We start from the raw sequence: 57,671 nt of genomic DNA on the forward strand, positions 1-57,671 counted from the left end.
GACGACCTACCCCGAGCGCCTGCAGGCCGCAGGCATCAGCTGGCAGGTCTACCAGAACATGGCCGACAACTTCACCGACAACTCGCTGGCCGGCTTCCGCAACTTCCGCAACGGCTGGTACAACCGCCCAGGCCACTCCGTGGCGCTGAAGGAGCGCGGCATCTCGACGCGTGACCTCGACAAGCTGCGCGAGGACGTGCTGGCCGACAAGCTGCCGCAGGTGTCGTGGATCGTGGCCACCGCCGAAGGCTCGGAGCACCCCGGCCCGTCGAGCCCGGCGCAGGGCGCCGACTACACGGCCAAGGTGCTGGAAGCGCTGACGGCCAACCCCGACGTGTGGAGCAAGACCGTCCTCTTCATCAACTTCGACGAGAACGACGGCTTCTTCGACCACATGCCGCCGCCGGCCGCCCCGGCCTACGACGTGTGGAACGCCGACCCGGCGCAGGCCGTGCTGGCCGGGGCCTCCACCGTCTCGACGCTGGGCGAGTACCACGAGAGCCAGGCCGGCGCGAACCCGACCGCGCAGTACCTGCACCGCCCGTACGGCATGGGCCCGCGCGTGCCGATGTATGTGGTGTCGCCGTGGAGCAAGGGCGGCTGGGTCAACTCGCAGGTGTTCGACCACACCTCGCCGCTGCGCTTCATCGAGGCCCGCTTCGGCATCGTCGAAACCAACATCACGCCGTGGCGCCGTGCCGTGGCCGGTGACCTCACGTCGGCGTTCAACTTCAAGAATCCGAACGACACGGCCTTCTTCGCGCAGCTGCCCACCACACTGGCACTGGCCAACAAGGCCCGTGCGCTCACCGGGCAGACCACGCCGCCCACGCCCAGCACGCTGGCGCTGCCTTCGCAGGCCGTGGGCGCGCGGCCGTCGCGCGCGCTGCCCTACGAGCTGCATGCCACCAGCCGCGTGGTCGTCAACACGCAGAGCCTGGGGGCGTCGAAGGTGGAAGTGACCTTCGCCAACACCGGTGCGCAGGCCGCGGTGTTCCACGTCTACAACCGCAAGCGCCTGTCTGCACTGCCCCGCCGCTACACGGTGGAACCGGGCAAGCAGCTCACCGGGCAGTGGGCCCCGGAAGCCAGTGGCGCCTACGACCTCTGGGTCCTGGGCCCGAACGGCTTCCACCGCCATTTCGCCGGCAACGCCAAGCGTGCCGCCGCGGCCGCGCAGCCCAACGCAGACGTGCAGGTGGCCTACGACAAGCTGACCGGCGATCTCGTCGTGAAGCTGGTCAACACCGGCAGCGGCCCGTGCACGTTCACGCTCGCCGCCAACGCCTACTTCGACGTCACGCCCGCGACCTACAAGGTGGTGGCGCGCAGCGAGCAGGCGGTGCGCTGTCCGTTGGGCGCAAGCAGCCGCTGGTACGACTTCAGCGTGCGCGTCACCGGGCAGGCCGACTATTTGCGGCGCTTCGCCGGCCGGATGGAGAACGGCGAGGACGGCATCAGCGATCCGGCGATGGGCGGCACCGCCATCGCCAACCAGCTGGTGATCGGCTGATCGGCCCCCGGGCAGGCCGGCAGGCCTGCCCGGTTAGATCAAAAAAATGGCTCCAGAAAGTTTCATTTCTGCCGTTGACGCCACCCAGGATCAAATGACCGATCCCGAGGAGCATCCGTGCATGACGGCCTTCTGGAGACCACGCCCACGCCCCACGCCCTGGAGATCCTCGGCGCCGACGGCCCGCTGCGGCTGCCGGTGGTGGCGGTGTCCGGCGAGGACGTGCTGGCCGGAGACTACCGCTACGACATCCGCTGCGAACCGGGCCCCGCGCCGTGGACGGCATCGGCGATGCTGCACTGCCGGGCCCGCCTGGGCCTGGGCACGGGCCAGGCGGCCGCGCAGGGGCGCTGGATCTGGGGCGTCGTCACCGCGGCGACGCTGCAGCTCACCGGCGGCGTGCCGCGCTGGCGGCTCGTGCTGGAGCCCCGGCTGGCCCTGCTGGCGGGCGTGCAACTGCAGGAGGTCTTCCTCGGCCAGACCAGCGTCGAGACGGTGCAGCAGGTGCTCGCGGCGCACGGCCTGGGCGCCGCGTGGCAGCGCTGGGACCTGGCTGAGCACTACCCGCCCTTCGCCCAGCGCACCTGCTTCGGGCAGCCTGCCCTCGGCTTCGTCCACTGGCTGCTCGAGTACGAAGGCATCGCCTGGCGCTACGAGCACGGCGAGTCCGGCGAGACCCTGGTGTGCTTCGACCACCCCGGCGGGGCCCGGCGCGGCGCACACGTGGCCGCGGTGCGCCGCGCGGCGGCTGCCGGCCTGGTGGCGGCCGGCGAGCCTGAAACCCTCACCCACGCCGCGCTGCACAGCCGTGCGGCGGCCACGCACGTCCACCTGAGCGACTACGACCCCGCGCAGGCTGATCTCGATCTGCACGTGGACGCCGGCGCAGCCGAAGGCGGCTGGCTGCACCTGCACGGCGAGCACTACCGCCAGCCGGCCGACGGCGAGCGCCTGGCTCGCGTGCGGCTGCAGGCGCTGCAGTGCCGCGCCGAAGTCCTGCGCGCCACCGGGCCCTGGCTGGGCCTGATGGCGGGCGATGTGTTCACGCTGCGCGACCCCGACCCCGCGCTGGGCCGCGGCTGGCTCGTGACCCGCCTCGTGTGCCGCAGCGACCGCCGCGGCCGGCTGGAGGTTGCCTTCGAGGCCAGCGACGCGCAGGCGGCCTGGCGCCCGGCACGCCGCACCCCGCGCCCGGCGATGCACGGGGTGCTGCCGGCGCTGGTCCAGCCGGCGGGCGCGTCCGGCGAGCCGCGTGCCGCGCCGATCGACGAGCACGGCCACTACCGCGTGCGCTACCCGTGGCAGCCGCCCGGCCCGGGCTCGCGGGACCTGCGCATGGCGCAGGCCTACGCCGGCCCGCGCTACGGCGTGCATGCGCCGCTGAAAGCCGAGACCGAGGTGTGGCTCGCCCACGCCCACGGCGACCCCGACCGACCGATCATCCTGGGTGCCGCGCACTGCGGCGGCCAGCCGGACGTGGTGACCGCTCGCCATGCCAGCCGGTCGAGGCTGCGCACGTTCGGCGGCAACGAGCTGCGCCTGGAGGACCTGCAGGGCCGGCGCCATGTGCACCTTGCCAGCCCCCACGCCACCAGCCAGCTCGGCCTGGGCCACCACGTCGACGCGGCCGACGCCGAGCGCGGCCACGGCGCCGAACTGCGCACCGACGGCCACGGCGTGCTGCGCACCGGCGCCACGCTGCTGATGACGACCGCCGAGGCCGGCCCCGTGGAGGCCGGCGGCGCCCCACCGGCCAGCCTGGCCAATGCCCGAGAGCGTGCGACGCTGGCCGAGCTGCTGCGCTTCCAGCGCAACCGGTCGACCGCGGCCGGGCAGGTGGGGGTCCTGCCCCACCAGGGCGTGGACGAGGCCCAGGCGCTGCAAGAGGCATTGCAGCGCGCTGCCGAGCAGCCCGGCACGCCGGGTGCCCCGCACCTGGTGCAGTGGGCCGAGGCCGGCCAGGTCAACACCGCCCCCACGGTGGTGCTGGCCGGCAGCCGGCACCTGTCGGCCTGGAGCCTGGGGCCGCAGGACTGGCTGGCCGGCGGCACGCTGGACTTGGCGGCCCAGGCGGCCACGCGGCTGCATGTCGAGCACGGCGGCCGCAGGAGCTTCGTGAGTCAGGGCGACCACGAAATCTTGGTGGGCAGCGGGCGGCTGCATGTGCTGGTCGAGGGCAACCTGACGCTGCAGGCCGGCGGCACGGCGCGCCTGAAGTCGGGCGGCGCGAGCGTCGCGCTGACGCGCGGCGGGCACGCCGGCCTGCGGGCAGAAGGCACCGCCACCTTCGCGGCCGGGTTGCACGTGGCGCGGGCGCCGGCGGTGTCGCTGGGCGGCGGCGGCAGCGCCCTGGGCGTGGAGGGCGTGCCGCTGGCGGCGCCCGCCTCACCGCTCGCCTGGATCGAGCTGCGCCACAGCTACCCGGACATGAAGCCGATGGTCGGCGCACCCTACAAGCTGTTCTTCGAGACCGGGGAGGTGCGCGAAGGCCACCTCGACGAACACGGTTTCGTCCGGCTCGAGGGCATTCCGGATGCGCCCGCCCGCATGGAGCTGGGCGAAGACGCGCGCGACGCCGCGCCGCGCCACGAGTTGCCCGCGAGCTGCGTTTTTGGCGCCTCCGTCACCGACCTGCCAAGCGCCCTGGCCGTGCGCGAGCAGTACCTGAACCAGGAAGCGGACGAGATCGAGGGCCTGACCGAGGAGCGCGACCATGGGCTGCTGCACCACTACGACGACGCCGACGGGGCGCGCTGATCCATGACGAGCAGACCCACCGACGTGGCCACCGCGGGCCGCACGGCGCTCAAGCAGGCCGACGACGACGTCGCTGGATGGCTGCACGGCATCGTCACCGGCGACGGCAGCGCCACCTCGCAGGTCATCGTCTCGGGCGTGCTGTCGGTCGTCCCGGGCGTCGGCCAGGCGATGGACGCGCGCGACCTGGTGCGGGGCGTGCTCACGCTGCATGCGCAGCCCGCCAGCGCTGACGCCTGGCTCGGCATGACGGTCACGCTCGTGGGCCTGGTGCCGGGCTTTGGTGATGCCTTCAAGACGGCCTTCAAGCTGCTCAGGGGCGGCCAGCCGCTGGGCCGGGTGCTCGACGGCGTGAGCCCGACCCTGCGGGGCAACGTCGAACGCTGGCTGCGCTCGGCTGACTGGGCGGCGCTGGCCACGCAGCTCACGCGGCTCTTCGACACCGTGGTGGGCCGGTTCATCACCGCCCTCGACGGCCGGATCACCCAGGCCGTGGCCGGGCGAGTCGCCGCGCAGCAGGTCGTCGCGTCGTTGGAGGCGCTGCGCGCCGACGCACCTGGCGCCATCGGCCGGGCCCTGGGCGAGTTGCAGGCGCTGCAGTCGCGGGCGCTGGCCGACGCCCTGCCACGGTCCACGCACGCCATCGCACCCCCCGGCCACCGGCCGTTGGCAGCGCCGCCGCAGCAGGCTGCCAGCCGCGCATTGGCATCCGACACGACCTCCGCGCAACGCCGGCACGGCGGCGATGCCGGTGCACGCCCCTTGCCGCCCAACCACACCCACCAGGCCGAACGCCGCGAGGACCGGCTGAAGCACTGGTACAGCGGCGTGCTGGCCGAGCAGCTCACGGACTACTACGTGTTCCAGCGGCTGAAGAACCTCAAGATCAACGAGCTCGGCCGCAAGCGCGAGGCCAACGATCCGCCCCGGGGCCAGGGCATCGACCACGTCTGGCGTCGCACCGGCAGCGGGCCGGGCACCCACCGCTACATCGTCGGCGAGACCAAAGGCCGGCTGGCCGGGCAGTTCGCCTTCCTGGCCGAGATGAACCTGGCGCGGATGCCCTACCCCGCACACCGCAGCCTGGGCGGCTCGCGCGTGGTCGACGACGACAACGCGCTGAGGGGCCGCCATGCGGACGGGCGCCTGATGCGCCATGCGGACGGGTCACCGACGCGGGGGCTCAACGAGACCCAGTCCAAGGGAACTCAGATGAGTCACAAGTGGATTGCGATCTCATTGGAGAGAGAAGAAATATCAAGTACAGCAGACAAATCTGCCCTGCAGAAGTTGATAGAACAAGCTGAGGACACCAACTTCCATTCCGCCGCCTGGGACCGCTGGATCTGCCTCGTGACCGCGAAGCAGATGTCGCAGCACGAACGTGGCAAAGGCCTCCGGCATCAGCTTCAGCCACCCATCGTCGTGATCCCTGATCACCTTCTCAAAAGGTAGCCATGACCCGCGACGAATTCTTTATGCATGCCCCTCGCGCCTTCAGCGAACAGGAGCTTTACGAACGGCGGCGCGAACCCCGTCTGAACTACAACGATCAGTACGGCTGGTATGCGTCCACGCGTGTCGAGAACCTGACCAAGTTCTATGACACCGTCGCCCACGGTCCGATGGCCGACCACTGGGCAGCATCCCATCGCCTTGCCAACGACTGCACCGCCTTGCTGAGGCTTCAGTACAGCGCCGGTGACTCCATCGACAGCCTGCGCGCCTTCTACCCTACCGCCATCTGGGCGTGGGAAGAACATGTGCGTCATCTGGACAACTGGTACCAAGGTGAAGATTTCGTCCGCAGCTTCAGCACGCGTTCTCCCGCCCTCTCCTTCACGGATGACGAGTACGGGCTCTTCGTCCTGCCCATGCTCTGCTTCGGCCTGCTGCTCGGCCACGCCGACTTGATGCCCCGCCTGTGCGCCTGCTGGGATTACATCAACGACGAGATCGACTGCTTCGACCAACTCGTCGAGGCCCTCGTGGCCCCCTTGGTGCCCGGACGCCATCGGCATGCCCGCACCTACACCCGCCACCTCCCCTACCGCAAGCTCGACAAGGTCTTCAGGGCCGCCCCCGACAAGCGCCCCGCCCTGATGGCCCGATACCTCGACGAGTGGTACCACGCCAGCCGACGCGAGCCCGGCCACGGCATGCACCACGACCTGATGTTCAAGGGCTACTGGAGCTTCGAAGCCGCCGCCGTCGCCTGGGCCTTCGACATCGACGACACCACCTTCCGCGACATGGACTTCTACCCCCGTGACCTTGCCGACTACGCTCGGTCCCGGTTTCCCCGCGCCGGCGTCACCACCGCCGGGCTCTTCGCAATGAGCGGCGAGCCCTGCCCCCGCAGCGGCCGGTGGAGCCCCCGCGCCGACGGGCCCCTCGCCGACGTGCACGTGGCGCAGGGCCGTCCGATGCCCATGGCCGAATGGCGCGATGCGAGCGGGCAGTTCCATCAGCACGCCGTGCGTTGGCAGTGGGTGGCGGCGTGATTCGTGCTCGCTGAAGACGGGCGCTGCACCGCGTGGGCCGCGGGCATCGCCCAGGCCGATGGTCAGACACCTGCCGCCTGCACCAGCAGCCAGCGCCTGAACGCCTGCATCGCCGCCGTCGTCTGCCGCGACTTCAGCCGCGTCAGCCAATAGCGGCCCGTCGACACCGACACCGCGAACGGTTGCACCAGCCGCTCGCCTCGCAACTCGTCGGCGAACATCGCAGGCGGCAGCAGCGCCACGCCGGCCCCCTGCACCGCCGCGGCGCACATCGTCAGCGACGAATCGAAGACGGGGCCCCGCAGCACCGGCGATGCCACGCCCGCGGCCGCGAACCAGCGGCTCCACTCGTCGGCGCGGTATGACCGCAGCAGCACCTGCCGGGCCAGGTCGGCCGGCGCCCGCAGCCGGCGCGCGAGCGCCGGCGTGCACACCGGCGACAGCGGTGCATCCAGCAGCGGATCGGCCTCGATACCGTGCCACGCGCCGTCGCCAAAACGGATGGCGAAGTCCAGGCCCTCGCCAGCGATGTCGACACGGTTGTTGTTCGTCATCAGCCGCAGGTCGACGAACGGGTGGTCGCGGCCGAAGGCCTCGATCCGCGGCAGCAGCCAGCCCACCGCGAAGGTGCCGACCGCGGCGACCGTCAGCACCTCGCGCAGCCGGCCGCCCTGGAACTGCTCGAGCACCGCGCCGATGCGCCCGAACGCATCCGACAGCAGCGGCAGCAGCGCATGCCCCTCGTCGGTCAGCGCCAGCCCGCGCGGCAAGCGGCGGAACAGCGGCACGCCCAGGCGCTCCTCCAGGTTCTTGACCTGGGCGCTCACCGCGGTCTGCGTCACGCTCAGCTCGATCGCGGCCCGTGTGAAGCTCAGGTGGCGCGCCGAGGCCTCGAAGGCGCGCAAGGCATTCAGGGGAAGGTGCATGCCCCGGATTTTCTAGGGTCTCGCCTTCGGATTCCTCGTTTGTGCGTCGATGGCCGCGCCGCTAACGTGCGCGGCTCCAAAGGAGAAGACGAATGGACAGACGCACGTTCAACAGCGGCCTGGGGCTGCTGCTCGCCACGGGCTGGCAGGCCGCGCAGGCCCAGAAAATCGAGGATGACGACCTGTGGCAGCAGATCGAGGCCGGCGCCGGCGGCCGGCTCGGCGTGGCCGTGCTCGACACCGCCACGGGCGCGGTGGCCGGCCACCGGCTCGATGAACGATTCCCGATGTGCAGCACCTTCAAGTGGCTGGCCGCCGCGCTGGTGCTGCAGCGGGTGGACGCCGGCCAGGAGCGGCTGGACCGGCGCATCCGCTTCGGCCGCGAGGTGCTGATCAGCCATTCCCCCGTCACCGAGCGCCACGCGGGCGGCGACGGCATGACGCTGGGTGCGTTGTGCGAGGCGACGATCACCACCAGCGACAACGCGGCGGCCAACCTGATCCTGGAGACCTTCGGCGGGCCCGCCGCGGTGACGCGCTACGCCCGTTCGCTCGGCGACACGGTGACGCGCCTGGACCGCACCGAGCCCTCGCTGAACGAGGCGCGACCCGGCGATCCACGCGACACCACCTCCCCCCGGGCAATGAGCGGATCGCTGCGCGCCGCGGTGCTCGGCGAGTCGCTGTCGGCCGCCGGGCGGGGCCAGCTGGCGCAGTGGCTGGAAGCGACGAGCACCAACGGCCAGCGGCTGCGTGCCGACCTCCCCGCAGGCTGGCGCATGGGCAGCAAGACCGGCACTGGCGCACGCGGCACGACCAACGACGTGGGCGTGTTCTGGCCGCCGGGCCGGCCGCCGGTCGTCGTGGCGGTGTATCTCACGGAGACGAGGGCCCCCGAGGCGCAGCGCAATGCGGCCGTGGCACGCGTGGCGCGGCGCATCACGCACGGCGCCTGACGGCGGCCGGGCCGCACGCCCTCAGCGGCGGGGCGCCGCGTCGCCGGCCCACAGCTCGGCCAGCTGCGGGAAGTTCCAGTTCGCGGCCGGCTCGCGCCCGGCGATGCGGTCGCGCACGCCGGGCATCGACAGGTCGATGCGCTGCACGCTGACCGGCAGGTTGGAGCGTGTCGAGAAGAACACCTTCACCACGGGTGAGACGAGCGCGCCGGGGCTCTGCTCCACCACGACGGCGAGCCGGCCCGACTCCAGCCGCACCAGCGAGCCGGTCGGGTAGATGCCCAGGCTCTTCACGAAGGCACCGAAGACCTGCTCGTCGAAGTGGCCCTGCCACGACATCATCCGGGCGATCGATTCGGCCGGGTCCCAGCCGGCCTTGTACGGACGGTTGGAGGTGATGGCGTCGTAGACGTCGCACACTGCACCCATGCGCGCGACGCGCGACAGCGCGTCGCCGCCCAGCCGGTGCGGGTAGCCGGTGCCGTCGACCCGCTCATGGTGGTGCAGGCAGACGTCGAGCACCGCCTCGCCGGCCGAGCCGCCCTGCAGCATGTCGTGGCCGCGCTCCGGGTGCGTGCGCACGATGCCGAACTCCTCGTCGGTGAGCTTGCCGGGCTTGTTGAGGATGTCGAGCGGGATCGCCGCCTTGCCCATGTCGTGCAGCAGGCCGGCCAGGCCGGCCTCGCGGCATTGGTCGGCATCGAGCCCGAGCTCGCGTCCCAGCGACACCATCAGCGCGCAGACCGCCACGGAGTGCATGTAGGTGTATTCGTCGCGGGTCTTCAGCCGCGCCAGGCTCACCAGCGCACCGGGGTTGCGGAACACCGAGGCGGAGATCTCCTCCACCATCGGCAGGCACTGCTCGGCGTCCAGCGCCCGGCCGAGCCGCGCCTCGGCGAACATCGACTTGACCGCCTGCGTCGAGCGCTTGCAGACCTGCGCCGCCCGGCGCAGTTCTTCATCGAAGGGGGCCGACACCTCCGGGACGGCCGGGCCGGCCTGCACCGAAGCCAGCGCCTCGGCCGCCGGGGCCGGCTCCGCGGCACGCTGCAGCCCCGGCCGCCCGTCGGCCTGCGCCACGTCGAGCCCACGGGCCGGATCGATCCAGCACTCGGCGATGCCGGACGCGCGGGCAGCCTGCAAGTCGGCAGGATCGTCCAGCAGGAAGCGCGACTTCCAGAACGGATGCCGTATCCAGGAGCTTTCGAAGGCGTGCAGGAACATGCCGAGCCGCAGATCGGCAACGGCGATCTTTTTCAACATCGGGGCGCACCCCCTTGGTGATCAGATCTATTGTTTTCGGCAGTTCAGGGCCCGCGCAATAGGGGCGCGCCAGGACGGCGGCGCGCCGCCGTCTACGGGGCGCTGCCGGGAATCGACGGCACGGGCAGCCCCACGTCCGCGCACTGCGCGCGGTGGCGCAGCGCATGGTCCATCAGCACCAGCGCCAGCATCGCCTCGGCGATGGGCGTCGCGCGGATGCCGACGCACGGGTCGTGGCGGCCGAAGGTCTCTACCGTGGTGGGTTGCACGCTGCGGTCGATCGACGCCTTGGGCGTGCGGATCGAACTGGTCGGCTTGATGGCGATGGCCACCCGCAGGTCCTGCCCGGTGGAGATGCCGCCCAGCACGCCGCCGGCATGGTTGCTGCGGAAGCCCTCGGGCGAGAGTTCGTCGCCGTGATGGCTGCCGCGCTGCGCGACGACGCCGAAGCCGTCGCCGATCTCCACGCCCTTCACGGCGTTGATGCCCATCATGGCGTAGGCGATGTCGGCGTCGAGCTTGTCGTAGAGCGGCTCGCCCAGCCCGACCGGCACGCCCTGCGCGATGACCTCGATGCGGGCGCCGCAGGAGTCGCCGGCCTTGCGCAGCGCATCCATGTAGTCCTCGAGCTGGCCGATCATGCCGGCGTTGGCGGCGAAGAACGGGTTGTTCGGGATGTGCTCCAGGCCCTCGAACGGGATGGGCAGCTCGCCGAGCTGGCTCATCCAGCCGACGAAGGTGGTGCCGTGCCGCTCGCGCAGCCACTTGCGCGCCACTGCGGCCGCGGCCACCGTGGGCGCGGTCAGCCGGGCCGACGAGCGCCCGCCGCCGCGCGGATCGCGGATGCCGTACTTGCGCCAGTAGGTGTAGTCGGCATGGCCCGGGCGGAAGGTGTCGAGGATGTTGCCGTAGTCCTTGCTGCGCTGGTCGGTGTTGCGGATCAGCAGCGCGATCGGCGTGCCGGTCGTCTTGCCCTCGTAGACGCCGGAGAGGATCTCCACCACGTCGGGCTCGTTGCGCTGCGTCACGTGGCGGCTGGTGCCGGGGCGGCGGCGGTCCAGCTCCGGCTGGATGTCCGCCTCGCTCAAGGCCAGGCCGGGCGGGCAGCCGTCGATGACGCAGCCGATGGCCGGGCCGTGGCTTTCGCCGAAGTTGGTGACGCGGAAGAGTTCGCCGAAGGTGGAGCCGGGCATGGTGGAACCTGGGCAGGAAGCGGAAGCAACAAGGGCCTGGCACCAGGACGGTGCCAGGCCCGCGATTGTGACAGCGGCCCCGTCAGAGCTTGGGGCGGGAGGCGGCTTCCTCGGCCTCCGCGTCCTGCTCGACCGGCCAGTCGCGGATGTAGGCCTTGAGCATGCGGTTCTCGAAATCCTGGCTGTCGACCACGGCCTTGGCGACGTCGTAGAACGAGATCACGCCCATCAGCGTGCGCTGGCTGACCACCGGCATGTAGCGTGCATGGCGCTGCAGCATCATCCGGCGCACCTCGTCGAGCTCGGTCTCGGGCGTGCAGGTGAGCGGGAAGTCGTCCATCACGGTACGCACGATCATCTCGCCCACGGTGCCGCCGTTGCGCACCACGGCCTGGATCACCTCGCGGAAGGTCAGCATGCCGACCAGCTCGCCGTGGCTCATCACGCACAGCGAGCCGATGTCGAGCTCCGCCATGGTGCGCAGCGCGGTGGACAGGGCCTCTTCGGGTGTGACGGTATAGAGCGTGTTCCCTTTGACACGCAGGATGTCGCTGACTTTCATGGGTCGCCTCCAGGCAGTTCTTCGCGGCAACATAGCACACAATCCCCAGGATAGAGAGGGCTGTTGCGACGAGACGAAGCCGCCCGCGCAGCCCCCGGAGGAGACAGCATGGCCGGCCCGTCCGACCCCGGTTTCGACACCCTCGCGCTGCATGCCGGCGCCGCGCCCGATCCCGCCACCGGCGCCAGGGCGCTGCCGATCCACCTGAGCACCTCGTTCGTGTTCGAGAGCAGCGAGCACGCGGCGTCCCTCTTCAACATGGAACGGCCGGGCCACGTCTACAGCCGCATCAGCAACCCGACGACGGCGGTGTTCGAGGAACGCCTCGCGGCGCTCGAGGGCGGCGCCGGCGCGATCGCCACCGCCAGCGGCCAGGCGGCCCTGCACCTGGCGATCGCCACGCTGGCCGGCGCGGGCTCGCACATCGTCGCCAGCAGCGCGCTGTACGGCGGCTCGCACAACCTGCTGCACTACACGCTGAAACGCTTCGGCATCGCCACCACCTTCGTCAGCCCGCGCGACGTGGATGCCTGGCGCGCCGCGATCCGTGCCGACACGCGGCTGCTCTTCGGCGAGACGCTGGGCAACCCCGGCCTCGACGTGCTCGACATCCCGGCGGTGGCCCAGGTCGCGCACGACGCCGGGCTGCCGCTGCTGGTCGACAGCACCTTCACCACGCCGTGGCTGATGCGGCCCTTCGAACACGGCGCCGACCTGGTCTACCACTCGGCCACCAAGTTCCTGAGCGGGCACGGCACCGTGGTGGGCGGCGTGCTGGTCGACAGCGGCGCGTTCGACTGGGACGCCTCGGGCCGCTTCCCGGAGTTGACGCAGCCGTACGAGGGCTTCCACGGCATGGTGTTCAGCGAGGAAAGCAGCGTGGGCGCCTTCCTGCTGCGCGCGCGGCGCGAGGGCCTGCGCGACTTCGGCGCCTGCATGAGCCCGCATACTGCCTGGCTGATCCTGCAGGGCATCGAGACGCTGCCGCTGCGCATGGCGCGCCATGTGTCGAACACGCGGCGCATCGTCGAGTTCCTCGCCGCGCACCCGCTGGTGGCGGGCGTCGCGTACCCCGAACTGCCCTCGCACCCCGACCACGCGCTCGCCCAGCGGCTGCTGCCCAAGGGCTGCGGCGCGGTGTTCAGCTTCGACCTGAAAGGCTCGCGCCGGCAGGGCCAGGCGTTCATCGAGGCGCTGAAGCTCTTCTCTCACCTGGCCAACGTGGGCGACTGCCGCTCGCTGGTGATCCACCCGGCATCGACCACGCATTTCCGCATGGACGATGCCGCGCTGGCGCAGGCCGGGATCGGGCCCGGCACGCTGCGGCTGTCGATCGGCCTGGAGGACCCCGACGACCTGGTCGAGGATCTGAAGCGGGCGTTGAAGGCGGCGGAGAAGGCGCGGTGAACCGGTTCGTCGACGGCCGGGCGGCCTATGCGTACACCGGCGGCCGGCCGTTCGACGCGGCGCTGCCCTGCGTCGTGTTCATCCACGGCGCGCTGCACGACCACAGCGTGTGGACGCTGGCCGCGCGCTGGTTCGCCCACCACGGCCACGGCGTGCTGGCGGTCGACCAGCCGGCGCATGGCCGCAGCGCCGGGCCGGCGCTGCCCAGCGTCGAGGCTTTGGCCGCCTGGGTGCTGGCCTGGCTGGATGCCGTGGGCGTGGCACGGGCGGCGCTGGTCGGCCACAGCATCGGCTCGCTGGTCGCGCTCGAGGCGGCCGCCCGGGCGCCAGCGCGCATCGACCGGCTGGTGATGGTGGGCACGGCCGTGCCGATGAAGGTCTCGGACGCCTTGCTGAGCACCGCACTCGAAGCGCCGCTGGTGGCCATCGACCGGGTCAATGCGTTCTCGCACGGCACGCTGGCCGCCGAGCCGTCTTATCCGGGCCCCGGCAGCTGGCTGCACGGCGGCAACCGCGCGCTGATGCGCCGGGTGCTGGCGCGCGGCGAAGGCCAGGCACCTGGCAACCTGTTCCACCACGACTTCTCGCTCTGCGACGCCTATGCCAACGGGCTGCAGGCCGCGCAAGCCGTGCGCTGCCCGGCCACGCTGGTGCTGGGCGAGCACGACCAGATGACCCCGCCCCCGGCCGCGCGCGAGCTGGCGCAGGCGCTGCGGGCCGATACCGTGCTGCTGCCCACGGGCCACGCGCTGATGCAGGAGGCACCCGATGCGCTGCTGGCGGCGCTGCGGCGGGGGTTGGGCGTGCCGGCAGGCGCTGCCTAGCCGGGGCGGCCCGGCCTCACAGCACGTCGCCGAGCCGCAAGGCCCCGAGGCTCGACCGCTCCCTGAATACCTGCGTCCCCGCGTCCGGCACCAGCAGCAGCTCGTCGACCAACGCCTGCAGCGGCACATGCGCCGGATCGGCCAGCAGCACGTGGCGCTGCCCGCCCGCCTCTTCCAGGCGGCCCACCCAGTCGATGTCGATCAGCGCATCGACGACGGTCTCGACCAGCAGCGGATCGGTGCGCAGCTGCTCGGCCAGCTGGCGGATCGTGAGGCCGTGGCGATCGCCCTGGTGCGCCTCCAGCAGCAGCCGCAGCACCCCCAGCGCGAGCGTGAAGCGGTGGCCCGGCACCGCGCGGCGCCGCACGATGCGCATCGACAGGCTGGGTGCATAGGCCGCGATCACCGCGCCGAGCAGCACGATCACCCAGCCGATGTACATCCACAGCAGCAGGATGGGCAGCGTGGCGAAGGCGCCATACACGGTCGAATAGGTCGGCACCAGCGCGACGTACCAGGCCAGCAGCTTCTTCGCCACCTCGAAGCCCACCGCGCAGAACACGCCGCCGGCCAGCGCATGCCGCCAGCGCACGTCGGTGTTCGGCACGTAATGGAAGAGCCCCGCCACCACCGCCGCCTGCAGCGCGAACTCCAGCAGGTTCAGCAGCAGGTTGACCGCGTCGGGCATGGTGCCGACCAGCCCCTTCGAGGCCGAGATCGCATAAGAAGTCATCGACAGGCTCACGCCCAGCACCAGCGGCCCGAGCGTGATGGCCGCCCAGTACACCAGCACGCGCTGCGCGATCGGCCGCGGCCGGCGCACGCGCCAGATGGTGTTGAGCGTGCGGTCGATGGTGAGCATCAGCGCCAGCGCGGTGAGCAGCAGCACCACCAGGCCCACGCTGCCGAGCTTGGTCGCCTGGCGGGCGAACTGCGTGACCGCGGTCAGCACCGGCTTGGCGATGTTGTCGGGCACCAGGGTCTGCAGGAAGTACCTCTCCAGCGACACGCGGAACGAGGAGAACATCGGGAACGCCGAGAACACCGCGAGCATCACGGTCACCAGCGGCACCAGCGCGATCAGCGTGGTGAAGGTGAGGCTGCTGGCGGTGAGGCCCAGGCGGTCCTCGCGGAAGCGGTCGCGCAGGGTGCGCACGGTATCGAGCCAGGGCCAGGTGCGCAGCGTGTCGGCAGCGCGCAGGGCCCGGTCGCGCCAGGAGCGGCGCACGAGGGTCACGGAGGGCATGGGCCTATCATGCCAGCCCATGCCAGAAGCCCCCGTCCTGCCCGATCGCGTCACCCGCTGCACCCGCGCCATCGCCGTGGCCAGCCTGCTGGGGCTGATCGTGCTCGGCCTGGCCTGGGAGCTGTGGCTCGCGCCCACCGGCCAGCGCACCTGGGCGCTGAAGGTGCTGCCGCTGGCGGTGCCGCTGGCGGGCTTCCTGAAGTACCGCATGCGCACCTACCGCTGGGTCAGCCTGCTGGTGTGGCTGTACTTCACCGAGGGCGTCGTGCGCGCCACGTCGGAGCGCGGCCTGAGCGCCGGGCTCGCGGCCCTGCAGGTGCTGCTGTGCGTGGTGCTCTTCGCGGCCTGCGCGTGGCATGTGCGCTGGCGGCTGCGCCGCGGGCGCGAGCTGGGCGCCGCGGCGTAGGCCTCATGAGCGCGCCGGGCCGCTCCCAAGCGCTCATCCCGGAGCATGCAGTGCGCAGGGTAGTCCAGTGAGCGGGCTCGTCGAGGCGCTGCGCCGGGCCATCGGCGACGCCCAGGTGCTGACGGGCCCGGACGCGGCCCCCTACGAGCAGGAGCAGCGCCGCCGCTGGCCCGGCCAGGCGCTCGCGGTGGCCAGGCCGGGCAGCACGGCCGAGGTGGCCGCGGTGCTGCGCCTGGCCGCGGCACACGGCGCCAGCGTGGTGCCGCAGGGGGGCAACACCGGGCTCGTCGGCGGCGGCGTGCCGGACGCCACCGGCCGCCAGCTGGTGCTGAGCCTCACGCGGATGAACCGGGTGCGCGGCATCGACGCCGCGAACCTGACGATGACGGCCGAGGCCGGCTGCGTGCTCCAGGCACTGCAGGCGGCCGCGCGCGCGCAGGGGCTGCTGTTCCCGCTCAGCCTGGCTGCCGAAGGCAGCTGCACGATCGGCGGCAACCTCGCCACCAACGCCGGCGGTACCCAGGTGCTGCGCTACGGCAATACGCGCGAACTGTGCCTGGGGCTGGAGGTGGTCACCGCACAGGGTGAGGTGTGGAGCGGCCTTTCCGGCCTGCGCAAGGACAACACCGGCTACGACCTGCGCGACCTCTTCATCGGCAGCGAAGGCACGCTGGGCGTGATCACCGCGGCCACGCTGAAGCTGTACCCGCAACCCGTGGCCACGCTGACCGCGCTCGCGGCCTGCCCGTCGCTGGAAGCCTGCGTCGCGCTGCTGATGCGGGCGCGCGCCCGGCTGGGCGCGGGGCTGACGGCCTTCGAGGTGATGAACCGCCTGGCGCTGGCGCTCGTGGCGCGGCACTTCCCGCAGTGTGCCCAGCCGCTGCCGGGGGCCGCGTGGACGGTGCTGCTGGAGCAGTCCGACGGCGAGAGCGAGGCCCATGCACGGGCGCTCTTCGAGGGGCTGCTCGAAGCGGCGCTGGAGGACGGCGTGGTGCTCGACGCCGCCGTGGCCGGCAGCCTCGCGCAATCGAAGGCGCTGTGGCAGCTGCGGGAATCGATCCCGCAGGCCCAGTCCGCCGAAGGCCAGAACATCAAGCACGACATCGCGCTGCCGGTGTCGGCCATCCCCGGCTTCGTGGCCACGACCGATGCCGCGCTGGCAGCGGCGTTTCCCGGCGCGGCGCTGGTGAACTTCGGCCACCTGGGCGACGGCAACCTGCACTACAACGTGCAGGCGCCCCCGGGCATGGCGCCGGCGGAATTCATCGCGCGGCACGAGGCCGCCGTCAACCGCATCGTGTACGACGCCGTGGACGCGCGCGGCGGCTCGATCTCGGCCGAGCACGGCATCGGACACCTCAAGCGCGACGAGCTGGCCGCGCGCAAGAGCCCGGTGGCGCTCGGCCTGATGCGGGCGGTGAAGCAGGCACTCGATCCACAGGGCCTGCTGAACCCGGGGCGGGTGCTCGGCCCGTGAACGCCCGGGTGGGCGCGCTGCCCGTCAGCCGGGCTGCGCGGCCGCCGTGCCGCCGCGCAGGATGCGCGCCGCGATCAGGCTCGCCGCCAGCACCAGCACGGCGCCCACGCCGGCCGTCCACTGCAGCGCATCAGTGAAGGCCGCGCGCGCCGCGGCCAGCAGCAGCTCGCCCGCCGGCCCCGGGGCGGCCTGGGCCGCCGCCACCGCGCCGCCCAGCGTCGACAGCGCCTGCTCGCCTGCCTCGGGCACCGCAGCCGCCAGCGTGGACCGGTAGAGCACCGTGCCCAGGCTGCCGAAGAGCGCGATGCCCAGCGCGCCGCAGAACTCCGAGCTGGTCTCGGCGATGGCCGACGCGGCGCCGGCCCGCTCCGGCGGCGCCGACGTGATGATCATCTCGGTGCCGATCGTGAACACCGGCGCCATGCCCAGGCTCATCACGACCATGCCGGCGACCGTCCACGCCAGCGCGTGGCGGGTGTCGGCCAGCATCAGCAGCGCCATGCCCGCGGCCGCCGCGGCCAGGCCGCGCACCAGCACCTGGCCGCCGCCCCAGCGCCGCGCCCAGCCCGGCGCCAGCATCGAACCCGCCACGAAGCCCAGCGCCCACGGCACGGTGGCCACGCCGGCCACCAGCGGCGACAGCCCGAGCACCAGCTGCAGGTACTGCGTGATGAAGATGTAGCAGCCGAACATCGCCAGGCACGACAGCCCGTAGGCCGACAGCGCCGCGCGGAACACGGCAAGCCGGAACAACCGCAGGTCCAGCAGCGGGTAGCTGATGCGGCCCTGGCGCCGCACGAAGGCCGCACCGATCGCCACGCCCGCCGCCAGCAGCACGGCACCGGCCGGCGAGGCACCGTGCTCGGCCATGCGCTTCAACGCGTAGATCACCGTGAGCACTGCCGCCAGCGACAGCGCGACGCTCGGCAGGTCGAGCCGGCCGGCGTGCGGATCGCGGTACTCCGGCAGCAGCCGCGGCCCCAGCACGAGCAGCAGCACCATCACCGGCACCGCGAGCAGGAAGACGGAGCCCCACGCGAAGTACTGCAGCATCGCGCCGCCCACCAGCGGCCCGACCGCGCTGCCCACCGAGAAGCTGGACACCCACACGCCGATCGCGAACTGCCGCTGCTGCTCGTCGTGGAACATGTTCCGTATCAGCGACATCGTCGACGGCGCCAGGGTGGCGCCGGCCACCCCCAGCAGCGCACGCATCGCCACCAGCATCCCGGCGCTGTCCGCGTACGCCGCCGCGACCGAGGCCGCCGCGAACGCAGCCGCGCCGATCATCAGCAGCCGGCGGCGGCCGATGCGGTCGCCGAGCGTGCCCATCGTGATCAGGAAGCCCGCGACCAGGAAGCCGTAGACGTCGATGATCCACAGCTGCTGTGCCGCCGACGGCTGCAGGTCGGCCGCGATGGCGGGCAGCGCGAGGTTCAGTACCGTGAGGTCCATCGCATAGACCACGCACGGCAGCGCGAGCACGGCCAGGCCGATCCATTCGCGCCGGCCTGCCCTTGTGGGCGTCGTTGTTGTCGTCATGTCGGAAAATCCTGGCGGTCACGTGTCACGTGCGACGAACGGGACCGATCCCGATCGACACCGTGAGGCGCGGATGATCCCCCACCCCGATGACAAAAACCGGGCGGCCGCAGCCGCGTTTCTCCGGCGATCGGCCACCGCCGATTGAGGCAAGCTACCGCCGTGCTCAAACGCATTACCCCTGATCAACTGAAAGTCGGCATGTTCATCCAGGAGCTGGGCGGCTCCTGGATGTCGCACCCGTTCTGGCGCAGCAAGTTCCTGCTGAACGACGAACGGGTGCTGGCCAAGGTCCTCGAAAGCGGCGTGCCCGATCTGGTGATCGACACGGACCGCGGCCTCGACGTGCCCGCCGAGGCCGCCGAACCGGCCGCCGCCGACGAGCCGCTGCCGCCGCCGGCCGACACACCCGCGCCGCCCGTCCCCGCCCAGTTGCCGCTGCCCGATGCCGGCCCCGACTACCGGCAGGCCGCCGCGCTCGCGCAGCGCTCGATGGTCGTCGTGCACAGGCTGTTCCAGGAAGCCCGGATGGGCAACGCGATCGACGCGGAGCACTGCGTGCCGGTGGTGCACGAAGTGATCGACTCGGTGGCGCAGAACCCCACCACGTTGACCAGCCTGGCGCGCCTCAAGACCGCCAACGGCTACGCCTACATGCACGCGGTGGCCGTGTGCGCACTGATGGTGTCGCTCGCGCGGCAGATGGGCCTGACGCCGGAACAGACGCGCGAGGCCGGCCTGGCCGGGCTGATGCTCGACATCGGCAAGACCCGCATGCCCGCCGAGCTGCACGACAAGCCCGGCCGCCTCACCGACGAGGAGCAGGCCCTGTTCCAGGCCCATGTGCGCCACGGCCAGCAGCTGCTGATGGAGGCCGGCGGCTTCAGCAGCGCGGTGATCGACGTTGCGCTGCACCACCACGAGCGCATCGATGGCATGGGCTACCCGGACCGGCTGGCCGGCGACAACATCAGCCTGCTCTCGCGCATGGCCGCGCTGTGCGACGTGTACGACGCCGTCACCTCGCGCCGCCCGTACCACGCGCCCTGGGACCCGGGCGAGGCGATGAGCCACCTGGCGCACACCAAGGGGCAGTTCGACCCCAAGGTCTTCCAGTTCTTCGTGAAGGCGGTGGGCGTGTACCCGAACGGCTCGCTCGTGCGGCTGCGCTCGGAGCGGCTGGCCGTGGTGCGCCAGCAGGGCCAGGCGTCGCTGCTGGCGCCGAAGGTCATGGTGTTCTATTCGGTGACGGACCGCCACGCGCTGGAGCCGTTCGAGCTCGACCTGGCCGACCCCAAGGCGAACGACAAGATCACCGGCATCGAGTCGCCCGAGGCCTGGCGTTTCAAGGACCTGGACAAGCTCTGGCTGGGCGCGGCCCGGTAGACCCCTCAGGGGTCTCCTTCAGCCCGGCGGCCCCGCCGATTGCGTACTAAGTCACGCCGGATCGGCTGAAAACGGGGCCGGGCACGCAAAAACGCGGTGTTGATCGAGCGGCGTTTAAGGACGGGGGCGGGCCGGTCGTCTTGTAGCGGTGAGGGCGACTGATTGCCCGACTTCCCCACCCGACTTACGGAGCTTTCCATGCTGAGCCTTCACACCAACGCCGCTGCCCTGTCGACCACCAGCGCCGTCTCCAACACCCAGCGCGCCCTGTCCGCATCGCTGACCCGCCTGGGCACCGGCTACCGCATCAACTCCGCGATGGACGATGCCGCCGGCCTGCAGATCTCGACCCGCCTGGAAGCCCAGAGCCGCGGCATGGCCGTCGCCCAGCGCAACACGCAAAACGGCATCTCGATGATGCAGACCGCTGAAGGCGCCTTCGACGAAGTCACCAACATCCTGATGCGCATGAAGGACCTGGCGACGGAATCGGCGACCGCTTCCGCCTCCACGGAAGACCGCGCGGCCATGCAGGCCGAGTACGACAGCCTCGGCGCCGAAATCGGCAACATCATCAAGAACACCACCTTCGGCGGCGCCAACCTCTTCAGCGACGGCTCGACCACCAACGGCGCGTCTGGCAAGCTGAGCGCGGCGATGACCTTCCAGATCGGCTCTGACAAGGGCGAGACGATGGAAGTCAACGTGAGCGCCAAGCTGACCGCCCTCGCGACGAAGCTGACCGGCCTGAGCACGAACTACGGCACCTCGGTCGGCAACAGCGAAATCAACACGCTGTCCGCCGCCAACGGCAAGATCGAGGCGATCGGCAGCGCGCTGGACGACGTTGGCGGCCTGCGCTCCGCCCTGGGCGCCGCGTCCAACCGCCTGGATCATGTCTACAACAACCTGTCGAACATGAGCACCAACACGGCCGCTGCCAAGAGCCGCATCACCGACGTGGACTTCGCCAGCGAAACCGCGACCATGACGTCGAAGCAACTGCTGCTGCAGGCCGGCACCTCGATGCTCAAGCAGAGCTCGTCGATGAGCCAGCTGGCCCTGTCGCTGCTGAACTGATCCGGGTCAGCCCCGACCCCTTCGAGAACCAGCCTTCGGGCTGGTTTTTTCGTTTCCGGGCCGGCCGGCGGGGTGTGAACAGGGACGGTTCAGCGGGCCTGTTCGGCGCATGCTCGCCGCCCGCCGTCCCTAGACTGAAACGTCCCTACGGCCGTGCCATGAATCACAACCCATCACCCCACGCCCCTGCCCAAGCGCAAAAACACCTCCAGGCCGGCATGCAGGCGATCAAGGCCCGGCAATGGCCCAATGCCGTCCGGTCGCTGAGCCAGGCAGCCCACCTGGCGCCCGCCGACACACTGGTCTGGATGCAACTGGCGCGGGTGCATGTGCAGTCGGGTGAGCCGGAGCTCGCGCTGCCCGCCGCGCAGCGTGCCTATGCACTGGAGCCACGCAACGCGCTGGCCTGTCTGCTGCTGACCGAGTGCTTCACGCAGCAGCACCGTTATGCCGAGGCGGCCGAGGTGTTCGCCTCGCTGGCTGCGGACGTGGCGCGCGACCGGGACTTCCTGGTCGCCCATGCCGTGACGCTGCTGTTCGCGGATCGCGCCGCCGAGTCGATCCCGCTGTTCCTGCGCGCCCTCTCGATGAAGATGGACGATGCGCCGACCCACTACCGCATGGGGCTCGCCTTCAAGCGCATGAACCGCGAGAACGAAGCGGCGATCTGCTTTCGCACGGCCATCGCGCTCGACAAGGAGGGCGAGGTCCGTGCACAGACCCTGCCGCTGCTGCTGATGGCCAGCCGGCAGGCGTGCGACTGGCAGCACCTCGAGGAGGACACGGCCGCGCTGCTGCGCTGCATCGACGAGGCACCGGCACGCATCGTGGCCAACATCGAGCCGTTCGCACTGCTGGCCGTGCCGGCCGGTGCGCAGCGTCAGCGGCGGCTCGGCGAGGTCTACCTGCACGAGCGCGTCGGCAACGCCGTGCCCCTGCCGCGCCCGGGAGCCCGGCCGCCCGGCCGCATCCGCGTCGGCTACCTGTCCAACGACCTGTACAGCCACGCCACGTCGCAGTTGATCGCAGAACTGCTGGAGCGCCGCGACACCGGCCGCTTCGAGGTCTTTCTCTATTGCCACAGCAAGCACGACGGCTCGGACATCCAGCGCCGCATCCGCGCGGCATCCGACCACTACGTCGACGTGACGCCGATGACGCACACGGCGATCGCGCAGCGCATGCGTGCGGACGCCATCGACATCGCGATCGACCTCAAGGGCTACACGCAGGGCACACGTTTCACGCTGCTCGCCGAACGGCCCGCAGCCGTGCAGGTCAGCTTCCTCGGCTACCCAGGCACCACCGGCGCCAAGTTCCTCGACTACGTGATCGGCGACCCGGTCGTCACGCCGCTGGACCATGCCGCGCACTTCAGCGAGCGCATCGCCCAGATGCCCGCCAGCTACCAGCCCAACGACAGCCGGCGGCCGCTGCCCCCCTCCCCGGGCCGTGCCGCGGTCGGCCTGCCGGACGACGCCGTCGTCATGTGCTGCTTCAACCAGAGCTACAAGCTGTCGCCGGCGATGCTGGACCTGTGGAGCCGCATCCTGTCGGACGCGCCGCGCGCGGTGCTGTGGATGCTCTCCTGGAACGCCCACGGCCAGCGCAATCTGCTGCAGGAACTGCAAAAAAGGGGCATACCGCCGAGCCGGGTGTTCTTTTCGCCCCGCCTGCCGCCGGACGAGCACATCGCCCGCCTGCGCTGCGCCGACCTGTTCCTAGACACCTGGCCCTGCAACGCCCACACCACCGCCAGCGAAGCCTTGTGGGCCGGCGTACCGGTGCTGACGGTGCCGGGCGAAACCTTCGCCTCGCGGGTGGCGGCGAGCCTCGTCAGCGCGTGCGGCCTGCCGCAACTGGCTTGCGCCGATGACGATGCCTACGTACGGCAGGCCATAACACTCGCCAACGACGGGCCCGCGCTTCGGGCGCTGAAAGAGCATCTCGACGACCACCGGCTGCAGCTGCCGCTCTTCGACATCGCGGCCTACGCCGAGAGCTACCACCGCCTGCTCGAACGCATGTTCGAACGCCATCGAGCGGGCCTGCCGCCCGAACACCTGGCGGCAGAACCGGCGCCAGCCGCCCTACGCTGAACACGACACCATGGCCGACCCCATCGCAGTCCACCTGTGCTTGATGCACCCCCCGGGCACGGCCCACAGCCAGGCGGTCGCCGACGCCATCGCCCAGTTCCGGTTCCGGTTCGAAGCCCTGGGCCGGACGGTCAGCACCGAGCCCAACCGCCTGCGCCATGATGCGATCAATTTCGTCTTCGAGCCTCGGAGGTGTGCGCAGGCCAGCCTGTACGAGCAGCACCTCGCCATCGCTGTCGACCTTGCCGCGACCTCCCGGCAGCGGGAACCGGGCGTGTTGCCCGGCGGCTGCCTGGAGGTCAGCGACGATCCGGACCAGGCGGCACGCATCAGCCTCGGCGTGCATGCGATGCCTATCCTCGTGCACGGCCCGTTACCCGGGCGGCCGGGCCCTGCGGCAGCCCCCCCTTTGTCGGACAGACCCCTGGACATCCTGCTGCTGGGTACGGTGAGCCCACGCCAGACCGCGCTGCTCACGCGCCTCGAAGCGCAAGGCCGCAGCGTTGCGGTGGCCCCCGACACGCTGCCGGCGGACCGCCGTGACGCGCTGGTGCGACAGGCCCGCGTGGTGCTTCTGCTGGCCGCGAGCGACAGCGGCTCTGTGGCCTGGCAGCACGCGGCCACGAGCTTGACGCTCGGCACGCCGGTGCTGTGCGAGATGGCTGCGCCCTCGGCGCTGCCGGCCTACCTCGACGGCTGCGTCAACGGCTACCCGGCCGGCCTCATCGAAGAAGGCTTGAACCACGCCCTGGCGAGCCTCTCCTTCGCCGGCCGGGCTCGACGGCAGATCGAACGCTTTTGGCAGATCGATGTCGGCAGCTGCTATGCAGACATGCTCGCTGCGGCCACCAGCCGCTGGCCAGCCCATCGGGCTGCGCAGGCCACCCGACCGGCGACGGACACCGCGATCTCATGGGCTGCCGCCCGGACCCGGCATGTCGAGGTCGATGCACGGCCGCAAGCGCCGCGCGGCGCCGCCCCGCTGTTCCAGCACATGGATGGGCCTGCACGCCAGGCCGAACAGCTGATCGCAGCCGGACGCTACGAGGACGCCCTGCAAACCATCGCAGGAACGGTGCACCAGCATTACTGCCTGCCCGATGTCAAGCATCAGGCGCTGTACTACCCGCAGCTCGATCAGATGATCGAACGCCTGTCGAAGCTGGTCGACGCGGGCTCGGCGCCGGCCGCCGAGCAGTTCTCCGACGTGACGTTGATCGTGGCCACCGAGGTCTACCAGATCGGGGGCCATACGCGCGTGATCGAGGACATCGCGCGCGCCGTCAAGCGGCCCGTGATCGTGCTGACCGACCTGTTCGGCAACTACAAGGCCGAAGACGACAAGCTGCAGTGGATCCGCGACAAGTTCAGCGGCATCCACGTGGTCTGCCTGCCGGCCGTCGGCATGTGGGACAAGTCGCAGGCCCTGCGGCGCATCGTCGCGCACCTGAACGTGGACAACATCGTCTATGTGCAGCACCACCAGGATCCCATCCCGTTCGTGGCAACTTTGAGCCACCCGGCATCGCGCAAGACCTTCGTCCACCACGGCGACCACAACCCGAGCCTGGGCTGCACGCTGAAAGGCCTGCAGCATGCCGACCTGTCGGACCTGCTGCAGCAGACCTGCACCCAGCACCTCGGCCACCAGACCACGCTGCTGCCGATGCATGTCGCCGACCGAGGCGTCCGGCGCTCCGGGGCGCCGGACGGTCGCGCGCTGTCCGTCGCCACCTGCGGCCACCCTGCCAAGTACAGCAAGTCGGGCGAACTCGCCTTGCACCGCATCGTGGCCACCGTGCTGCAAGCCGTGCCCGGCAGCTTCTATCACATCGGCATGCTGGACGAGGCATGGATCACGCAGATCCGCGAGCACCTGGCGGCCGCAGGCGTGGCCCCCGGCCGCTTCGTGCCCCTGGGCGCCGTGGCGTCGCTGTGGGACACGCTGCTTGCGCTCGACGTTGGCTTCTATCTGGGTTCGGCGCCCGTCGGCGGCGGTCGTTCGGCCATCGAGGCACAAGGCGCAGCGCTGCCCTTGATCTTCTACAAGGGCGAGCACACGGGCTCGCTGCTCCAGAACTACACGCTCTACGCCCATCAGGAGTTGGGCTGGACCACGCTGGACGATCTCTCTTCGCGCCTTCGTACCTACGCGCCGCAGCACAAGGAACTCGGGCAGCGCGCCCGCGCCTTCTACGAAGAGAACTTCTCGGCCCGCCGGTTCAGATCGGTGCTGGGGGAACTGGTCAGCGAAGCGGCTCTGCTGCCGATCACCGCATGAACAAACGCCGGCAAGCGCCGGCGTTCGAGCATTCAGCGTGGGCGCCATGCCCATCGCACCCCGAGGTTCAGTTCTCGCGCGGCCGCCGCTGCAGGAACGCAGCGTCCAGCACGCCACACAGCGTGTGGATGGGCACGAAGTCCGCATGCCGCGCCATCAGGTATTCGGCGGCGTCATAGAAGGCGCCAGGCAGCGTCCAGCCCGTGCGCGAGTTGTGGAACAGCGGCAGGCGCACGATGCGCGGGAAGCGCCCGTGCGTCTTGATCGACGTCAGGCACAGCTCGGTAGCCCAGAGGTGCCAGCCGATGCCCGGATCGATGCGGTGCACCGAGTCGCGCGCCATCACGATCGCCAGTTCGTCGATCGACAAGGCCGTGTCCGAGGCTTCGAAATCAGCCCGGCTGAGGCGATCGATCACATGGCCGGCATTCACCGGCTGGCGCTTCGCCCGATCCACGCCCATGCCCACGAAGCCGATCAGCGTCGCGCTCCGCTCCTCGGCGGGTATGGAGGCCAGCACCGCGTTGAGTTGCTCGCCGAAGCCGGCCGGAAAGTAGACGTCCTGGTGGCACATCAACACCCAATCGGCCTCGCAATGCGGCCGCGCCTGCTCGATGGCATCCGCGGGCGAGGCAACGTTCCTCACCGACACGATGCGCGCCCCGACCTCGTGCAGGCCAGGCGAACATTCGACGTTGGCACGCAGTTGGCGCGCATCGGTCGTGGGCACGACGACGGAGAACCGCGCGGCACCTGGCTCGATCGGCGCGTGCTCCATGTCGCGTTCGGCGGCGATGACCAGGCGCTGCATGCGATGCAGCAGATCCACCTGGCCCGCACCGACGCCCAGCGCCTGCGCCGCCATTCGCAAGGCATCGCCCGACGCCGCGCTCGCGGGCTCGCAGTCCGTGTGATGCAGCAGGCGGGGCATCCAACCCGCATCCATCAGCAGCTTGTAGAGCGTGGGCGGCGTCTGCCGGGGCACGGCGGGATCTGCGCCCACGCCTTCCGGCGTCGCGTCCGCCTGCAGCAGGTGTTCGATATGGGTCGCTGACGACGCGTTGTTCAGCATGAGCACCAGGCGCGCACGCCGGGTACAGCGTTGCGACACCTGGCGAAGCCAAGGCAACGCACCCGACAAGCCTGCGAAGGCGCTCCCCAGGACCAGCAGGTCGACGGCCTGCGGCGCGTCGGCCGCATCCACGTCGGACAGCCATTGCACGGCCTCGGGCATCGGGCCGCCGGCGGCCTCGCCAGGCAGGTCGGTAGCCCACCACCGGGCGCCGGGCCAGCGGGCGCCATGCGCGCCGGCCAGCAGGGCAGCGTCCGCCCCGACAGCCAGCACACGATGGGCAGCAGGCAATGCAGCAAGCCACGCGGGATCTGCTTCAGGCGGCGAGTCGCCGCCCACGTCTACTCCACCGCGCACGACCACGGTAGTCGTTGCAGGTGGCGCCAGTCTTTCATTCCTCTGGGAGGTCATCAGCTTGGATCCAGCGCGCACTGGCTCAATTGGGCAAGCCCGCCAAGGCCGCCTCGATGGCCACGGACAGCGGGGGCACCGCTGCGGCTGCGGCCGCACCAGCAGGCGACGCCGCTTGCGCGGGCACCGGGGCTGCAACTACAGGCTCATCGATCGACCAGATCTGCTCGTCGGCCTCGAGGCCACCGAAGTCCGCCTGCATCGTGCGGGCGATCGTGCGTTCGTGCGGCGTCGTCTCCACCTTGCGCAGCGTGACCTTCATGAAGGCGGCCTGCTCCTGCGCGCACGGCTGCAACTGGAGGTCGAGCCAGTTGGACGCAGTCATGTCGAAGCGGTGCTCGAACCAGCCGAGGTACCAGAACCAACCCGTGTAGTACAGCCACGACTGCTCGTTCATCGCGCGCAGGTGCGTCGGGTCCTGCCACGCGGTGGCGGCCTTTTCGTACGGCACCTCGATCTGGAACTCGCCCCCCGTCTTCAGCAGCGCAAGCACATTGGTCATCAGGCGCGGAAGATCGGGCACATGCTCCAGCACGTTGTTGGCATAGACGCGGTCGAGGCTGCCCGGCTCCAGCAGCACCTCGCCGCCGCGGCAGCCCGCCAGCCGAAGGGGCAGCTCGACGGCCTGGCCCAGGTCGAGCACGACGTCGGGCTCTGCCCGCTCGAGGATGTCGACGTTCAGCCAGCCCGCCTTGTAGTCCTTGCCCGAGCCGAGGTTCATCCGCGTCGGCTGCCACACCACGGGCGGATGGGCCTCCCGGTGCGCGTTTGCGTAGCCGACCGCAAAGGCCAGGAGATCCGCATAGGCCTCGACGGGATCGTGCGCACGGAACGCGGCCAGCCGCGCCTGCGCCTCGTCGAAGAAGGCTTGCGTACCGAAGTGCTCGCGGAAGAAGACATCGACGGCGCGATCGTCATCGAGCCAGAACACGGCATCGTCATAAGCAGCGGGAGGCCGCGTGCGCGGCGTGCGCTCCGATATCACCGGCGTGCCCAGCGACAGGCACTGGAACACCCGCGCCTGCTCGAATCGGCTGGCCTCGTAGAAGTGGCAGTTGATCACTGCCTTCGACTGGCGGATGAAGTGATCGCGCTCCGCGGCATAGATCGGATGGTCGAAGGCCGCCACCTTCACGCCGCAGGCCTCGACACGGCTCAGGAAATCTTTGCGCCGCTGGTTCAGGCTGCCGAAGAACAGCAGGTCGATCGGCCGCTCGGCCAGCGGGACCGAATCGGGACCGGCCAGGTAGTCGGCATACAGGAAAGGCACCAGCGGCACGTCCGCCGGGTCCTGTGCGTAAGCCGCGACATTCTCGGCGTCGTAGTCGACCACGGCGGACTTGCGCAGCAGCTCGAGGTAGGCGGCATTCACGTTTGCCCCGCCGCTGCCGAGTTGCTCCAGGTTCACGAACACGCAGGTGTGGCGCGCCGCCCAGTCGATCGGAAAACCCAGGTGAGCCCCGAAGACGAAGTTGACCGAGTCTTCCCGCAACCGGTTCTTGCCGATCGTGACCTCGGCACCGAAACGACGGAACTGGCGCCGGAAGTACCTGGCGTGGTCGACGAAGGCGAGCGAATGGATGTAGCCCGCGGGCTGCATGATGGCAAGGTGGACCGAGGGCAATTGCATGGCGGCTTGGAGTTGTCGCGGCGAGCCGCGGGTATGGCCACTCTATGCAGTGCGTCGACGCGGAATGGCGTGATCAAAGCCACTTTCCCGCCGCATCTCGGCGCCACCGGTGGCGTGCTCAGGCCGGCCGCGCCCTTACCGCAATGTTGGCGGCCATCGCGGGCGGCAGCTCGTCGCCGAGGTCGTTCAAGGCCTGTATGAGCGCAGGCGAGTGGTCGAGCATCATCCCGTTGGGCAGCGTCTTCAGGAAGAAGCCTCGCCGCTCGAAGGGCTCGAATCCTGCTTCGCGCAGGTCGGCTTCCAGCGTCTGCAGGTCATAGACGCGCTGATGCCCGACCAGGTGGTCCCGCGGGCTCAAGGTATCGAGCGCCGGCTGCAACCCCATCAGTACCGCCAGCCTGCGGTGCAGCGAATCGCGGTTGGGCACCACCACCAGCAGTTCCCCATCCGGCTGCAACCACGTGCGAAGGTGCCTCGCCAGGGCCACAGGCTCATCCACATGCTCCAGCACGTGCAGCGCCAGCAAGCGGTCACAAGGTTCGGAGGGCCGGTATTCTTCGAAGAGCGACGACACGACGTCCACATGCGGGTGCTTGTCACGGATCACGTCCACGAGGCTCGGCGCGCCTTCCACCACTGTGTACCGGCGGGCCAGCCCATTCAGGCGAGCCAGCGTGATGCCTTCACCATAGCCCAGCTCGATGACACGGTCATCGGCCCGGATCAGGCTGGCCAACCAGCGGCAGCAATGCTCCTGGCAGATGTCCTCGATGAACTTGTCCGGCACTTCGGCGTTGAGGTGGTATTGGTGCGCGATACGTTCGAGTTCGGCTAGTCGGTCGGTCATTCCAGCTCCTGGGCGATCTGCAGGCCCTGCACGATCTGGTCATTGAAAGAGGCCACGCCATAACCGAGCAGGGTGCCGGTCAGGCGTGCGCCCGGCGCCACCTCTGCCAGTGCGGCCGAGGTGGCGCGATGGCTTGCCACGGCCGCGGCGGTGGGCAGCACCAGCGCGTTGCGCGCCACGAAGCTCTTCAGGGGCCGCACGCTCGCCGTCGACGGCAAGTGCATCAAGCTTCGCAGTTCCTCAGCCAGTACCGCCTGTACGGACGGGCCATCGTCAAGCGCAGCCCGCGCGGCCAGACAACGCGGGCTGGCCTCCAAGACCACGCGGTGCCATTCGGTGTCCCGCCCGGCCAGCGCGTCCTGGTCGCAGACCCGGTAGGTGCAGAAGTCCTCGTCGACCACCATGTGGCAGCTGAGCGCCCGGCCGATGTCCGACGACCGCACCAGCGCAAATATCAGGGCCACCGACGTGGCACGCTGGGGTTCGATGGCGGGCAAGCGCAGCAGCGCTTGGCAACGTTCCGGCGCGAGCCCCAGCACGAGCCGCTGCGCACCGATGACCTCGCCGTCGCACTGCACCTGCCAGGCGCCGTTTGCCAGATGCAGCGACTGCACGGGCGCTCTGAGCACGCGGCAGCCGGCCGCCTGGACGACGCGGTCGGCCAAGGCGGCTACCGACGTTCCGACGAGGCCCTCCTGCGGCATGTGAAACGGATATTCGGGCAACAACACCGGCTCGCCGCGGCATGCCGACGCCAGCGTCTCGGGGTAGTACAACGGCACCCAGCCCGCGCGATGGAATCTCGCCAGGAAATCGGATGACGAAGCGTCCAGCAGCTTGCGTACGAAGGGCTCGATGTACCGCTCGTGCCACGCAGCGCCGTGGTTGGCCAGTGCCGCGTCGGCGTAGCTGAGACTGTCGTACACCGGCCCGGCTGTCTTGTGAATGGCGTGACGCGGATCGCCCCGGTCTATCAGCGGCTGCGCAGACATTCGTGTCCCTGCCAGCAGGTCGAGCCGATTGGCGATCAGGTAGTCGGGGCCGAACCGCCCATCGACTTGCACAGTCGGAGTGGGCACGCGGCGCGGCGCCATCCGCTCGTCCATCCAGGCAGCCACCTGCGGCGAGAAACGCGTCCAGTCGTTGCGGACCTCCGCCCGGTAGTCGATCGCCGATGGCGAAGGGCCTGTGCCAGCCGGCCGCTCGAGCAGCACCATGCCGATGTCGAAATCATGTCCGTCGACACGTGTTCCGGCAAAATGTCCACCCAGAGCCTTGCCGTCGGTCAGCAGCGTGACCGCCCTCCCCTTGCGCAGCAGGGCATCGGCGGCGACCAGAACGGCCAGGTTGTTGCCGACGAGCAGAGCGGGGGCCTTGTCAGACATGCTGAATCCTCGCATTGGCCCAGATCTCTGAACCTAGGTCGGGCAGTTGCTCGACAAGTCGATCAAATCCTTCGAGCAGCGCCGGGGTCAGGAAGCCCAGGTCGACCAGTTCCTGCATCTGGCCGTGCGTGAAGGGCTTGACGAACAGACTGCCATGTTCCAGGACGGCGAAACCCGCGCACGCCAACTCCTCACTCAGCGACGACATGTCGTAGATGCCCCTCTGCTGCATCGTGCGCTGGGTGTCGGACATCACATCGGCGGCCGGTATCAATCCCATCGCCACGGCAAGCAGGCGGTGCAACGAATGTGCATTCGGCACGTTCACGTGCAGCACCGTGTCGGCCACGCAGAAGCGCCGCGCGGCGGCCAACAGGGCTTGCGGGTCGTCGACCTCGTGCAATACGCATCCAAGGACGACCATGTCGAAGGTTGGCTCAGCCGGCGGGAAGTCGCAGGACTCTGCGTAGGCCTGTATCACACGCACATCGGTCCGGCAGGCGGCAAGTTCCCTGGCGTTGCTGGCGAACATCGGTGCCGGCTCGATCACCGTGCAGGCCATGTCAGGCAGGTCGGTGAACAAGGGCAGATGCCCGCAGCCGATCTCCAGCAGCCGGCGCGGTCGATGCCTGGCGATCTCTGCCAGCACCCGTCGCCTGCGATAGGCAGCCTGCAAGGGCTCGAACGGCAGGCGCTGGTATTGCGCCGTGTAGTCTTCGATGTCACGTGCCATGGGAATGCGTAGTGGTGATCAAACGTCGCGCGCCATGCGAACCTTGAGCGACTCCGAGAACCCCAGACCCCGCTTGAACTGGATCAGGCCATGGTTGGCTTCGCGGTCGATCGTGGAAGTCCCCGCGTCGATCTGCGCAATGCCTTCGGCCTGGCAATACGAATAGATGGCATCGGCCACGCTGACCACAGGGCTGAGAGTGGCATAGCCGGGGCGATCGCCCCAGTAAAAGACGTAGAGCACGTGGGGTTGCACTCGCAGGCACAGTGCCGAGGCCGCAAGCTCGGCGCCGGCACGGCAGCCGAAGAGCGCCATCGATTCAGGAAAGCGCGCCTGCATGTCCTGCAGTTGCGACAGGGTCATGGACATCGCGTGGCCCTTGCTGGCCCGGTTGGCGGCCAGCACCGCATAGACCTCGGGCAATGCCTCGGGCGGTAGGGTGCCAGCCTCGATGCCCTCCTTGCGACACTTGCGAAGCCGCTTGACGTTGCCATAGCTCATCCGCGCCTCAAACGGTTGTGCGTCGACGGCAAGGCTGTGGTTCAGATCGCACTGCGTGACCGAATAGCCGCGGGCGTGGAACAGGTAGGCCTGGTTGGAGAAGGCAATCGGATCATGGGCCATCGGCGCAGGCAGCACTTCGATGCGCCTAGCGCCAAGCGCGCCCAGCCTGGCGACCACGGCATCGTGGAACTCGAACAGAGCGTCGGTGTGCAAACCCGGCGCAGTGGCAAAGCCGGCGTAAGTGCCCCGGGCAGGGCTGCGCCACAAACCGCTGCCCATGGGCGTGAAATGCACACTGGCAACGACATGGCCGCCCTTTTCCCATTCGAAGAAAACGCCGCGGCCTTGTGCATGCAGCTCGAAAAAAGGCGCTCGCTGAAACAGCGCACCAAGCCCCGGATGGGCGAACGTGTTCTCGAGCAATCGGGAGGCAACCATGGAACCTTTGCAGCAACGCAGGGCGGGCTAGATCTCGTTCGCCGGATTGGACGCCGCGCAAGCAAGCGGCAGGGCCGGATAAGCAGCCCTCCATCCCGCCATTTCGCCGCCATGACAGCACGCAATTGGACGGCATCCAGGCCACTTATCGATTCATCGGGCTGGGCTCGCATTCCTAAACTGGTATGAACGGCTGCGGTTCAGCGCGGCCATCCACTCCTGGAGTTCAGATGAGCAACCTGTTGGAAGTGCCGGAAGCCCCGACACGCACGGCCACCACACGCGCCGCGCGCCCGAAGCAAGCAGGCACATCGCGGCTCAGTGCCTGCACGCTCATAGATCTGCCCAAGATCAACGATCCGCGCGGCAACCTGACATTCATCGAAGCGGGCCGCCATCTCCCGTTCAAGTTCAACCGCATCTTCTATTTGTATGACGTGCCCGGCGGTTCCGATCGGGGTGGTCATGCACTCAAAACGACGCACCAGTTCGTCATCGCCATTTCGGGAAGCTTTGACGTCGTGCTGGACGCCGGCAACGGGCGGCAACGCTTCCACCTCAACCGTTCGTACTACGGCTTGTACATCCCGCCAATGGTTTGGCGTGAGCTGGACAACTTCTCTTCCGGATCGGTTGCACTCGTGCTCGCCTCCGACCACTACGACGAAGCCGACTACATCCGGACGTACGCCGAATTCGCCCAATCCTGCCGCTGAACGAGGCACCATCTCCGTGAGCCCACGCAAGACCTCATTCCTCGACCTGCAGGCCATCAACGCCGCGCACGGCCCGGCGCTTTCTGCAGCCTTCGAGCGCGTACTCGCCAGCGGCTGGTACATCATGGGCAAGGAGCTGGAAGGCTTTGAGCGTGCGTTTGCCGAATACTGCGGTGCCAAGCACTGCATCGGCGTGGGCAATGGCCTCGATGCCCTGCATCTCATCTTGAAGGCCCACGGCATCGGCCCCGGCGACGAGGTGATCGTTCCATCGAACACCTACATCGCCACCTGGCTGGCGGTGTCGCACACCGGCGCCCGGCCCGTGCCGGTGGAACCGCTGCCGGAAACGCACAACATCGACCCACAGCGCATCGAAGCGGCCATCACGCCGAACACACGCGCCGTTCTGGTCGTGCACCTGTACGGTCAAGCCTGCGACATGGACCCGATCCTGCGCGTGGCGCGGGCCCATGGCCTGAAAGTGTTCGAAGACGCGGCTCAGGCCCACGGCGCCCGTTATCGCGGCCGGCGTGTGGGGTCATTGAGCGACGCTGCCGGCTTCAGCTTCTATCCGGGCAAGAACCTCGGTGCGCTGGGCGACGGCGGCGCGATCGTCACCAGCGATCCCGACCTGGCGGGCAGGCTGCGAGAACTCCGCAACTACGGCTCCAGCATCAAGTACCACAACAAGGTGCAGGGGTACAACTCGCGGCTCGACGAACTGCAGGCTGCGCTGCTGCAGGCGAAGCTGCCGCTGCTCGACGCAGAGAACGCGCACCGCGCGCAGCTGGCGCAGGCGTACCACGACGGCCTGCAAGGGCTCGACCTCGGCCTGCCCCATGTGCCCCAAGGCCACGAGCCCGCCTGGCACGTCTACGTGGTCCGCTGCCGCGCGCGCGAAGCGCTGCAGCAGTCGCTGCGCGACGCAGGCATCGAGACGCTGATCCATTACCCCGTCGCGCCCCATCTGCAGCCCGCCTACGCCGCGCTCGGCATCCCCCGGGGCAGCCTGCCGGTAGCCGAGCAACTGCAGGATGAAGTGCTCAGCCTGCCGATGGGTCCACACCTCACGGTGGACGACATCGGCCGCGTGTGCCAGGCGATCCACACTGCACGGCAGGTGTTCGAGGAGAGGGCCTGAGGTCGGCGGGCCCACCGTCGCCAGGCACCACCCAGCCAGCCTGCGCGCTGGCTTTTTTTCTTTCGAAAGGCCTTAAGAACGGCGCCCCGCGCGCCGCCCTATCTTCCAACGCCCGTCCGTCGCCGCCGCCCGCCCGCCATGGCCCCGCCCCGCATCAGCGCCATCTCACCCGTGTCACGCGCCTCGCCCGCGTGGTCCGTCGGGCACGGCCCGCATCCGCCGGCGGTCGCGCCGTTGCAGGCGGCCGTGGCGCCCATCGCGGCACCGGCCGCGACGGAATCGACGGCCGGCCTGCTGGCCTCGATGCAGCCGGTACTGCCGCCCGGATGGGAAGCGCTCGCCAACGGACAGAAGCACCCCTCGCGCGGCGGCCAACAGCTGCCTTCCGGGGCGCCGGCCGACACCTCGCCCGCACCGCTGGCATCGACCCTCGTCCCGCCGGAGGCCCGGCTGGCCCGCCCGAGCGGCGCCCCGGCCGCGCCGCTCGCCGCGGCCTGGCGCGCCCAGGTGCTCACCGGCCACCACGCCGCGGCCGACGCCGCCGTGCCGCGCGCCGAGCTGCCGTCCGGCACCTGGGCCGCCGCCGAGTTCCCGTCGCTCGCCTCGGTGCCGGCCGGCTCGGCGCTCCTGGCCGCCGGCACGGTGCCCTCGCTGCCCGCGGCACCGCCACCCGACCGCATGGGCTACCTGCTGCACGCCTGGAACGGCCAGCCGGTCGCCCTGCGCCTGATGGAGCCCGAACCCGAAGACCCGCCGGCAACCGCGCCGCGGGGCCTGCCCGCCTTGCGGCTGGCGCTCGACCTGCCCTTGCTCGGGCGCATGGTGCTGCAGCTGCAACTGGCGCAGGGCGGCATCTGGCTCGCGATCGCGGTGGAGGAGCCCTCGGCCCTCGCCGTCGTCCAGGCCGCCCTCCCGGCCTTCACCCAGGCCCTGGGCCAGGCCGGCCTGCGGCTGCTGCGCTGGCGCCTGGAACGCGGCAGCGGCCACGGCAGCGCCTTCGCGAACCTGCCGCTGCACCTGCCGCCCAGCGCCACCCAGCTCGCCCCGGCGCTCTTCCGCGCGGCGGCCGAGGTCGTGCTCGTGCTGCAGCAGGCCGATGAACTGGCTGCGTTGGCGGCGGCCAACGGCATGCACCGCACGTAAAAAAGCCCGCCTCCTCGCGGAGACGGGCGGGCGCCGGCCGTAGGGCCGGGGGGTGTCAGTGCACCACGCGGTCGAACGCGAACTCGCCGTTCTCGACCTTGACCGGAATCACGTCCTTCGGGCCGAACTTGCCCTCGAGGATCAGCTTGGCCACCGGGTTCTCGATGCGCTGCTGGATCGCGCGCTTCAGCGGCCGCGCGCCGAACACCGGGTCGAAGCCGACCTTGGCCAGTTCCACCAGCGCCTCGGGCGACACGTCGAGCTTCATGTCCATCTTCTCGACACGCGTCTCCAGCACCTTGAGCTGGATCTTCGCGATGTCCTGGATGTGCTGCTGGTCGAGCGCATGGAACACCACCGTCTCGTCGATCCGGTTCAGGAACTCGGGGCGGAAGTGCGTCTTGACCTCGGCCCACACCGCCTCGCGGATCAGCTCGCTGTCCTGCCCCGCCATCTGCATGATGAGGTGCGAGCCCAAGTTGCTGGTCATCACGATCACGGTGTTCTTGAAGTCGACCGTGCGGCCCTGGCCATCGGTCAGCCGGCCGTCGTCCAGCACCTGCAGCAGCACGTTGAATACGTCCGGGTGCGCCTTCTCGACCTCGTCGAGCAGCACAACGCTGTACGGGTTGCGCCGCACGGCCTCGGTCAACGTGCCGCCTTCGTCGTAGCCCACGTAGCCCGGGGGCGCGCCGATCAGCCGGCTCACCGAGTGCTTCTCCATGAACTCGCTCATGTCGACACGGATCAGGTGGTCGGTCGAGTCGAACAGGAAGCCGGCCAGCGCCTTGCACAGCTCGGTCTTGCCGACACCCGTGGGGCCGAGGAACAGGAACGAGCCGTAGGGCCGGTTCGGATCCGACAGGCCCGCGCGCGAGCGGCGGATGGCATCGGACACGGCGCGGATCGCCTCATCCTGCCCCACCACGCGCTCGTGCAGCTTGGCTTCCATCTGCAGCAGCTTCTCGCGCTCGCCCTGCATCAGCTTGCTCACCGGGATGCCGGTGGCGCGCGAGACGACCTCGGCGATCTCCTCGGCACCGACCATCGTGCGCAGCAGCTGCGGGCCCAGGCCCTGCTTGGCGCCCGCGGCCTTGCCGGCTTCCTTGTCCTGCGCGTCCTTCAGGCGCGCCTCCAGGCCCGGCAGCTTGCCGTACTGCAGCTCGGCCACCTTGTTGAAGTCGCCCTTGCGCTTGAGCTCCTCGATCTGGAACTTGATGCGGTCGATCTCTTCCTTGACGTGGGCCGAACCCTGCGCCGCGGCCTTCTCGGCCTTCCAGATCTCCTCGAGGTCGTTGTACTCGCGCTGCAGCTTGACCAGCTCTTCCTCGATCAGGCCGAGCCGGCGCTGCGAGCCCTCGTCGTGCTCCTTCTTCATCGCCTCGCGCTCGATCTTGAGCTGGATCATCCGGCGGTCGAGCCGGTCCATCACCTCGGGCTTGGAGTCGATCTCGATCTTGATCTTGGCCGCGGCCTCGTCGATCAGGTCGATCGCCTTGTCGGGCAGGAAGCGGTCGGTGATGTAGCGGTGGCTGAGCTCCGCCGCGGCCACGATGGCCGGGTCGGTGATCTCGACCCCGTGGTGCACTTCGTACTTCTCCTGCAGCCCGCGCAGGATGGCGATGGTGGCCTCCACCGTCGGCTCGCCCACCAGCACCTTCTGGAAGCGGCGCTCCAGCGCGGCGTCCTTCTCGACGTACTTGCGGTACTCGTCGAGCGTGGTCGCGCCGATGCAGTGCAACTCGCCGCGCGCCAGCGCAGGCTTCAGCATGTTGCCGGCGTCCATCGCGCCCTCGGCCTTGCCTGCGCCCACCATGGTGTGCAACTCGTCGATGAACAGGATGATGCGGCCTTCGTCGGACGACACTTCCTTCAGCACGGCCTTCAGGCGCTCCTCGAACTCGCCGCGGTACTTGGCGCCGGCCAGCAGGCCCGCCATGTCGAGCGACAGCACGCGCTTGTCCTTCAGCGATTCGGGCACCTCGCCGGCCACGATGCGCTGCGCCAGGCCTTCGACGATGGCCGTCTTGCCGACGCCCGGCTCGCCGATCAGCACCGGGTTGTTCTTGCTGCGGCGCTGCAGCACCTGGATCGCGCGGCGGATCTCCTCGTCGCGGCCGATCACCGGGTCGAGCTTGCCCTGCCGGGCGCGCTCGGTCAGGTCGAGGGTGTACTTCTTCAACGCCTCGCGCTGGCCCTCGGCCTCGGCCGAGTCGACCTTCGCGCCGCCACGCACCGCGTCGATCGCGGCTTCGAGCGCCTTGCGGGTGAGGCCGTGGCCGCGCACGATGCCGGCGAGGTCGGTCTTGGCGTCCGACAGCGCCAGCAGGAACATCTCGCTCGCGATGAACTGGTCGCCGCGCTTGCCGGCCTCCTTCTCGGCCGACTGCAGCAGCGCGACCAGGTCGCGGCCGGGCTGCACCACCTGGCCGCTGCCCTGCACCTGGGGCAGGCCGCTGATCGCGGTGTCCATCGCCGTCTTCAGGGCCGCGGTGTTGGCGCCGGCGCGGTCGAGCAGCGCCTTGGGCCCGTCGGGCTGCGCCAGCATGGCCGCCAGCAGATGCGCCGGCTCGATGTAGGGGTTGTCGCGCGTGACGGCGAGGGTCTGCGCTTCGGCCAACGCTTGCTGGAAGGCCGTGGTCAATTTGTCAATTCGCATGGGGTGGAACCTCCGATTGCGACAAATATGAGGCGGCGACGGCGCTCTTCAAGTTGCGCTGCATCAAGCTTGCGCCATGTGGCCGGCAATCGGAGTGCCCGCCGTGCGTGGGCGGCAACGCTGGCCCGGGCGGCGCGCCGCCGCCCATCGGCGCACGCTAGAGGCGCTCGCCCACCGCGTGGTAGTGGCCGGCGTGGAACGCCAGTGCCGGCTCGTCAGCATCGTGCCGGTGGTGCAGCACTTCCCCGATGAAGAGCACGTGGTCGCCCGCGGCCTGCTGCGAGACCAGCCGGCACTCGAAGGTGGCGGTGCTGCCTTCGAGCAACGGCGCGCCGCCCAGCCCGTCGCGCCAGACGCCCTGGGCGAACTTGTCGGCCTCTCGCGAGGCGAAGCGGCGCGACAGCTCGACCTGCGCCTCCGACAGCACGTTGACCGCGAACACCGGCGCGGCGGCGAAGTTGGCCAGCGCCGAGCTCGCCCGCCGCAGCGACCACAGCACCAGCGGCGGGTCGAGCGACAGCGCGCTGAACGAATTGGCCGTGAGCCCGACCGGCAGGCCTGCGGCATTGCGGCAGGTGATGATCGTCACGCCGGTGGCGTACCGGCCCAGCGCGGCGCGCAGCGCCAGGCGGTCGTCGGCGGCCGGGGCCGGGGCCGCGTGGCGGGCAGGGCCGGCGGCCGCATCGGCCGCGTGCGGCTCGGCGCCTTCCGCGGCGGGCGGGTGCATGTCAGGCGCACTCATCGAGCACCCACGGAGAGCCGGACGACCCTCATGCCCGCCACAACACCTTCGCCAGCCAGAAGCCCGCGGCAGCGCAGGCCAGCGCGCCCGCCACATGGGCCAGGGTGTGGGCCACGGCCATCGGCAACTCGCCGCGCTGCAGCAGCCCGAGCGATTCGCCCGAGAAGGCCGAGAACGTCGTCAGCCCGCCCAGGAAGCCGGTGACGGCGAAGTGACGCAGCAGTTCGTCGGGGTGGCGCGCAAAGCCGAACATCGCCACGCCGATCAGCATCCCGCCAACGCAGTTGACCGCCAGCGTGCCGAGCGGAAAGCCGCGCCACAGGCCGTTGAGCCAGAGCCCGGCTCCCCAGCGCGCGAGCGCGCCCAGGGCGGCGCCGAAGGCGATCGCCACCACCGTGGGCCAGGACACGGCCGGTGTCATGCCGGGGCACCCGGCGCCGTGGCGTCGGCATTGGCCGCAGGCAGGCCCCAGCGCGCCGCGGCAGCGTCGTCGGCCACGCGGGCATCGACCCAACGGGCGCCTTCGGGCGTGTGCTCCTTCTTCCAGAACGGGGCCTGGGTCTTCAGGTAGTCCATCAGGAACTCGCAGGCCTGGAAGGCGGTGCCGCGGTGCGCCGACGTGACGGCCACCAGGACGATCTGTTCCTGCGGCCGCAGCGGCCCCACGCGGTGCACGACACGCGCCGCGTGGATCGCGAAACGCGCGTGGGCTTCGTCGATCATCGATTCGATCGCGCGCTCGGTCATGCCGGGGTAGTGCTCCAGCTCGAGCAGGCTCACCTCAGGATCGGCAGCGGCCGCCGGGTCGCGCTCGCGCACGGTGCCGACAAACGCCGCCACCGCGCCCACCCCGCCGTCGCCTGCGCGCAGCGCGGCCACTTCGGTGGACAGATCGAAGTCCGCCGTCTGAACCCGCACGCGCGCGGAATCCACATCTCGATGCATTGCAGCATTGTGGCACCTAGAATCCGCCCCCATGCCCAGCCAAGCCTTGTCGTCCGCCCCCGCTGCCGCCTTCCGCGGCCCGGCGTCGGCCGTCAAACAAAAACCGCAGCGCTTCTGACCGGAGCTGCGGTTCCGTCGTCGGATGCGCGACGGAACGCCTGGCCAGCAACACCCCTCTTTTTGCCGCCCCCTGCGCCCCGCCGCACGTCCCGATGACGGTTTGTCATCCGGTCGTTCGATCGAGGAGAGTTTTTGTGGGTGACGTTCTTGTGCAAGACCTGTCGGGCATCTGGATCCCGCTGGTCACGCCGTTCTCGGGCGATGCGGTCGACCTCCCTGCCCTGCGGCGCCTGGTGGCGCACCTGGCAGCGGGCGGCATCGCCGGCTTCGTGGTGTGCGGCAGCACCGGCGAAGCCGCGCTGCTGAGCGACGCCGAGCAGCGCGAGGTGCTGCAGGCGGTGCTCGACGTGCAGACCGGCCTGCCGGTCCTGATGGGCGTGGCTGGCAGCGCGCCGAAGCCGGTGCGCGACGAGCTGCTGCGCTGGGCCGAATGGCCGGTGGCCGGCTTCCTGGTGCCGCCGCCGCTCTACGTGAAGCCGCCGCAGTCGGGCGTGGTCGACTTCTTCGCGACGCTGGCCGACGCGTCACCGAAGCCGATCGTGCTGTACGACATCCCCTCGCGCACCGGCACGCGCATCGCGCGCGAGACCTCGCTGGCGCTGGCGGCGCACCCGCGCGTGATCGGCATCAAGGACTGCGGCGGTGATTTCACCGACACGCAGGCGCTGATCGACGACGGCCGGCTGCAGGTGCTGGCAGGCGACGACGCCAACCTCTTCGCCACGCTGTGCGCGGGGGGGCATGGCGCCATCGCCGCCTCGGCCCACGTGCGGCCGGATCTGTTCGTGCGCCTGTGCCAGGAAGTGCAGCGCGGCGACCTGCCCGCCGCGCGCGTTACGTGGCGCGGCCTGTCGCCGTGGATCGACGCGGCGTTCTGCGAGCCCAACCCGGCGCCGGCCAAGGCGGCGCTGGCGCTGGCGGGGCTGCTGAACGACGAGCTGCGCGCGCCGATGGCCTCGGTGTCGCCGCCTACGAAGGCGGGCATCGCCGACATCGTCACGGCCCTGCAGAAGGCTGGCTGACCGCCCGGGTCGACGAGCGCACCACCAGCGTCGGCATCAGCACCCGCGTCGACGGCGCGAGCTGCGGATGCTGCAGGTGGTCGATGAAGAGGCCCGCGGCCTGCAGGCTCATCTGGTCGACCGCGACGCGCACGGTGGTCAGCGGCGGGTCGATCAAGTCGACCAGCGGCATGTCGTTGTGGCCGACCAGCGAGATGTCGCCCGGCACCGCCAGGCCGTGGCGCCGCAGCACGTCGAGCGCGCCGAGCGCGATGAGGTCGTTGGCCGCGAAGATCGCGGTGGGCCGCGTGCGGGCCTTCAGCAGCTGCTCGGTGGCCGCCTGCCCGGCGCTGCGGGTGAAGGCTTCGGCCTCCACCACCGGGCTCGGCTTCACGCCGACCGAGCGTGCCAGCTCGACAAAGGCCGTCTTGCGGGCACGGCCGGTGGACGATGCGGACGGCCCGGCGATGTGCGCGATCGACCGGTGCCCCAGCGCGACGAGGTGCTCCAGCGCCAGCCGCACGCCTTCGCGGTCGTCGCTGACCACGCTGGAGAAGTGGCGGTCGCCGCTGCCGCGGTTGACCAGCACCGTCGGCAGCCGCCGCTGCCGCGCCACCTCCAGCATCGGGTCGTCGCTCTCGGCCGCCAGGATCAGCAGGCCGCTCACCTGCCGGTTGGCCAGCGCCAGCACCAGGTCGCGGCGCTCGGCGGGGTCGGTCGGCGTCTGCACGACCAGGCACAGCAGGTCGTGCAGGCGCAGCGCCTTCTCCACGCCCTGCACGATGGGACCGAACAGCGGGTTGCCAAGGTCGGGCACCACGATCGCGGCGATGTTGGTCTGCTTGGTGCGCAGCGAGGCGGCCACCGCGTTCGGCTGGTAGCCCAGTTCGGCGGCGATGCGCTCGATCTCCGCGCGCTTGTCGGGCGACACCTTGCCGCTGACGCCGCGCAGCGCCCGCGACACCGTGCCGGGGTGCACGCCCGCGGCCTTGGCGATGTCGTCGATGGTCACGGCCGTGCGCTGGGGAACGGGAGAGAGCGGCATGGGAGAGATCCGGGCAGGCAAATGGCTACGTCGCAGGCAAACGGTTGCCTGGATTCTGTCCGAAAGCGCCATGCCACCGGCCCGCAGCCGCCGCACAAAAAAAGTGATGCCTGGGGCACGCCCCGCTTGATCTTTCAAAAAGCGTTGACTACATTGAAGGCAATCGATTGCCTTTTATTGCCTTCGAATTGCCCTTCTTGCCCTGACTGCGGAGCCCGACATGAAAAAGCCCCTGCCCTCCAACGACCCGGCGGCCCTGCTCGCCGCGGTGCTCGACGCCAACGAAGGAACCGCCGACCCGCGGCTCAAGCAGGTGATGGCCGCCGCCATCCGGCACCTGCACGCCTTTGCGCTCGAGGTCGACCTGAAGCCGCACGAGCTGCAGGTCGGGCTCGACTTCCTGGTCGAGGTCGGCAAGGCGACCGGGCCGCGCAAGCACGAGGGCATCCTGCTGGCCGACATCCTCGGCCTGGCCACGCTGGTGCAGTTGCGCAGCGCGCGCCACGCGGTGGAGGCCGGCGGCACCGAGCCGGCGCTGGTCGGCCCCTTCTGGCGCGCCAACCAACCGGTGCGCGCCAACGGCGCCACCATCTGTGCACCGTCGACGCCCGGGCCGCGGCTGCAGGTCAGCGGCCGCGTCACCGGCCTCGACGGCCAGCCGCTCGCCGGCGCGCGCGTCGAGACCTGGCAGGCCTCGCCCGAAGGCATGTACGAGAACCAGGACCCGGCCCAGGTGCCGATGAACCTGCGCGGCCGCTTCGAGACGGACGCCGAGGGCCGCTTCTCCTTCATCAGCGTGCGCCCCGCCGGCTACCCGGTGCCCACCGACGGCCCGTGCGGCGCGTTGCTGGCGGCTCAGCACCGCAAGGTGATGCGGCCGGCGCACCTGCACTTCATCGCCGCGGCCGAGGGCTACAAGGTGCTGGCCACACAGTTCTTCGACATCGAGGACCCGAACGCCTACGAGGACGTGGTGTTCGGCGCCGTGGGCTCGCTGCTGCGCCGGTTCGAGCCCGACGGCGAGGGCGGCTACCGGATCGACGTGGAGCTGCGGCTCGAGCCGGGCGAAACGCAGCTGCCGCACTGCCCGCTGCCCTGACCGCCACCCGCAAGACGAGCACCCCGAGGAGACATCCGATGAACGAAAGAAGCTTCGCGCCGCGCGACCGCCTGGACGGCGAGGTCGCGGTGATCACCGGCGGGCAGGGCGCGATCGGCCTGGCCACCGCGCACCGGCTGGCCACGCTGGGCGCCCGCGTGGTGCTGCTGCAGCGCAGCGCCGCGGCAGGCGACGTGCTCGGCGCGCTGCCCGGCAGCGGCCACTTCGCGCTGGCCGCGTCGGTGACCGACAGCGCCAGCCTGGCCGCCGCGGCCGAAGAGATCGCGGCCCGCACCGGCGGCGCCAGCATCCTGGTCAACAGCGCCGGCTTCACGAAGCCGGTGTCCGCGGCCGACCTCGATGCGTTGAGCGATGCGCTGATCGACGACGTGTTCGCCGTCACCTGGCGCGGCACGTTCGCGTCGATCCGCGCCTTCGCGCCGCAGATGAAGGCGCGCGGCGATGCGCTCGTCGTCAACGTCTCCTCGATCGCCGCCTTCACCGGCCTGGGCAGCAACCTGGCCTACGCCGCCGCCAAGGCCGCGGTCGATGCGACCACCCGCGCGCTGGCCAAGACGCTGGGGCCCGCCATCCGCGTGCTGGCGGTGTCGCCCGGCGTGGTCGACACGCCCTTCGTCAGCGGCCGTGACGCCGAGTTCAACCAGCGCGTCGGCGCCACGCTGCCGCTGCGGCGCGTGGGCGTGGCCGACGACGTGGCCGCCGCCGTCACCGCCTGCGCCACCTCGCTGCGCTATGCCACCGGCAGCATCTTCGTCGTCGACGGCGGCCGCCATCTCGGCTGAAACCACGCCCCTTGCGGACACCACCATGGACCAACCCACCATCCTCACCTGCGCCGTCACCGGCAACCTGACGCGCCCCGAGCAGACGCCCCACCTGCCCGTCACGCCCAACGAGATCGCCGAGCAGAGCCTGGCCGCCGCCGAAGCCGGCGCCGCGGCCGTGCACATCCACGTGCGCGACCCGGCCACCGGAGCGCCGTCGATGGCGCTCGACTTGTATGGACAAGTGATCGAGCAGATCCGCCGCCACGACCGGCAGGTCATCGTCAACCTCACCACCGGCCCGGGCGGCCGCTTCGTGCCCGACGCCGACAACCCCCGCGTGGCCGGCCCCGGCACCACGCTGCTGCCGCCCGAGCAGCGCGTGGCGCACATCGCCGAGTTCCGCCCCGACATCTGCTCGCTCGACCTGAACACGATGAACTCCGGCGACCAGGTCGTCATCAACACGCCGCGCAACGTCGCGCGCATGGCCCAGGTGATCCGCGACGCCGGCTGCACGCCCGAGCTCGAGTGCTTCGACAGCGGCGACCTGGTGCTGGCGCGCAAGCTCATCGACGACGGTGTCCTGCAGGGCCCGGGCCTTTACACGCTGGTGCTGGGCGTGCGCTATGCGCTGCCGTTCTCACCGGAAGCCATCGCCTTCGCCCGCACGCTGCTGCCGGCCGGCGCGCAGTGGTCGGCCTTCGCGATCGGCCGCCACGCCTTCCCGGCGGTGGCACAGGCCTTCCTGATGGGCGGCAACGTGCGCATCGGCCTCGAAGACACGATCTACCTCGACCGCGGCGTGCTCGCGCGCAGCAACGCCGAGCTCGTGCGCAAGGCGCGGCGCATCGTCGAAGACCTCGGCGGCCGGCTCGCCACCGCGGCCGAGGCCCGCAGCACCTGGCGGCTGCGCCCGGCCGTGCATTGACTCCCTGTTCATCCCTGCAACCGAAAGCCATCACCATGACCCTCGACACCCGCGGACGCAAGCTCGTCCTCACCGCCAAGGCCGCCGACGCCGCCGCCATCGCCCCGCAGATCGCGGCCACCGAACTGCCCGAAGCGCCCCCCGGCCACGCCGTGGTACAGGTGCGCGCCGCGGCGGTGAACCCCAGCGACGTGAAGGCCTCGCTGGGCATGATGCCGCACGCCGTGTGGCCCCGCACCCCGGGGCGCGACTTCGCCGGCATCGTCGTCGCCGGCCCTGCCGACTGGCGCGGCGTGGAGGTCTGGGGCACCGGCGGCGACCTCGGCATGACGCGCGACGGCACCCACGCCACCTACCTGGTGCTGCCGGTGGCGGCGCTGGCGCGCAAGCCGGCCAGCGTGGGCGTGGCCGCGGCCGCCACGGTCGGCGTGCCCTTCATCACCGCCCACGAAGGCCTGCGCCGCGCAGGCCTGCGGGGCGACGGCCAGCGGGTGCTGGTGCTCGGCGCCAACGGCAAGGTGGGCCAGGCGGCGATCCAGCTCGCCACCCGCGCCGGCGCCCGGGTGGTGGGCGTGGACCGCGGTGCCGACCGCTACCGTGGGCACGCCAGCACCGACGTCACGTTCTTCAGCGCCGAAGAGCCGGCGCTGGCCGACAAGCTGCAGGCGGCCTTCGACGGCCACGGCGCCGACATCGCCTACAACACCGTGGGCTCGCCCTACTTCGCCACGGCGCTCGACGCATTGGCCATTGGCGGCACGCAGGTGCTGATCTCGACGATCGAACGCAGCGTGCCCTTCGACATCCTGGCCTTCTACCGCCGCAACCTGCAGATGCTGGGCGTCGACACGCTGAAGCTCGACGCGGTGCACTGCGCCGGCGTGCTCAACGGCCTGCTGCCGGGCTTCGACGACGGTTCGTTGAAGGCCTTCGACGTCGACGACACGAAGCTGCTGGCGCTGGAAGCGGCCGGCGATGCCTACCGCCAGGTGCTCGCCGGCTCGATGGAACGCATCGTCCTCGCCCCCTGAAAGGCCGCGCCATGCACCTCGTACGTTCCAGCGAAGCGCCGCGCTACGACGCGCCCGGGCATTCGGGCATGGCGATGCGCCGGCTGCAGGGCCGCGAGGCCGGGCCGAGCGACAGCGTGTGGCTCGGGCTGTCGGTGATCGATCCCGGCGGCGGCACCACGCTCGGCGCGTCGCCGGCCGAGAAGTTCTACGTCGTGCTGTCGGGCCGGCTGCAGGTGTTCGCGCAGCAGGTCACGCAGGACGGCGTGCAGGAAGCCAGCGCAGTGCTCGGCACCTTCGACAGCTGCCGCATCGCCCCGAACGAAGCGCGCCGCCTGCACAACCCCGGCGACGAACCCTGCACCGTGATGCTGGTGATGGCGAATACCTGAACCGCCGCCGGACAGGCCCACTTTTTCGAGGACGAAGGCAATCGATTGCCTCGCTCGAGCCCTTGGAGGATGACCGTGAACCACAGGAGACAACCCATGCTGAACCGCCGCACCCTGCTGCTCGCCGCCGCCAGCGCAGGCGCCTTCGCCACCGCTATGGCGCCGATCGCGTCGCAGGCTCAACCGACCACCGCCGCAGAGAACGTCACGATCGTCGTGCCCTTCACCGCGGGCTCGGGCACCGACGTGATCGCGCGCCTCATCGCCGACCACCTGGCGAAGGCGCTGGGCCGCACCGTCATCGTCGACAACCGGGCCGGCGCCGGCGGCACGCTCGGCGCGGCGCAGGTGGCCGCGGCGGCGCCCGACGGACTGACGCTGCTCGTGCACTCGGCCGGCCATGTCGCCAACGCCGCGCTCTACCCGAAGCTGAAGTACGACACGCTGAAGGACTTCGCCCCGGTGGCGCTGCTGGCCACGCTGCCCAACGTGCTGGTGGTGTCGCCGAACAGCAAGCTGGCCACGGTGGCCGACCTCGTGAAGCAGGCGCAGGCCCAGCCCGGCAAGATGAGCTACGCCTCGGCCGGCAACGGCAGCGCCACCCACATCAACGCCGAGAAGTTCCGCATCGCCGCGAAGCTGCAGGCGATGCACGTGCCCTACCGCGGCACGCCGCCGGCGCTGATGGACGTGGTGGGCGGCCAGGTCGACTGGTTCTTTGCGCCGCTGGTCAGTGCCATGCCGTTGATCCAGGACGGCAAGCTCGTGCCGCTGGCGGTGGGCTCTGCCAACCGGTCGCCCGCGCTGCCGAAGGTGCCGACCACGCTGGAGGCCGGCTATCCGGGATCCGACTACGCGTTCTGGGTCGGCCTGTTCGCCCCCGCGCGCACGCCGCCGGAACTGGTGGGCAAGCTCTCGGCCGCCACGGCCAGGATCCTGCAGATGCCCGAGGTCGTCGCCGCGATGGGCAAGCTGGGCGCGGAACCCGGCACGCTGACACAGCCGCAGTTCGCCGAGCAGGTGGCGCAGGAGTTGAAGACGACCGCGGCGCTGATCAAGCAGGCCGGCATCCGGATCGATTGACCACGTCGCGCAACCGGCGACGCCTGCGCGCTCAGCCGCCCGTGACAGGCGGAAAGAAGGCGACTTCGGCGCCGTCGGCCAGCGCGGCCTGGTCGTCCGTGCACATCTGCTGCGCCACCGCGCAGCGCACCGCACAGCCGGGGCCGAGGCGTTCGGCGTGCGCGGGGCTGCGCGCCACCAGCGCCGCGCGCAGGTCGGCGACGCGGCTGCCGGCCGGCAGCGTCACCGCCTCGCCGCTGCCCAGCGCCTCGCGCAGCGAGGCGAAGTAGCGCACCTGGAGCGTGATCGTCGCCATGGCGTCCGGCCCTCAGAGCGACAGCAGCGAGGCCATCGGCAGGAAGGCGACGGTGTCGCCCTTCGCGATGGTCCGCCCCGACGGGTTGTCGACCAGGCCGTCGGCCCAGACCGTCGAGGTCAGCACGCCGGAACCCTGGTTGCTGAAGAGCTCGAGCCCGCCCGCGTCGTTGAAGCGCACGCGCAGGAACTCGCGGCGCTTGTCGGGCCGCGGCCAGTCGAAATCGGCCCGCGCAGCCAGCGCCCGCGGCAGTTCGGCCGGCAGGCCCTGCAGCACGCGCAGCACCGGCCGCACTGCCAGCAGGAAGGTGATGAAGGCCGACACCGGGTTGCCCGGCAGACCGACGAACAAGGCCTCGCCGCCGCCTTGGCGCCGGACGGCGCCGAATGCCAGCGGCTTGCCGGGCTTGATCGCCAGTTGCCAGAGGTCGAGCCGCCCCTCGGCCTGCACCGCGGGCTTGATGTGGTCCTCGTCGCCGACGGAGACACCGCCGCAGGTGACGATCAGGTCGTTGCCCTCGGCCGCTCGGCGCAACGCCTCCCGGGTGGCGTCGAGCCGGTCGGCGACGATGCCCAGGTCCGTCACCTCGCAGCCGGCGGCCTGCAGCAGCGCCCGCAGCGTGAAGCGGTTGGAGTTGTAGATCGCACCGGGCGGCATGCGCTCGGGCGGCACCTCGCCGGGCATCACCAGCTCGTCGCCGGTGGCGAACAGGGCCACGCGGGGACGGCGCAGCACCGTGAGCTGCGCCGCACCCACCGACGCCGCCATGCCCAGCGACTGCGGCAGCAGGCGCTCTCCGCGCGACAGCACCGCCGCGCCTGCGCTCACATCTTCGCCGCGGCGGCGGATCCACGCCCCCGGCGCCGGCACCTCGCGGATGCGCACCGAGCCCAGGCCCTCGCCCGGCACCGCCTCGCAGAACTCCTGCATGACCACCGCGTCGCCCCCGGCCGGGATCTGCGCACCGGTGAAGATGCGCGCCGCCGTGCCCGGCTGCAGCGGCTGGCCGACCACGCCGGCCGGGATGCGCTGGCTCACCGGCAGCACCGCGCCGGCGGCGGGCACGTCGGCCGCCTTCAGCACATAGCCGTCGCGCTCGGTGTTGTCGGCCGGCGGCACGTCGAGCCCGGAAAGCACCTCCTCGGCGAGCACGCGGCCGAGCGCATCGAAGGTCGACAGCGTCTCGGTCTCGGTGATCACCGCGCCGCGGGCACCGTCCGCGAGCAGCCGCAATGCATCGTCCAGCGCCAGCAGGGGCGGTCGTTCAGCCATGGTCTTCGGGCAGGTAGTCGAAACGGGAAGCCGATTGCATCAGCCATTGCGCCACGGCGCCGGGATCGTCGATCGAAAGCACGGGCAGCGACGTGGGGATCGGCGGCTCGGTGTCGGTGGCCAGCGCGACGACGCGCGGGTCCTCCGCGTACAGCGGCGGGCCCTGCTCGGGGGCCGCCGTGCGGCGCACCTCGACCTTGGGCAGGTCGGCGTGCTTGAAGCCTTCCACCAGCACCCAGTCGCACGGCGACAGTTCGGCCAGCAGCGCATGCACGGAAGGCTCGCCCTCCGCCTCGTACTCGCGCAGCAGCGCGAGCCGCCGCTGCGAGGCCAGCAGCACCTCGAAGGCCCCTGCCTCGCGGTGGCGCCAGCTGTCCTTGCCGGGCACGTCGAGATCGAAGCGCTTGTGCGCGTGCTTCAGCACCGACACGCGCAGGCCGGCAGCCTTCAGCGCCGCCAGCACGCCGGTGATCAGCGTGGTCTTGCCGACGTTGGACGGGCCGGCGAAGCCGACGACCCTCATCCCGCGCTCACGCCTTGACGTGCTCGGCGATGTAGGCCTTGACGCCCTGCACGTCGGCCGGCATCACGGTGAAGCGCTTGGGCAGCGCCTCGATGCCTTCCAGGCCCGCCGGACGGTCGGGCTCGCGGTCGAGCGCCTCGCGGATCGTCTCGGCGAACTTGGCGGGCAGCGCGGTCTCGAGCACCAGCGTGGTGGTGCCGGCCAGTGCCTGCTCGCGTGCCACCTTCAGGCCGTCGGCCGTGTGGGTGTCGATCATCACGCCGTAGCGCTGCCAGGTGTCGCGGATGGTCGCCAGCCGATCGGCATGGGTGCTCTTGCCCGAGACGAAGCCGAAGCCGGCGATGCGCTCGAACTCCTCGGGTTTCAACGTGAAGACGCCGCCCTGCTCCACCTCTTCGCCGAACAGGTGCTTCACGCGGTTGCCGTCGCGCTGCATCAGGTCGAAGACGAAGCGCTCGAAGTTGCTGGCCTTGCTGATGTCCATCGACGGGCTGGAGGTCTCGTGCGTCTCGGCGCCCTTGCGCACGCGGTAGGTGCCGGTGCGGAAGAACTCATCGAGCACGTCGTTCTCGTTCGTCGCCAGGATCAGGCGCTCGATCGGCAGGCCCATCATGCGCGCGACATGGCCGGCGCAGATGTTGCCGAAGTTGCCCGAAGGCACCGCAAAGCTCACCCGCTCGGCGTTGGTCTGCGTGGCCTGGAAGTAGCCGGCGAAGTAGTACACCACCTGCGCCAGCAGCCGCGCCCAGTTGATCGAGTTGACGGTGCCGATGCGGTGCGCGCGCTTGAAGGGCAGGTCGTTGCTGACGGCCTTGACGATGTCCTGGCAGTCGTCGAACACGCCTTCGATGGCGATGTTGTGGATGTTCTCGTCCTGCAGGCTGAACATCTGCGCCTGCTGGAACGGGCTCATGCGGCCGTGCGGGCTCAGCATGAACACGCGCACGCCCTGCTTGCCGCGCATCGCGTATTCAGCGGCGCTGCCGGTGTCGCCCGAGGTGGCGCCGAGGATGTTCAGCGTCTCGCCACGGCGCGCCAGTTCGTACTCGAACAGGTTGCCGAGCAGCTGCATCGCCATGTCCTTGAAGGCCAGCGTGGGGCCGTTGGACAGGGCTTCGATCACCAGGCCGGGTTCCAGCGGCTTCAGCGGCACGATGGCGTCGCTGCCGAACACGTCGCGCGTGTAGGTCTTGTGCGCCAGCGCACGCAGGTCGTCGGCCGGGATGTCGTCGATGTACAGCGACAGGATCTCGAACGCCAGCTCCGCATACGGCAGCGTGCGCCAACGGTTCATCGTCGCGTCGTCGATGTGCGGGTAGCGCTCGGGCAGGTAGAGCCCGCCGTCGGGCGCCAGGCCTTCGAGGAGGATCTCGCTGAAGCTGCGGCGGGCGGTCTCGCCGCGGGTGCTGATGTATTTCACGGGCATTGAGAGGCCGTCAGGCCAGTTCTTCCTTGCGCAGCGAGACGATGGGCGCCAGCACGGTGGGCAGCGCCTGCATCTTCGCCAGCGCGTCGCGCATGCGGCCTTCGATGGTCTCGTGCGTGAGGATGATGAGGTCGGTCTGCTGCTCGCCTTCGGCCGATTCGCGCTGCAGCACCGCGTCGATCGAGATGCCGAGGTCGGCCAGGATCGTGGTGATGCGGCTCAGCACGCCGGCCTCGTCGGCCACCACGAGCCGCAGGTAGAACGAGGTACGCACCTGCTCGATCGGCAGGATGGGCGTGTCGGCGAGCGCATCGGGCTGGAAGGCCAGGTGCGGCACGCGGTGGTCGGGGTCGGCCGTGTGCAGGCGGGTGATGTCGACCAGGTCGGCGACCACCGCCGAGGCGGTGGGCTCGCTGCCCGCGCCCTTGCCGTAGTACAGCGTGGTGCCGACGGCATCGCCCTGCACCACCACCGCGTTCATCGCGCCTTCGACGTTGGCGATCAGCCGCTTGGCGGGCACCAGCGTGGGGTGCACGCGCAGCTCGATCCCGCCCTCCTGGCGGCGCGCGATGCCCAGCAGCTTGATGCGGTAGCCGAGCTGCTCGGCATAGCGGATGTCGGCGGCCTGCAGCTTGGTGATGCCCTCGACGTGGGCCTTGTCGAACTGCACCGGCACGCCGAACGCGATGGCGCTCATCAGCGTCGCCTTGTGGGCGGCGTCGACGCCCTCGATGTCGAAGGTGGGGTCGGCCTCGGCATAGCCCAGGCGCTGCGCCTCGGCCAGCACGGTGGCGAAGTCGAGCCCCTTGCTGCGCATCTCGCTCAGGATGAAGTTGGTGGTTCCGTTGATGATCCCGGCGATCCACTCGATGCGGTTGGCCGTCAGGCCTTCGCGCAGCGCCTTGATGATCGGGATGCCGCCGGCCACCGCCGCCTCGAAGCCCACCATCACGCCCTTGGCGCGCGCGGCTTCGAATATCTCGGTGCCGTGCACGGCCAGCAGCGCCTTGTTGGCGGTGACCACGTGCTTGCCGGCCGCGATGGCCTCCAGCACCAGCGCCTTGGCGATGCCGTAGCCGCCGATCAGCTCGACCACGATGTCGATCGCCGGGTTGGCGATGACGGCGCGCGCGTCGGCAACCACCTCGACCCCCTCGCCCACCAGCGACTTGGCCCGGGCGGTATCGAGGTCGGCCACCATCGCGATCTCGATGCCGCGGCCGGCGCGGCGCCGAATCTCTTGCTGGTTGCGGGTCAGCACGTTGTAGGTGCCGCTGCCGACGGTGCCGATGCCGAGGAGGCCGACCTGGATGGGTTTCATGGCGTACGAGTTGCGGTGGGGAAATTCAGAGCGAGTGCCGTTTGCGGTAGTGCTCGAGGAAGCGGGCGATACGGCCGATGGCTTCCTTGAGGTCGTCCGAGTTGGGCAGGAACACGAGCCGGAAGTGGTCCGGCGCGATCCAGTTGAAGCCGGTGCCCTGGACGATCAGCACCTTCTCGTCGGCCAGCAGCTCATAGGCGAACTGCCGGTCGTCCTGGATGGGGTAGAACTTGGGGTCGAGCCGCGGGAACATGTAGAGCGCCGCCTTGGGCTTGACCACGGTCACGCCCGGGATCTGCGTCAGCAGCTCGTAGGCCAGGTCGCGCTGGCGGCCGAGGCGGCCGGTGGGCGCAACGAGGTCCTTGATGCTCTGGTAGCCGCCCAGCGCGGTCTGGATGGCGAGCTGACCCGGCGTGTTGGCGCACAGGCGCATCGAGGCCAGCATGTTCAGCCCCTCGATGTAGTCGCGCGCATGCTTCTTCTCGCCCGACACGACCATCCAGCCCGCGCGGTAGCCGCAGGAGCGGTAGTTCTTCGACAGGCCGTTGTAGGTGATGCAGAGCACGTCTTCGGCCAGCGAGGCGATGCTGGTGTGCGTGTTGCCGTCGTAGAGCGTCTTGTCGTAGATCTCGTCGGCCAGGATGATGAGCTGGTGCTGGCGGGCGACCTCGACGATCTCGCGCAACACGCTGTCGGGGTAAAGCGCGCCGGTCGGGTTGTTCGGGTTGATGACGACGATCGCCTTGGTGTTCGGGGTGACCTTGGCGCGGATGTCGGCGATGTCGGGCATCCAGTCGGACTGCTCGTCGCACAGGTAGTGCACCGGCGTGCCGCCCGACAGCGCCACCGCGGCGGTGTAGAGCGGGTAGTCGGGCGACGGCAGCAGCACTTCGTCGCCGGTGTTGAGCAGCGCGTTGAGGCTCATCGTGATGAGCTCGGAGGCACCGTTGCCGAGGTAGACGTCGTCCACCGTCACGCCGCGGATGTTCTTCTCCTGCGTGTAGTGCACGACCGACTTGCGCGGCGCGAAGAGGCCCTTGCTGTCGGTGTAACCGGCGGCTACCTGGGAAGGCAGGTTGCGGATCATGTCCTGCACGATCTCGTCGGGCGGCTCCAGGCCGAACGCGGCGACGTTGCCGATGTTCAGCTTGATGATCTTGTGGCCCTCTTCCTCCATCTGCCGCGCCTTGTCCAGCACGGGTCCACGGATGTCGTAACAGACGTCGGCGAGCTTGCTGGACTTGGAAATGGGCTTCACAGGGGGATCTCCGAAGAACCGACAATTAGACAATGAAATTCCAACCCGACCACCTCGAGGGCGTCAATGTCATCTCGCGCCACGAGCCGCAGCGGCTGTGGGTCAACGCCACGCCGTGGACCTCCAGCGTGCTCGTGCCGTGGCGCGGCGACGCCGTGGCCTGGCCCGTGCCGAGCTTCGAGACACTTTCTGCAGACCATTTCGAACAGGTGCTCGCGCTGCAGCCCGAACTGGTCATCTTCGGCTCCGGCGCCCGCCTGCGGTTCGTCCACCCCGGCCTGCAGCGCGCGCTGATCGAGCGGCGCATCGGCGTCGAGACGATGGACACCGCGGCTGCCTGCCGCACCTACAACGTGCTCGCCAGCGAGGGGCGATCGGTGGTGGCAGCCCTGCTGCTGGAGGAAGCACCGGTGGCGTGAATCCTCACCCCCGCGCAACGTTATGCACGCCTCACATGAAGGGTTTGGTCCCGCCATTTATAATCACGGATTGTTCCTGCCCAGTCAGGCAACCCCATAGAAGAGAACTGCCTTCATGACGCCAGCCCTCAACAAAGCCCTCCCGGAATTTGAAGCGCTTGCCACGGGCGGTGTGAAGTTCACACCCCAGGCGTTCGCCGGGCAGACGGTGATCCTGTACTTCTACCCGAAGGACAACACCCCCGGCTGCACCACCGAGGCCATGCAGTTCCGCGATCACCACAAGGAGCTGGTTGCCGCCGGCGCCGTCGTGTTCGGTGTATCGCGCGACAACATGGCTTCGCACGAGAAGTTCAAGCAGGCCCTCGAGCTGCCGTTCGAGCTGATCGCCGACACGGAAGAAAAGCTCTGCCACATGTTCGGCGTGGTCAAGAACAAGATCATGTACGGCAAGAAGGTCAAGGGCATCGAGCGCTCGACCTTCCTGATCGACGGCAATGGCGTGCTGCGCGCGGAGTGGCGGGGCCTCAAGGTGGCCGGCCATGTCGACGAGGTGCTCAAGGCCGTCAATGCGCTGAAGGTCGCGGCCTGAGGCCGGGCGCCCCGCGGGCAGGCGCATAATGCGCCGCATGTCCGTGAGTTGTTGCGACCGACACGTGTCCGAACCCACCCAAAGCCGCGCAGTCGCCTGCGCGGCTTTGTCGTTTCTACGAGCCTGAAACCACCGCCCATGCCCCTGCCCAAGCCGCCGACCCGCAAAGCAGCCGTTCTCGCTCCCGCAGACTTCGAGTCGCAAGCCGCCCCCAAGACGGGCAAACGCACCGCCAAGCAGCCCGCCGCGGCCGAGGTGGCGCCGGCGGTGCTCGACCTCTTCGACACCGACGTGGCTGAAGTGCCGGCCGCCAAGCCGCTGCCCGTCGCCGCCAAGCCCGCGCCGGCGGCCAAGGCGCCGGCCCGGCCCGTGCCCGAACCCAAGCCGCGCAAGCCCCGCCATACCGGGCCGGCCAAGCTCTTCGTGCTCGACACCAACGTGCTGATGCACGACCCGACGTCGCTCTTCCGCTTTGAGGAGCACGACGTCTACCTGCCGATGATCACGCTCGAGGAGCTCGACGGCCACAAGAAGGGCATGAGCGAGGTCTCGCGCAACGTGCGCCAGGTCAGCCGCGAGCTCGATGCGCTGGCCGCCGCCGACGGCCTGGCCGATCCGAAGGCCGGCATCCCGCTGGCCAAGACCGGCCATCGCGAAGCCGGCGGCAAGCTCTTCTTCCAGACCACGCTGCTCGACGTGAAGCTGCCGGACGGCCTGCCGCAGGGCAAGGCCGACAACCAGATCCTGGGCGTGGTGCAGGGCCTGCGCGAGCAGCTGCCCGGCCGCGACGTGGTGCTGGTGTCGAAGGACATCAACATGCGCGTGAAGGCACGCGCGCTCGGCCTGCCCGCCGAGGACTACTTCAACGACAAGACGCTCGAAGACGGCGACCTGCTCTACAACGGCGTGCTGCAGCTGCCCGCCGACTTCTGGGAGCGGCACGGCAAGACGATGGAGAGCTGGCAGCAGGGCGGCTTCACCTACTACCGCATCGCCGGTCCGATGGTGCCGGCGCTGCTGATCAACCAGTTCGTGTACCTCGAATCGCCCGGCGCGGTGCCGCTCTACGCCCGCGTCACCGAGATCACCGGCAAGACCGCGGTGCTCAAGACCCTGAAGGAATACACCCACCAGAAGAACGCCGTGTGGGGCGTGACGGCCCGCAACCGGGAGCAGAACTTCGCGCTCAACCTGCTGATGGACCCGGAGTGCGACTTCATCACCCTCACCGGCACCGCGGGGACCGGCAAGACGCTGATGACGCTGGCCGCCGCGCTGCACCAGGTGATGGACGACCGCCGCTACACCGAGATCATCGTCACCCGCGTGACGGTGCCGGTGGGCGAGGACATCGGCTTCCTGCCGGGCACCGAGGAAGAGAAGATGAGCCCGTGGATGGGCGCGCTCGACGACAACCTCGAGGTGCTGGCGCGCAGCGACTCGAGCGCCGGCGAATGGGGCCGCGCGGCCACGAACGACCTGGTGCGTTCGAAGATCAAGATCAAGAGCCTGAACTTCATGCGCGGGCGCACCTTCCTGAACAAGTTCGTCCTCATCGACGAGGCGCAGAACCTGACGCCCAAGCAGATGAAGACGCTGATCACCCGCGCCGGCCCGGGCACCAAGATCGTGTGCCTGGGCAACCTCGCGCAGATCGACACGCCCTACCTCACCGAGGGCTCCTCGGGCCTGACCTTCGCGGTCGACCGCTTCAAGGGCTGGCCCCACAGCGGCCACGTGACGCTGGCGCGCGGCGAACGCTCGCGCCTCGCGGATTTCGCCTCCGAAGTGCTGTAGCCACAGCCGCTGCGCATCGTGCCAAGGGCCGGCAGCCGCCGGCCCTTTGTCATGGGCGCCGTCCCGCCCCTACCTTCTCGAGGCAGACGGGCCGGCAGCCTGCGCCACGGCCCGCTTCGGATCGACCAGCACGCGGCGGCCGTCCGGGGTGCGCTGCGAGGTCTCGACAATCAGGCGGACCAGCTGCGCAGGCTTCAGCGAGGGGTTGACGGCGAGCAGCTTGGCCGCAAGGTTGCTCACCTGCGGCGCCGCCATCGAGGTGCCCGACAGCGCGACCCGGTCGCCGCCCGGCAGGAAGCTCTCGACCTGGTAGCCGTTCGCATGCACCTTCACGGTGGGGCCATAGCTGGTGAAGGGCGCCTCGTCGCCCGCCCGGTCGACGGCACCCACCGTCAGCAGGTTGGGCAGCACGATGCCCGCCGGGATCGACTCGGTGAACGTGGCATCGCTGTTCTCGTTGCCGGCCGCGGCCACGAAGAGGATCTCCGGCGCGCTGGCGAACGCCTTCGCCAGCCCGCGCTTGCCGATGTCGAAATACTCGCGTGCCAGCGCCTTGCGCTCCTCGGGCGTCTTGCCGATGCCGCACTGCTCCAGGTCGCCCTCGATGCTGGTGACGTTGCCGCCCCAGCTCATGTTGACCACGCGGGCCCGGTGTGCCTTGAAGAAGTCGACGTAGGCCTGGGACGCCCGGGCGTCGCGCTCGGCCAGCTCCCGGCTGGGGCACGGGTCGGGCTTCAGCGTCCAGCCGAACTCGATGCGCGCGACCAGCAGCCGCGCGCCCGGGTTGCCCGCCATCGCGATGCCGGCCACGTGGGTGCCGTGCTCGTAGTTGCCGGCCAGGCCGATCTCCTCGACGGCCGCCTTGTACTGCTGCGGTGCCAGCGTGGACAGGAACTGCTTGACCTCGCTCGCCTCGGGGCTGTCGATGTTCGACTGCAGGCCCGAGAAACCCTTGGTGCGCGCCTTCATCTGCGGCAGCCGGTCCTGCAGCGCCGCGGGGATGGGCATCAGCTCGCCCTGGCTGCGCCGCCCGTACCGGTCGAAGGCGATGACCGCCGGCGCACCCTTCGCGTCGCGCACGAGCTGCTTGCCGAACAGCGCGGTGTCGGTGCCGCTGTCCCACACGGCGACCACCACCGGCCGCTTGACCTGGGCGGGCGACAAGGTCACGTCGCGCGCCGCCCAGATGTCGGGCTTCTCCACCTTGTGCGCCGCCAGGTAGGCGCTGTACGCGTCGACGAGGGCGGCCTTCAGCGGCAGCACGTGCAGCAGCGCAAAGCGCGCGTTCACCAAGCCGGGAGCAAAGTCGGAGCTGAGCGCGCCCCTGTTGTCGGCGATGGGCTGCATCACCTCGCGCACACGGCCGAGGATGAGCGCCTCGCCGATCAGCTCGGCCCCCATCTTGCTGCCCTTGATGTCGTTCTCGATCACGGCGTAGGGCATCGCGGCCAGCTCGCGCCGGATCGTCTCCGCCACCGCCTTGCCGAAGGCCTCGCCTTGCGGGCCGTGTG

General features: G+C 70.1%; 50 protein-coding genes (2 of these 50 only partly in view). 26 read left to right on the top strand and 24 right to left on the bottom strand.

Annotation, left to right across the window (positions count from 1 at the left end; genetic code table 11):
• The 4 genes from V4F39_RS19440 to V4F39_RS19455 all read left to right on the top strand — a co-directional run.
• Positions 1-1,513, top strand: partial view of a phosphocholine-specific phospholipase C gene (locus V4F39_RS19440; protein ID WP_332291468.1) — the 3' portion only. Its footprint begins 701 nt before the window's first position; the window shows 1,513 of its 2,214 coding nt (coding positions 702-2,214); the start codon falls outside the window, past its left edge; its stop codon occupies positions 1,511-1,513.
• A 117-nt stretch (positions 1,514-1,630) separates the two neighbouring features.
• Complete coding sequence (locus V4F39_RS19445) at positions 1,631-4,270, top strand: type VI secretion system Vgr family protein (RefSeq protein WP_332291469.1); 2,640 nt, start codon at positions 1,631-1,633, stop codon at positions 4,268-4,270.
• Positions 4,271-4,273: 3 nt separating this feature from the next.
• A complete protein-coding gene (locus V4F39_RS19450; protein ID WP_332291470.1) occupies positions 4,274-5,725 on the top strand; it encodes a hypothetical protein in 1,452 nt (483 codons plus the stop codon).
• Positions 5,726-5,727: 2 nt separating this feature from the next.
• A complete protein-coding gene (locus V4F39_RS19455; protein WP_332291471.1) occupies positions 5,728-6,774 on the top strand; it encodes a PoNe immunity protein domain-containing protein in 1,047 nt (348 codons plus the stop codon).
• Between the two features lie 62 nt (positions 6,775-6,836).
• Here the strand turns inward: V4F39_RS19455 and V4F39_RS19460 are convergent, their stop codons facing one another.
• Positions 6,837-7,700 (bottom strand): LysR family transcriptional regulator, encoded by an 864-nt coding sequence (locus tag V4F39_RS19460; RefSeq protein WP_332291473.1) that lies wholly within the window; start codon positions 7,698-7,700, stop codon positions 6,837-6,839.
• 92 nt (positions 7,701-7,792) lie between these two features.
• Here V4F39_RS19460 and bla point away from each other — a divergent pair, with 92 nt between their 5' ends.
• Positions 7,793-8,656: a class A beta-lactamase gene (gene bla / locus V4F39_RS19465; RefSeq protein ID WP_332291474.1), complete on the top strand. Its 864-nt coding sequence runs from the start codon at positions 7,793-7,795 to the stop codon at positions 8,654-8,656.
• A 21-nt stretch (positions 8,657-8,677) separates the two neighbouring features.
• On the opposite strand, the gene V4F39_RS19470 is transcribed toward bla, so the two are convergent.
• The 3 genes from V4F39_RS19470 to V4F39_RS19480 form a co-directional block, all read right to left on the bottom strand.
• Positions 8,678-9,919, bottom strand: a complete 1,242-nt coding sequence (locus tag V4F39_RS19470) for a cyclic di-GMP phosphodiesterase (protein WP_332291475.1) — start codon at positions 9,917-9,919, stop codon at positions 8,678-8,680.
• 92 nt (positions 9,920-10,011) lie between these two features.
• Positions 10,012-11,112, bottom strand: a complete 1,101-nt coding sequence (gene aroC, locus V4F39_RS19475; RefSeq protein WP_332291476.1) for a chorismate synthase — start codon at positions 11,110-11,112, stop codon at positions 10,012-10,014.
• An 82-nt stretch (positions 11,113-11,194) separates the two neighbouring features.
• Positions 11,195-11,674 (bottom strand): CBS domain-containing protein, encoded by a 480-nt coding sequence (locus V4F39_RS19480; RefSeq protein ID WP_332291477.1) that lies wholly within the window; start codon positions 11,672-11,674, stop codon positions 11,195-11,197.
• A gap of 108 nt (positions 11,675-11,782) precedes the next feature.
• On the opposite strand from V4F39_RS19480, the gene V4F39_RS19485 reads away from it, so the two are divergent.
• A complete protein-coding gene (locus V4F39_RS19485; protein WP_332291478.1) occupies positions 11,783-13,081 on the top strand; it encodes an O-acetylhomoserine aminocarboxypropyltransferase in 1,299 nt (432 codons plus the stop codon).
• Positions 13,078-13,905, top strand: a complete 828-nt coding sequence (locus V4F39_RS19490) for an alpha/beta fold hydrolase (RefSeq protein WP_332291479.1) — start codon at positions 13,078-13,080, stop codon at positions 13,903-13,905. Before V4F39_RS19485 ends, V4F39_RS19490 begins: the two co-directional genes overlap by 4 nt.
• 16 nt (positions 13,906-13,921) lie before the next feature.
• On the opposite strand, the gene V4F39_RS19495 is transcribed toward V4F39_RS19490, so the two are convergent.
• A complete protein-coding gene (locus V4F39_RS19495; protein ID WP_332291481.1) occupies positions 13,922-15,151 on the bottom strand; it encodes a YihY family inner membrane protein in 1,230 nt (409 codons plus the stop codon).
• A gap of 19 nt (positions 15,152-15,170) precedes the next feature.
• Between V4F39_RS19495 and V4F39_RS19500 the strand changes: the two genes are divergently transcribed.
• Positions 15,171-15,557 carry a DUF2069 domain-containing protein gene (locus V4F39_RS19500; protein ID WP_332291482.1) on the top strand — a complete coding sequence of 129 codons (387 nt, stop codon included), beginning with the start codon at positions 15,171-15,173 and terminating at the stop codon, positions 15,555-15,557.
• 67 nt (positions 15,558-15,624) lie between these two features.
• Positions 15,625-17,034 (top strand): FAD-binding oxidoreductase, encoded by a 1,410-nt coding sequence (locus V4F39_RS19505; protein ID WP_332291483.1) that lies wholly within the window; start codon positions 15,625-15,627, stop codon positions 17,032-17,034.
• Between the two features lie 24 nt (positions 17,035-17,058).
• Here V4F39_RS19505 and V4F39_RS19510 read toward each other — a convergent pair whose 3' ends face one another.
• Entirely contained in the window at positions 17,059-18,576 is a 1,518-nt protein-coding gene (locus V4F39_RS19510; protein WP_332291484.1) for an MFS transporter, read from the bottom strand.
• A gap of 162 nt (positions 18,577-18,738) precedes the next feature.
• Here V4F39_RS19510 and V4F39_RS19515 point away from each other — a divergent pair, with 162 nt between their 5' ends.
• From V4F39_RS19515 to V4F39_RS19530, 4 genes are all read left to right on the top strand, one after another.
• Positions 18,739-19,962 carry an HD-GYP domain-containing protein gene (locus V4F39_RS19515; RefSeq protein WP_332291485.1) on the top strand — a complete coding sequence of 408 codons (1,224 nt, stop codon included), beginning with the start codon at positions 18,739-18,741 and terminating at the stop codon, positions 19,960-19,962.
• A 198-nt stretch (positions 19,963-20,160) separates the two neighbouring features.
• Positions 20,161-21,042, top strand: a complete 882-nt coding sequence (locus V4F39_RS19520; RefSeq protein WP_332291486.1) for a flagellin N-terminal helical domain-containing protein — start codon at positions 20,161-20,163, stop codon at positions 21,040-21,042.
• Between the two features lie 158 nt (positions 21,043-21,200).
• Positions 21,201-23,141, top strand: coding sequence for an O-linked N-acetylglucosamine transferase, SPINDLY family protein (locus tag V4F39_RS19525; protein ID WP_332291488.1), 1,941 nt, complete (start codon positions 21,201-21,203; stop codon positions 23,139-23,141).
• 10 nt (positions 23,142-23,151) lie between these two features.
• On the top strand, positions 23,152-25,422 hold the full coding sequence (locus tag V4F39_RS19530) for a hypothetical protein (protein ID WP_332291489.1): 2,271 nt from the start codon (positions 23,152-23,154) through the stop codon (positions 25,420-25,422).
• 67 nt (positions 25,423-25,489) lie between these two features.
• Here the strand turns inward: V4F39_RS19530 and V4F39_RS19535 are convergent, their stop codons facing one another.
• The 6 genes from V4F39_RS19535 to V4F39_RS19560 all read right to left on the bottom strand — a co-directional run bounded on the left by V4F39_RS19535 (position 25,490) and on the right by V4F39_RS19560 (position 32,442).
• Complete coding sequence (locus tag V4F39_RS19535) at positions 25,490-26,833, bottom strand: hypothetical protein (protein WP_332291490.1); 1,344 nt, start codon at positions 26,831-26,833, stop codon at positions 25,490-25,492.
• A 97-nt stretch (positions 26,834-26,930) separates the two neighbouring features.
• Complete coding sequence (locus tag V4F39_RS19540; protein WP_332291491.1) at positions 26,931-28,535, bottom strand: methyltransferase domain-containing protein; 1,605 nt, start codon at positions 28,533-28,535, stop codon at positions 26,931-26,933.
• Positions 28,536-28,653: 118 nt separating this feature from the next.
• On the bottom strand, positions 28,654-29,382 hold the full coding sequence (locus tag V4F39_RS19545; protein ID WP_332291492.1) for a class I SAM-dependent methyltransferase: 729 nt from the start codon (positions 29,380-29,382) through the stop codon (positions 28,654-28,656).
• A complete protein-coding gene (locus V4F39_RS19550) occupies positions 29,379-30,767 on the bottom strand; it encodes a hypothetical protein (RefSeq protein WP_332291493.1) in 1,389 nt (462 codons plus the stop codon). Before V4F39_RS19550 ends, V4F39_RS19545 begins: the two co-directional genes overlap by 4 nt.
• A complete protein-coding gene (locus V4F39_RS19555) occupies positions 30,760-31,500 on the bottom strand; it encodes a class I SAM-dependent methyltransferase (protein ID WP_332291494.1) in 741 nt (246 codons plus the stop codon). The genes V4F39_RS19550 and V4F39_RS19555 overlap by 8 nt, the downstream gene beginning before the upstream one ends.
• An 18-nt stretch (positions 31,501-31,518) precedes the next feature.
• A complete protein-coding gene (locus V4F39_RS19560) occupies positions 31,519-32,442 on the bottom strand; it encodes a GNAT family N-acetyltransferase (RefSeq protein ID WP_332291495.1) in 924 nt (307 codons plus the stop codon).
• Positions 32,443-32,672: 230 nt separating this feature from the next.
• Here V4F39_RS19560 and V4F39_RS19565 point away from each other — a divergent pair, with 230 nt between their 5' ends.
• From V4F39_RS19565 to V4F39_RS19575, 3 genes are all read left to right on the top strand, one after another.
• A complete protein-coding gene (locus V4F39_RS19565) occupies positions 32,673-33,158 on the top strand; it encodes a sugar 3,4-ketoisomerase (RefSeq protein ID WP_332291496.1) in 486 nt (161 codons plus the stop codon).
• Positions 33,159-33,174: 16 nt separating this feature from the next.
• Entirely contained in the window at positions 33,175-34,302 is a 1,128-nt protein-coding gene (locus V4F39_RS19570; RefSeq protein WP_332291497.1) for a DegT/DnrJ/EryC1/StrS family aminotransferase, read from the top strand.
• A gap of 138 nt (positions 34,303-34,440) precedes the next feature.
• Complete coding sequence (locus V4F39_RS19575) at positions 34,441-35,445, top strand: flagellar hook-length control protein FliK (RefSeq protein WP_332291499.1); 1,005 nt, start codon at positions 34,441-34,443, stop codon at positions 35,443-35,445.
• A gap of 55 nt (positions 35,446-35,500) precedes the next feature.
• Here the strand turns inward: V4F39_RS19575 and clpB are convergent, their stop codons facing one another.
• The 4 genes from clpB to V4F39_RS19595 form a co-directional block, all read right to left on the bottom strand.
• On the bottom strand, positions 35,501-38,104 hold the full coding sequence (gene clpB / locus V4F39_RS19580; protein WP_332291500.1) for an ATP-dependent chaperone ClpB: 2,604 nt from the start codon (positions 38,102-38,104) through the stop codon (positions 35,501-35,503).
• 157 nt (positions 38,105-38,261) lie between these two features.
• On the bottom strand, positions 38,262-38,831 hold the full coding sequence (locus tag V4F39_RS19585; RefSeq protein ID WP_332291502.1) for a flavin reductase family protein: 570 nt from the start codon (positions 38,829-38,831) through the stop codon (positions 38,262-38,264).
• Between the two features lie 43 nt (positions 38,832-38,874).
• Positions 38,875-39,255 (bottom strand): CrcB family protein, encoded by a 381-nt coding sequence (locus tag V4F39_RS19590; RefSeq protein ID WP_332291504.1) that lies wholly within the window; start codon positions 39,253-39,255, stop codon positions 38,875-38,877.
• 8 nt (positions 39,256-39,263) lie between these two features.
• A complete protein-coding gene (locus V4F39_RS19595) occupies positions 39,264-39,791 on the bottom strand; it encodes a molybdenum cofactor biosynthesis protein MoaE (RefSeq protein WP_378235005.1) in 528 nt (175 codons plus the stop codon).
• Positions 39,792-40,045: 254 nt separating this feature from the next.
• Here V4F39_RS19595 and dapA point away from each other — a divergent pair, with 254 nt between their 5' ends.
• Complete coding sequence (dapA, locus tag V4F39_RS19600) at positions 40,046-40,933, top strand: 4-hydroxy-tetrahydrodipicolinate synthase (RefSeq protein ID WP_332291506.1); 888 nt, start codon at positions 40,046-40,048, stop codon at positions 40,931-40,933.
• Here the strand turns inward: dapA and V4F39_RS19605 are convergent.
• Positions 40,908-41,957 (bottom strand): LacI family DNA-binding transcriptional regulator, encoded by a 1,050-nt coding sequence (locus tag V4F39_RS19605; RefSeq protein WP_332291507.1) that lies wholly within the window; start codon positions 41,955-41,957, stop codon positions 40,908-40,910. The two genes, dapA and V4F39_RS19605, sit on opposite strands and share 26 nt — an antisense overlap.
• 220 nt (positions 41,958-42,177) lie before the next feature.
• Between V4F39_RS19605 and V4F39_RS19610 the strand changes: the two genes are divergently transcribed.
• The 6 genes from V4F39_RS19610 to V4F39_RS19635 all read left to right on the top strand — a co-directional run bounded on the left by V4F39_RS19610 (position 42,178) and on the right by V4F39_RS19635 (position 47,257).
• Positions 42,178-43,056, top strand: coding sequence for a dioxygenase family protein (locus V4F39_RS19610; protein ID WP_332291508.1), 879 nt, complete (start codon positions 42,178-42,180; stop codon positions 43,054-43,056).
• A 38-nt stretch (positions 43,057-43,094) separates the two neighbouring features.
• On the top strand, positions 43,095-43,859 hold the full coding sequence (locus tag V4F39_RS19615) for an SDR family NAD(P)-dependent oxidoreductase (protein ID WP_332291509.1): 765 nt from the start codon (positions 43,095-43,097) through the stop codon (positions 43,857-43,859).
• 25 nt (positions 43,860-43,884) lie between these two features.
• The gene (locus V4F39_RS19620; RefSeq protein WP_332291511.1) at positions 43,885-44,772 is read left to right on the top strand and encodes a beta-keto acid cleavage family enzyme; all 888 of its coding nucleotides are present in this window, start codon (positions 43,885-43,887) and stop codon (positions 44,770-44,772) included.
• Between the two features lie 35 nt (positions 44,773-44,807).
• Positions 44,808-45,803, top strand: a complete 996-nt coding sequence (locus tag V4F39_RS19625) for a quinone oxidoreductase family protein (RefSeq protein WP_332291512.1) — start codon at positions 44,808-44,810, stop codon at positions 45,801-45,803.
• Positions 45,804-45,814: 11 nt separating this feature from the next.
• Positions 45,815-46,174, top strand: a complete 360-nt coding sequence (locus tag V4F39_RS19630; protein ID WP_332291514.1) for a cupin domain-containing protein — start codon at positions 45,815-45,817, stop codon at positions 46,172-46,174.
• A gap of 96 nt (positions 46,175-46,270) precedes the next feature.
• Positions 46,271-47,257, top strand: coding sequence for a tripartite tricarboxylate transporter substrate binding protein (locus V4F39_RS19635; protein ID WP_332291516.1), 987 nt, complete (start codon positions 46,271-46,273; stop codon positions 47,255-47,257).
• 31 nt (positions 47,258-47,288) lie between these two features.
• Here the strand turns inward: V4F39_RS19635 and V4F39_RS19640 are convergent, their stop codons facing one another.
• From V4F39_RS19640 to V4F39_RS19665, 6 genes are read right to left on the bottom strand one after another with little or no spacing between them, the layout of a single operon-like run.
• Positions 47,289-47,543, bottom strand: a complete 255-nt coding sequence (locus V4F39_RS19640; RefSeq protein ID WP_378235009.1) for a MoaD/ThiS family protein — start codon at positions 47,541-47,543, stop codon at positions 47,289-47,291.
• 21 nt (positions 47,544-47,564) lie between these two features.
• On the bottom strand, positions 47,565-48,824 hold the full coding sequence (locus V4F39_RS19645; RefSeq protein ID WP_332291518.1) for a molybdopterin molybdotransferase MoeA: 1,260 nt from the start codon (positions 48,822-48,824) through the stop codon (positions 47,565-47,567).
• Entirely contained in the window at positions 48,817-49,347 is a 531-nt protein-coding gene (gene mobB / locus V4F39_RS19650; protein ID WP_332291519.1) for a molybdopterin-guanine dinucleotide biosynthesis protein B, read from the bottom strand. The genes V4F39_RS19645 and mobB overlap by 8 nt, the downstream gene beginning before the upstream one ends.
• 7 nt (positions 49,348-49,354) lie before the next feature.
• Positions 49,355-50,767, bottom strand: coding sequence for a threonine synthase (thrC, locus tag V4F39_RS19655; protein WP_332291587.1), 1,413 nt, complete (start codon positions 50,765-50,767; stop codon positions 49,355-49,357).
• A 16-nt stretch (positions 50,768-50,783) separates the two neighbouring features.
• Positions 50,784-52,094: a homoserine dehydrogenase gene (locus tag V4F39_RS19660; RefSeq protein ID WP_332291520.1), complete on the bottom strand. Its 1,311-nt coding sequence runs from the start codon at positions 52,092-52,094 to the stop codon at positions 50,784-50,786.
• A gap of 25 nt (positions 52,095-52,119) precedes the next feature.
• Entirely contained in the window at positions 52,120-53,352 is a 1,233-nt protein-coding gene (locus V4F39_RS19665; RefSeq protein WP_332291522.1) for a pyridoxal phosphate-dependent aminotransferase, read from the bottom strand.
• Positions 53,353-53,384: 32 nt separating this feature from the next.
• Between V4F39_RS19665 and V4F39_RS19670 the strand changes: the two genes are divergently transcribed.
• From V4F39_RS19670 to V4F39_RS19680, 3 genes are all read left to right on the top strand, one after another.
• A complete protein-coding gene (locus V4F39_RS19670) occupies positions 53,385-53,771 on the top strand; it encodes an Mth938-like domain-containing protein (protein WP_332291523.1) in 387 nt (128 codons plus the stop codon).
• Positions 53,772-53,886: 115 nt separating this feature from the next.
• On the top strand, positions 53,887-54,363 hold the full coding sequence (locus V4F39_RS19675) for a peroxiredoxin (RefSeq protein WP_332291524.1): 477 nt from the start codon (positions 53,887-53,889) through the stop codon (positions 54,361-54,363).
• Between the two features lie 138 nt (positions 54,364-54,501).
• Positions 54,502-56,160, top strand: a complete 1,659-nt coding sequence (locus V4F39_RS19680) for a PhoH family protein (RefSeq protein WP_332291525.1) — start codon at positions 54,502-54,504, stop codon at positions 56,158-56,160.
• Positions 56,161-56,229: 69 nt separating this feature from the next.
• Here V4F39_RS19680 and V4F39_RS19685 read toward each other — a convergent pair whose 3' ends face one another.
• Positions 56,230-57,671, bottom strand: partial view of a S8 family serine peptidase gene (locus V4F39_RS19685; protein WP_332291527.1) — the 3' portion only. Its footprint extends 424 nt past the window's final position; only the last 1,442 of its 1,866 coding nucleotides appear in the window; its start codon lies off the right edge, out of view — the gene reads right to left on this strand; its stop codon occupies positions 56,230-56,232.

Source organism: Aquincola agrisoli, assembly GCF_036621135.1.
In the GTDB taxonomy this organism is placed as follows: Bacteria; Pseudomonadota; Gammaproteobacteria; order Burkholderiales; family Burkholderiaceae_C; genus Aquincola; species Aquincola agrisoli.

Coding starts and splice junctions, on each gene's coding strand:
- V4F39_RS19450 (WP_332291470.1), top strand. CDS start 4,274: ATGACGAGCAGACCCACCGACGTGGCCACCGCGGGCCGCACGGCGCTC.
- V4F39_RS19455 (WP_332291471.1), top strand. CDS start 5,728: ATGACCCGCGACGAATTCTTTATGCATGCCCCTCGCGCCTTCAGCGAA.
- V4F39_RS19460 (WP_332291473.1), bottom strand. CDS start 7,700: ATGCACCTTCCCCTGAATGCCTTGCGCGCCTTCGAGGCCTCGGCGCGC.
- bla (WP_332291474.1), top strand. CDS start 7,793: ATGGACAGACGCACGTTCAACAGCGGCCTGGGGCTGCTGCTCGCCACG.
- V4F39_RS19470 (WP_332291475.1), bottom strand. CDS start 9,919: ATGTTGAAAAAGATCGCCGTTGCCGATCTGCGGCTCGGCATGTTCCTG.
- aroC (WP_332291476.1), bottom strand. CDS start 11,112: ATGCCCGGCTCCACCTTCGGCGAACTCTTCCGCGTCACCAACTTCGGC.
- V4F39_RS19480 (WP_332291477.1), bottom strand. CDS start 11,674: ATGAAAGTCAGCGACATCCTGCGTGTCAAAGGGAACACGCTCTATACC.
- V4F39_RS19485 (WP_332291478.1), top strand. CDS start 11,783: ATGGCCGGCCCGTCCGACCCCGGTTTCGACACCCTCGCGCTGCATGCC.
- V4F39_RS19495 (WP_332291481.1), bottom strand. CDS start 15,151: ATGCCCTCCGTGACCCTCGTGCGCCGCTCCTGGCGCGACCGGGCCCTG.
- V4F39_RS19500 (WP_332291482.1), top strand. CDS start 15,171: ATGCCAGAAGCCCCCGTCCTGCCCGATCGCGTCACCCGCTGCACCCGC.
- V4F39_RS19510 (WP_332291484.1), bottom strand. CDS start 18,576: ATGACGACAACAACGACGCCCACAAGGGCAGGCCGGCGCGAATGGATC.
- V4F39_RS19520 (WP_332291486.1), top strand. CDS start 20,161: ATGCTGAGCCTTCACACCAACGCCGCTGCCCTGTCGACCACCAGCGCC.
- V4F39_RS19525 (WP_332291488.1), top strand. CDS start 21,201: ATGAATCACAACCCATCACCCCACGCCCCTGCCCAAGCGCAAAAACAC.
- V4F39_RS19530 (WP_332291489.1), top strand. CDS start 23,152: ATGGCCGACCCCATCGCAGTCCACCTGTGCTTGATGCACCCCCCGGGC.
- V4F39_RS19540 (WP_332291491.1), bottom strand. CDS start 28,535: ATGCAATTGCCCTCGGTCCACCTTGCCATCATGCAGCCCGCGGGCTAC.
- V4F39_RS19545 (WP_332291492.1), bottom strand. CDS start 29,382: ATGACCGACCGACTAGCCGAACTCGAACGTATCGCGCACCAATACCAC.
- V4F39_RS19550 (WP_332291493.1), bottom strand. CDS start 30,767: ATGTCTGACAAGGCCCCCGCTCTGCTCGTCGGCAACAACCTGGCCGTT.
- V4F39_RS19555 (WP_332291494.1), bottom strand. CDS start 31,500: ATGGCACGTGACATCGAAGACTACACGGCGCAATACCAGCGCCTGCCG.
- V4F39_RS19560 (WP_332291495.1), bottom strand. CDS start 32,442: ATGGTTGCCTCCCGATTGCTCGAGAACACGTTCGCCCATCCGGGGCTT.
- V4F39_RS19565 (WP_332291496.1), top strand. CDS start 32,673: ATGAGCAACCTGTTGGAAGTGCCGGAAGCCCCGACACGCACGGCCACC.
- V4F39_RS19575 (WP_332291499.1), top strand. CDS start 34,441: ATGGCCCCGCCCCGCATCAGCGCCATCTCACCCGTGTCACGCGCCTCG.
- clpB (WP_332291500.1), bottom strand. CDS start 38,104: ATGCGAATTGACAAATTGACCACGGCCTTCCAGCAAGCGTTGGCCGAA.
- V4F39_RS19585 (WP_332291502.1), bottom strand. CDS start 38,831: ATGCACCCGCCCGCCGCGGAAGGCGCCGAGCCGCACGCGGCCGATGCG.
- V4F39_RS19595 (WP_378235005.1), bottom strand. CDS start 39,791: ATGCATCGAGATGTGGATTCCGCGCGCGTGCGGGTTCAGACGGCGGAC.
- V4F39_RS19605 (WP_332291507.1), bottom strand. CDS start 41,957: ATGCCGCTCTCTCCCGTTCCCCAGCGCACGGCCGTGACCATCGACGAC.
- V4F39_RS19610 (WP_332291508.1), top strand. CDS start 42,178: ATGAAAAAGCCCCTGCCCTCCAACGACCCGGCGGCCCTGCTCGCCGCG.
- V4F39_RS19615 (WP_332291509.1), top strand. CDS start 43,095: ATGAACGAAAGAAGCTTCGCGCCGCGCGACCGCCTGGACGGCGAGGTC.
- V4F39_RS19620 (WP_332291511.1), top strand. CDS start 43,885: ATGGACCAACCCACCATCCTCACCTGCGCCGTCACCGGCAACCTGACG.
- V4F39_RS19625 (WP_332291512.1), top strand. CDS start 44,808: ATGACCCTCGACACCCGCGGACGCAAGCTCGTCCTCACCGCCAAGGCC.
- V4F39_RS19630 (WP_332291514.1), top strand. CDS start 45,815: ATGCACCTCGTACGTTCCAGCGAAGCGCCGCGCTACGACGCGCCCGGG.
- V4F39_RS19635 (WP_332291516.1), top strand. CDS start 46,271: ATGCTGAACCGCCGCACCCTGCTGCTCGCCGCCGCCAGCGCAGGCGCC.
- V4F39_RS19645 (WP_332291518.1), bottom strand. CDS start 48,824: ATGGCTGAACGACCGCCCCTGCTGGCGCTGGACGATGCATTGCGGCTG.
- mobB (WP_332291519.1), bottom strand. CDS start 49,347: ATGAGGGTCGTCGGCTTCGCCGGCCCGTCCAACGTCGGCAAGACCACG.
- V4F39_RS19660 (WP_332291520.1), bottom strand. CDS start 52,094: ATGAAACCCATCCAGGTCGGCCTCCTCGGCATCGGCACCGTCGGCAGC.
- V4F39_RS19670 (WP_332291523.1), top strand. CDS start 53,385: ATGAAATTCCAACCCGACCACCTCGAGGGCGTCAATGTCATCTCGCGC.
- V4F39_RS19675 (WP_332291524.1), top strand. CDS start 53,887: ATGACGCCAGCCCTCAACAAAGCCCTCCCGGAATTTGAAGCGCTTGCC.
- V4F39_RS19680 (WP_332291525.1), top strand. CDS start 54,502: ATGCCCCTGCCCAAGCCGCCGACCCGCAAAGCAGCCGTTCTCGCTCCC.